Genomic DNA, 56,227 nt, shown 5'->3' with positions numbered 1-56,227 from the left:
GCTGTGGCCGCGCGACAACGGGCCCGGGATGCACGCGTCGATCACCGGCCAGCTCTGGCCCGACCGGCCGCCCCGGATCGTCCGCGAGGAGCCGGACGACGAGCAGTTGCTGCTCGCGGTGGCGGCGGGCCACGGCATCGCGCCGATCCCGGAGGGCCGGGCCCGGGTGTTCCGGATCCCCGGCGTCAGTCTGCGCCGCCTGGCCCGCCCGGTGCCGACGGTCTCGCTGGGCCTGGCCCACAACCCTCGGACGGCCGCTCCGGCGGTTCAGCTGCTGCTCGCCATGGCCCCACGGCTCGGCGCCGCGGACGCCGTCTCGGACCCCGCCTCGGGCCGTCCCGCAGGGGGGAGTTGACGGCGCCGCGCCCACCCCCGCACGAACGCGCACGCGCACGACCGGCGGAGGCGGGCCCGGCGAGCGCCGCCGGTCAGCCGATGGTCGAGCCGGTGACGGGCTCGGACAGCTCGACGGTCCTGCCGTTCAATCCGGCCTTGACGAACTGCCAGGTGAGGCCGTTGATCACGCCCTTGTCGAGCGGGGCCAGCTTGGCGAAGGCGGGCTGGCTGAGGTCGATGTGGGTGGAGTCGCAGGACGGACACTGGTCCTTCACCGGGACGGTGATGGTCTTGCCCTGGTACGTGACCTTCACCGAAATGCCCTTGCACACCGGGTCGTTGTTGGGGTTGGCGGTGGTCCACCAGGTGTGCGAGACGGCGACCAGCATCTGGCTGGAGGCGTTGATCTGGGTGCCGCAGGCGCCGTAGCCCGCGTCGGTGTAGTAGGTGGCCTTGCCGGTCATCGGCTTGTTGATCGGTATCGCGGCGCTGGCGGAGCCGGCCGTCAGGGCGATGAGGGCGGCGGCGGCGAGCGGGGCGCCCGCGAGGATCCTGAGGTTCTTGCCGATGGCGCGCATGGTTCGTTCCCTCCGGTTCGACGGTTCCGGGAGTGGTCATGGGCATGACAGCCATAAGTCACCGAGGCCACAGTGCAGTTCGGCCACCGATCCGACGATTCGATGCCCACCCGGTGAAGGGAACGTATGCGCTCCTCCTCGGCATGGTCCAGACCTCCCCGGTGTTGCCATGAACACAAGGCAAGGATCTTTACCAATGCGGCCGAAGGGGCGAAGATGCGTGACCGCCCCGCCACCCACGGTGTTGACAGGCCGTCACGCCCGCCCGTTCCGGAGGCCCGCCCCCATGCGCACCGCCCTCGCCGCCCTGCTCCTCGGCGCCGCCCTGACCCCGGCCCTCACCGCACCGGCCCTCGCCGCACCGGCCCTCGCTGCCCCCTCGCCCGCCGCGCCGGCCCTCGCGCCCGCCGCGCCCGCGACCCGCGAGGTGAACCAGGGCTACAGCATCCCGGTCGGCGGCGTGACCGACCTCGGCGCGCTCCCGGTCCTCGGCAGCCTCGGCCTGGACTTCGCGCACCTGCTCGGACAGTGACGGGCAGTAACCACCCTCCCGTACCCGGACAGGACTCGTCCCCGGCCGCAGGAACGCCCTGCGCCGGCCCGAATTGCTTCCGCTCCGCACGTCAGTGACCCGGCGCGCCCACGACGGCGACAAACCGTCCTTCCGCCACCTCCCCCACCACGCCGTGCACGGCCCGCTCCAGGCCGAGCCCGATGACCTGCCCGGCGCCCGGGCCCCGGACGACCCGGAGACGGTCGCCCGGGCCCCGCGCGAGCAGCCCCATTTGTCGAAGATCACGGACCGGGCCCGTCCGCCCGCGTTAGGCTCGCTCCGCGCGGCCCGCCGCCCGCGCTCGCCGACCCAGGGGGGAACGCATGATCGGGGACCTGCTGCCGGACGTCGTGGTGACCGAGGTGGCCTACGACGACCCGCCCGAGGCCCGGCTGGAGCCCGCCGAGGAGGCCGCCGTCGCCCGCGCCGTGGACAAGCGCCGCCGCGAGTTCACCACCGTCCGCCACTGCGCCCGCACCGCGCTGGCCCGCCTCGGCGTCCCGTACCGCCCGCTCGTCCCGGGCCTGCGCGGGGCGCCGAGCTGGCCGGACGGCGTGATCGGCAGCCTCACCCACTGCGACGGCTTCCGCGCGGCCGCCGTCACCAGGGCCGGCGCCCTGGCCTCGGTCGGCATCGACGCCGAGCCCGCGCTGCCGCTCCCCGAGGGCGTGCTGGACTCCGTCGCCCTGCCGGTCGAGCAGGAACGGTTGGCGAAGCTGGCCGCCGAACACCCGGACACGCCGTGGGACCGCATCCTGTTCAGCGCCAAGGAGTCGGTCTACAAGGCCTGGTTCCCGCTCACCCGGCTGTGGTTGGACTTCCACGAGGCCGAACTCGACCTCTCCCCCGACGGCACCTTCACGGCCCGGCTGCTGGTCCCCGGCCCGGTGGTCGGCGGCCGCCGCCTGGACGGCTTCGAGGGCCGCTGGGCGGTGCGCGACGGGCTGCTCGCCACCGCGATCGCCGTCGAACCGTAACCGGCCGTCACCCGGCGGTTCGCCGTCCGGGCATATCCTCGTCCCCGTGACGGTGACCTATGTGCTCGACGGCGGGAAGATCGGCAGCCTGGAGGACTTCTGGGCGGAGGTCGGTCGGAAGATCGGCACCGACGGCTACTTCGGCCGCAACCTGGACGCCTTCGCCGACTGCCTGAGCGGCGGCTTCGGCACGCCGGACGACGACTACGTCATCGAGTGGCGCGACCACGAGGCCTCCCGCCGCGCCCTCGGCTACCCGGAGACGGTCCGCCAGCTGGAGCGGCGGCTCCCCCGGGTCCACCCCACCAACCGCGCGCAGGTCGCGGCCGAGCTGGCCGCCGCCCGGGCGGGAAAGGGCCCGACGGTCTTCGACTGGCTGGTCGACATCATCGAGGAGCGGCACCCGGGCGGCCTCCGCCTGGCGTAGCCCCGCCCCCCGGGGGGGGCTCACAGCACGTCGGACAGCCGGACGAACCGCCGCCCCGCCGCCAGCAGCCCCGGCAGCGCCGCCGCCACCCCGCGGGCGGTGCCGTGGCCGGGCTGGTTCATGTGCCCGATGACGATCGCCCCCGGCGGCGCCGACGCCACCTCCTGCCGCACCTCGGCGGCCGGGAGGGTCGCCCCGCCGTCCGCGTTCACGGTGAACCCGGCGATCCGTTCGCCCAGGTCGGCGACCACCCGGGCGGCGACGTCGTCGTAGTACGCGGTGCCGGAGCGGAAGAACCGCGGCGGGTGCCCGAGCAGCCCGGTCAGCTTGTGGGCGTTGCCCGCCACCTCGTCGTACACCTCGCCGACCCCGCCCGTACCGGCGATCCCCTCGGCCGACCGGCCGGTCACCGAGAGCGGACGGTGCACGGTGCCGTGGTTGCCGATCTCGAACAGCGGGTCGGCGGCGAGCTGCTCGAAGACCTGCGGATTGGCGTCGATCCAGCGGGCGTTCAGGAACAGCGTGGCCGGGACGTCGTGGGCGCGCAGGAAGTCGATCAGCTCGGCGTCGTAGCGGCTCCCGCCGGGCCCCCCGCAGGCGTCGAAGGTGAGCGCCGTGGCCCGCTGACCCTCCGGCAGCCCGGTGACCACCCCGGGGAGGTCCACTCCCCATGCGGTCGGCGCCACGGCCGCGTAGCGCTGGACCAGCTCGGCCCGGCCCGGCTCCCGGGGGGCCGCCGAGGCCGCGGCGGACGGTGCGACCGACGCCGCGGCCGTGGGACTCCCCGAAGGGGCCGCCGAGGGAGCCGCCGAAGGGGCCCCCGAGGGAGCCGTCGGCGAACCCGCGGCCGTGGTCGCCGGTGCGACGGCCGCCCCGCCCCCCGCCGCACCCCGCCCCGACCCGCACCCCGCCAGCGCACCTCCGGCCACCACCGCCGCCAGCAGCGTCCGCCGACTCAGTGCCACGCCTGCCTCCCGACCGCCCCGTCGTCACCTGCCGTACGAACCACCACATGACTATGAACCGGTCATCCGTCACTCCCCGCAACTCGCCCCGCCCTGGCCGGCCCCCTCTTTCACCGGCCCGCCCCACCCCGGTGGGCCCCGCCTCACCCCGGGTTCACCCCCCGGGGTAGGCGAACCGGCGGACCAGCCCACCCCAGCCCGGAGGCCCCGATGCCCGCCGACCCGACACCTCCCGCCGACCCGACGCCCCCCGCCCGACCCGCCGGGCCACCGCACCCGGCCCGCCGCGACCTGCTCCGCACCGGCCTCGCCACCGGCGCCGCCACCGCCCTCGGCCTGGCCGCCACGGTCGGTGCCACGGGCACCGCCTCGGCCGCCCCGACCCCGGGCGAGGCGGGCACCGACCGCACCGTCACCCTCACCGGCCACCTCCCCACCGGCTCCCCCGACTTCGTCCACCTCCCGCTCGAAGTCCCGGAGGGCGTCCGCGAGATCGCCGTCTCCTACAGCTACGACAAGCCGCCGGTCCCGGCCGGCACCCCCGGCAACTCCTGCGACATCGGCATCTTCGACGAGCGCGGCACCGACCTCGGCGGCGACGGCTTCCGCGGCTGGTCCGGCGGCTTCCGCACCGAGTTCGCCCTCGCCCGCGACACCGCCACCCCCGGCTACCTCCCCGGCCCGATCAACCCGGGCACCTGGCACATCGTCCTGGGCCCCTACCAGATCGCCCCGCAGGGCCTGGCGTACCACGTCGAGGCGACCCTGCGGTTCGGCGAGCCGGGGCCGGAGTTCACCCCGCACTACCCGCCGGAGCGGGCCCGCGGCCGCGGCCGGGCCTGGTACCGGGGCGACTGCCACCTGCACACCGTGCACTCCGACGGCCGCCGCCTGCCCGAGGAGGTGGCCGCCGGTGCCCGCGCCGCGGGCCTGGACTTCATCGTCTCCACCGACCACAACACCAGCTCCTCGCACGCCGTCTGGGGCCCGCTGGCCGGCCCGGACCTGCTGATCGTCCCCGGCGAGGAGGTCACCACCCGCAACGGCCACTGGCTGGCGCTCGGCCTGGAGGCCGGCCAGTTCGTCGACTGGCGCTACCGCTCCCGCGACGAGGACTTCCCGCGCTTCGTCCGCCAGGTCCACCGCTCCGGCGGCCTGGTGGTGCCCGCGCACCCGTACTGCCCGTACGTCGCCTGCCAGTGGAAGTTCGGCTACGAGCACGCCGACGCCGTCGAGGTGTGGAACGGGCCGTGGACCTACGACGACGAGTCGGCCGTCGACACCTGGGACTCCGAGCTCGCGGTGGCCCTCCGGGGCGGCCGCTCCTGGCGGCCCGCGATGGGCAACAGCGACGCCCACAGCGCGCCCCAGGTGATCGGCCTGCCGCACAACGTCGTCCTCGCCGAGGACCTCACCCGCGACGCCGTCCTCGACGGGCTGCGCGCCGGGCGCAGCTGGCTGGCCGAGTCCGCCGCCGTCCGGCTCGACCTCTCCGCCACCGGCCACGGCCGCCGGGCGGGCATCGGTGAGGAGCTGACCGTCCCGGCCGACGCCCCGGTGGACGTCCGGCTCACCGTCTCCGGCGTGCCCGGCGGCACCGTCCGGCTGATCACCGACGAGGGGCAGCTGCACCAGGAGTCGCTGCCCGCCGACGGCTCCGGCACGGTCGTCTGGCGCACCACGGCCTCGCTCGCCGCCTACGTCCGCGCCGAGGTGCGCCACCCCAGGGCGGACGGGACGCCCGGCAAGGGCAACGCGATGGGTCCGGACCTGCCGTGGGGGCCGATGGCGGCCCTCACCAACCCGATCGTGCTGCGCGCCGAGGAGCAGTGAACGGCGCCGGCGAACCGCCCACGGACCGGGAGGGGGACGACTCGGGGCACCCGTTTGGACTAGGTTGATCCCCGAAACGCATCAGTCGTAGGGACGAGGCGGTCGGCTGTCCGCATCCGGGGCGACCGGCTCCTCCGCACTCCCACCGTCTCGCCCCGGCTGCCCGTCCGTACCCGTCCCGTCCCCGGCCCGCGAAGGGATCAGCAGCTGTGAACCGTACGACCGTAGGTGGGCCGGAGCTCGGGGGCGGCCGGGGCGCCGGAGGCGTCCTCGTCCTCGTCGACCCCACCGGGGCCGCCGGAGCCGCCGGGGCCGTCGGGGCCGTCGGCGGAGGAGAGGGCGGCAGCCAGGTCGCGGAGCTGCTGGTCCAGGAGCTGCACCCGAGCGTCCACCTGCGGGCGGACGACTTCCTCCGGGTCATCCGCAACGGCCAGGTGCCGCCGCGGCTGCCCGGGGCCGACCGGCAGCACGCCACCGCGCTCGCGGCCACCGCCCAGGCCGCGTTCGCCTACGCCACCGGCGGCTACCAGGTCGTCGTCGAGTGCGCCGACGCCCCGGTGACCCTGGACACCTTCCGCCGCGAGAGCCGCACCACCGGCGCGGCCCTGCACTACGTCGTCCTCACCGGCACGGCCCCCGCCACCCCGCACGAGCTCGACACCACCGGCCTCACCCCGGAGACCACCGCCAAGTCGGTGCTGACGGCCCTCACCGCCCGCACCCACCTGCTCGGCTGGTAGCCCACCCGCTCCGACCGGCCGCCCGGCCGCTACGCCCGCTACGCCCCGACGGTGCCGTCGATGGCCTCCCGCAGGAAGTCCGCGTGCCCGTTGTGCCGGGCGTACTCGTGGATCAGGTGCAGCATCACCAGCCGCAGCGACACCTCGGCCCCCCAGCGCGCCTGGTAGCCGGTGACGTCCAGCGAGGGGGCCGCCAGCTCGATCCGGCGGGAGTGCTCGACCTCGGCCCGCCAGGCGGCGAAGGCCTCGGCGCGGGTGGCGCCGGTCGGGTCGTAGGCCACCTGGTAGTCCCCGTCCGGGGACCAGACCAGCGGGACGTCCTCGCCGTCGATCACCCGGCGGAACCAGGTGCGCTCCACGTCGGCCATGTGCCGCACCAGCCCGAGCAGGCTCAGCGCGGACGGCGGGCTGGAGCGCTGCCGCAGCTGTTCGTCGGTCAGGCCCTCGCACTTCATGGCGAGGGTCGCCCGGTGGTAGTCCAGGAACCCGCGCAGCATCTCGCGCTCGCCACCGGTCAGCGAGGGTACGGGCCGGTCGTCGGTGCTCATGCGGGTCGTGCTCCTCGTGCTCTGGCCCTGGGGCCGGGTCGGTCGGCTACCGGCGGACTGTAGCGAACCCGGACCCCCGCCGGACACCGGGTTTCCACGCCCCGTCAACCCCGAACCCGCCCCGTCACGTACCGTGTTCGGACCACCACAGGTTTGGGTACGTACCTCGGCGCGCCCGACCGCCGGGCGCCCACGAGCAGGAGACCCGACGGCCCATGGACCACAACCACATCCCCCCGACCGTCCGCCGGACGTACGGTGCCGACGACCTCAGCACCGCACCGTCCTTCGCGGGCGGATTCATCAACTTCGGTGACTGGCACGGCATCGACCTGACCGCACCGTCCGCCGAGGACCGGGTGCACAGCCAGGAGCAGCTCTACCGCCGGGTGTTGAACGCCTTCCCGGAGCCACGCGGACACCTGCGCCTGGCCGAGGTCGGCTGCGGCCGCGGACTCGGTACGGCGCTCGCGCTACGGGAGTTCCGCTTCGCCTCCGTCACCGGCGTCGACATCCACCCCGACCAGGTCGAACGCGCCCGCGCCGTCAACGCCCGGGCCCTGGCCACCTACCCCGACCGGCTCGCCTACACCCTCGGCTCCGCCGCACAACTGCCCTTCGCCGACGCCACCCTGGACGGCGTCTACTCCGTCGAGGCCGCCCAGCACTTCCGCGAACTCACCACCTTCGCCCGCGAAGCCGCCCGCGTCCTACGCCCGGGCGGCCGCCTGGTCGTCACCACCTTCTTCGCCTCCCCCGGCCCCGAGATCGCCGAACGCCTCAAGATCCTCCTCGCCAGCTTCGCCGACGGCCTCGACGTCGCCCACACCCTCGACGGCTTCACCACCGACCTCACCAACGCCGGCTTCACCCCCGCCACCACCGAGTCCATCGGCCCCGACGTCTGGCCCGGCCTCGACCGCTACCTCGCCGACGCCGTCCCCAACGACCACTGGACCCGCAACTTCCTCCCCGCCTGGCGCCACGGCCTCCTCGACTACCACCTCCTCACCGCCACCCGCACCTGACACCGAGCCCCCGGACACCCGCCACCCCCGGACCTGCCCGCACCCCCGCGGACAGGCCCGGGGCAGGAGGCACCACCACTCGACTCCAGCCCCCTCGACCCCCAGATGCCCCACACGAGATCGACCAGGCGGGGGTGTTGAAGCCGCTACAAGGTCGGCGTTCGGCTGACGCGGCGAGCCCTCGTCTCGGTGGAGTCTCCGCCGTTCGCCTGGGCCGCGCCTGCGAGGAGCGCGCTCACCCGAGGTCGCAGACCATCGCCTTTCCGTCGACTGCGGTGAGCACGACGTCGGCCAACTCTGTGCCCTCGCCGTGGATGTGGACGGCGTCCGCGCGGCGGCCCGTTGCCCGGATGCCGCCGCGGGCCCTCACGGCGCCCAGCTCACCGTCGACCGCCACCGTGGTGAGGTCATCGCCGGAGGTGGCGATGCGTCCGCCGACCGTGACGCGTCCGATCCGTCCGTCTCGCTTGATGCTGAGGGCGATGGCCTGGAGTTGGACCTGTTCGCCGCGTACGAGGCTGGTGCCGGTACCGCCCGAGGTGGTCAGGTCGCCGTGGACGTCCAGTTGTGGCAGGTCGCGGCTGACCTGGATGCCGATGGCTCCGTCACCGGTGGTGGCGATGCTGTCGAAGGAGGCATGCCGCAGGGTGCCGTCGTAGAAGTTGAAGCCACGTGCGCCGGTACCGTGGGTGGTGATGGGGGCCCGGATGTCGAGGCGGTCCAGGTCGCCGAAGTTGACGTAGCCGATGCCACTCGGTCCGTACGTGGTGATCGCGGCGGTGGCTGTCCAGGACCGGGCCCGACCCCAGTTGTCGAGCGCCATGTCGTTGGCGCCGTAGGTGGTGATGGTGCCGACGTTGAGCACCTCGTCGGCCACGGCTCCGAAGGAGAGGAAGACACCGCCGCTGATCAGGTCGGGCGTGCCGGTGGGGATGCCGCCGTCGGTGTGGATCTCGCCGGTGCGCAGCGTCGTGATCCGGGTGGCGCCTCCGGGCCGGTGACCGTCCGCGTCTCCGTGTCCGTACCCTCCGACGAAGACGCCGCTGCCGTGGACCGGGCGGTCGGCGCTGCCGGCGCTGATGTCGAGCAGCTCGGCAGTGATCTCGGCACGGGGGTCGGACTGCTGGTTCCAGAGGGTGAAGGCTCCTTGGAGGGTGTCGACTCCGAAGCCGTGCGGGCGGTCGCTTCGGCCGCGCAGGTCGGCGGCCTCGACGGTCAGGCCGTCGACGTGGACGTGACCCGAGCGGACGGCGTCGCGGGCGAGCAACAGCACCTGTCCGCTGGTGCGCACGCCGCGCAACGTGAGGGTGCCGAGGTCGGTGACCGTGGTGTCGTTGAGGACGGCCGTCTCGTGCTCGGGGGTGCGGATCGTCACGTGCTCCAGGGTGTTGTCCCGGGTCAGACGTATGCCCGTGGCGCCGAACTCGATGACGCCGCCGCGCAGCTGGGTGCCGGGAGGCAGCGTGAGCATCGGCATGCCACGGATCACGGTGTCGACGTGGATGGCCGGTGCGCATTCGTCGATCGCTGCGGCAAGTTGGGCGGCCGTGGCCACGTGCTTCCACTCGGTCACGGTGGTCTCCTGTCAGGCGGGGCTCTGTGCTGTCGGCAGTGGTCGGGAGGTCGTCTTCTGGGCTTGGTGATGAGGTGCTCGGGCCCGCCCGGGTCAGAGCGCGCAGCTGTCGGCCGTGCAGGCGCCGGTGACGGGAGTGGGAGGTGTGCTCCGGGCTGCGACGTCTTCGAGGACCTTGCGGAAGGTGGCGGTGGACTGCGCACCACGAACGGCGAGCCGGCCGTCGAACACGAAGGTCGGCACGGCCCGGATGCCGATCTGGTCCGCGTAGCGCATCTCGGCCTTGACCTCTTCGGTGCCGGTGTCGCCGGCGAGGTCGGCCCTCACCTGGTCGGGGTCCATGCCCGCCTGCTGGGCGAGCGTGACGAGGGTGTCCAGGTCGGCCACGTTGCCGCCCTCGGCGAGGGAGGCGCGCATGAGCGCGTGCTTGACCGCGTGCTGGACGCTCACGTCGTCCTCGCGTTCGGCGATCCACACAAGGCGGTGTGCGGACAGGGTGTTGACCGCGAGTGCCCGCTCCAGGTCGAGGTGGAGCCCTTCCTCGGTGGCCACGTCGGCGGTCCGTGCGTGGTCGTCGCGGAAGGCGGCGCCGCCGCGGGCCGAGTAGTAGTCGAGGAGCGGCTGCGGCTCGTACGGCATGGCCGGGTTGAGCTGGTAGGGGCGGTAGGACACTTCGACATCGGCCTTGCCCGGGAACTCGGCCAGTGCGCGTTCGAACCGGACCTGCCCGATGTAGCACCACGGGCAGGAGATGTCGCTGAATATCTCGACCTTCATGTGGGTGTCCTCCTCGGCTTTCGGTGGGTCGGGGGGTCGGGGGGTCGGGGGGAGAGGCCGTGGCGTCGGACGAGGCCGTCCAACGCCCGTGGGACGGTCCCCGATCAGCCCGTACCCGGTGGCGAGTTCGTCGAGGACGGAATGGCCGACGGCGCCGGCGGCTCGCCGCTCGGGGTCTGCAGACGGCCCCAGCGCCGCCTGGGTGTCCGCCGTCCGGTCGGGCCCGCAGGCTCGGCGGTCAGGGCTGCGCGGGGGCTTCGGTGGTGCTGGTGACCGCGCCCGCGGTGAGGGTGCGGTGTACCGGGCAGTGCTCGGCGATCTCCATCAGCCGTCTGCGCTGGTCGGCGTCGAGGTCGCCGTCGAGCCGGATCTCCCGGCTGATCCGGGAGACCAACGCGTTGCCGTCGCCTTTCTGGCACGCGGTGCAGTCGGCGGCGTGGACGCGCTCGTGGCGCAGGGAGACCGTGACCGACTCCAGCGGCCAGCCCTTGCGGTCGGCGTACATGCGCACCGTCATGGAGGTGCAGCTTCCGAGGGCGGCAAGCAGAAGGTCGTAGGGGCCGGGGCCGGTGTCCTGGCCGTCGGGCGCGGGCTCGTCGGCGGCCAGGACGTGCCGGCCGGCTCTCACCTGCTGGCCGTAGGGCCTGATTCCGTTCTCAGTCACGATGACGAGGCCGGGCTCCGGCTCTCCGGGGACGGCCGACAGGGTGGTGACCTGCGGCATGGTGGTGGGTCCGGGCATGTCCGTCTCTCCGGAAGGTTCGTGTGGTCGGGGTCTCGTGTGGTCGGGGTTCTCGTCCGGCCGGTGTCACGCCGTGGCGGACGTGGTCATGCGGGTGCGGGCGTAGCGGCCGGCCCAGGCGGCGAGGACGGCGGCGGCGTACTCGGCATCCGCGCGCTCGTTGAGCAGGTGGTCGGCGCCGGGCAGGGTGACGTAGGACTTGGGGTGGCGGGCGGTTTGGAAGATCTGTCGGGCGTTGTCGACATCGACGGCCTTGTCCGTCGGGGAGTGCATGACGAGCAGGGCCGCGTTCAGGGTGCGGATGCGCATCGCCTGGGGCTGGGCGAGGAGGTCGTCGATGAACTGCCGGCGGATCCGGAAGATCCGGCCCGCGAGATCGACGTCCGCCTCGCCGTGCCGGGTGATCTCCGCGCGGTGGGGCGCGAACTGGTCTGCGACGTGGCCGGGTTCGGCCGGAGCGCCGATCGTGGCGACCGCCCGCACCTCCGGGATGCAGTGGGTGGCGGCGATCACGGCGGCGCCGCCGAGCGAGTGCCCGATGAGCAGGGACGGGGCCGTGTGGTGGTCGCGCAGGTGGTCGGCCGCACGGACGACATCGGCGACGTCGGAGCTGAACGTGGTGCCGGCGAAGTCGCCGACGGAGTGGCCGAGGCCGGTGAAGTCGAAGCGCAGGACGGCGATGCCGTGTGCGGTGAGGGCTTTCGAGATGCGGGAGGCGGCGTGGCTGTCCTTGCTGCAGGTGAAGCAGTGCGCGAACACCGCGTATGACGCGGGTGTCCGCTCAGGCAGTTCGAGGGTCGCCGCCAGCGGCGTGCCCTGGGAGCCCGGGAACGTGAGGCTGCTGGACCTGGTCACCGCTGTCCTCCTTCGTCGTGGGTTTCGGCCCTGGGTGCCGGGTCGTCCCGTGCAACGGGGCGGGCCGACAACGCGGGGTGGGCTCAGGCGGCGTGGGCCGGGGAGGTGGCCTCGGCCAGGACGACGAGTTCGGCCAGCAGGGCGCGTAGCAGGCTCTCGGTGAGGTCGTCGCCGGTGAAGGTGCCGTCGGCGTCGAAGCGGTGGTGGGACTGGAAGAGGGTGACCTCCGGGTGGGCGACCACCGGGGTCTGGGTGCGGTGGAGGATCTGGCGCAGGACGAGCTGGCCGCGGGCGGTGCCGAACTGGGAGGGGGAGGCCCCGAGGATGGCGGTGGGCTTGCCGCGCAGGGCGTGTCGGCCGGCGGGGCGCGAGAGCCAGTCGAGGGCGTTCATCAGGACGCCGGGGATGGCGGAGTTGTACTCGGGGGTGGCGATGATGACGCCGTCGGCCTCCCGTACCCGGCGGCGCAGTTCGGTGACACCGGCCGGCTCGGGCCCGTCCTCGAGGTCCTGGTCGAAGAACGGCAGGTTGCCGAGCCCGTCGTAGAGGTCGATGGTGACGCCGACGGGAGCGAGGGCCTGGACGGCGCGCAGCAGGCCGGTGTTGTGGGAGGTGCGGCGCAGGCTGCCGGAGATGGCGAGGAAGGTCAGGTCGGACATCGCTGGAGCGCTCTCTCGGGAGGGGCGGAGGGTGGGGCCGGAGCCGGACCCGCACCGGGAGCGGTGCGGGTCCGGCCCGCGGCCTGCGACGGCGCGGCCCCGGGGGGCGAGCGGCGCGTGCTGTGGGCGGCTGCGTCAGATCGGGTAGACGGGCTGGTGCGCGCGCACGGTGATCCAGCGGGTCTCGGTGAAGGCCTCGATGTTGGCTTCGCCGCCGAATCGGGCGCCGGTGCCGGACCAGCCGACGCCGCCGAAGGGGATGAGGGCGTCGTCGTTGATGGTCTGGTCGTTGATGTGCACCAGGCCGCTCGGGATGCGCTCGGCCAGGTCCAGGCCGGCCATGACGTCGCGGGTGAGGATGGCGAGGGAGAGGCCGTACCGGTCGTCGGCGGCGAGCTGCGCGGCCTCGTCCACGGTGGTGAAGGTGCGTACGGGCACGACGGGGCCGAAGACCTCCTCGGCGTAGGCCGGGGCGTCGTCGGGGACGTCGACCAGGACGGTGGGGCGGTAGAAGAGGTTGTCGTAGCTGCCGCCGGCCAGCACGCGGGCGCCCGCTTCGATGCTGGCGGTGACCTGGGAGTGGATGAGGTCGCGCTGGTGGGCGTTGATGAGGGGGCCGAGGTCGACGTCGGAGACGGCGGGGTCGCCGACGGTGAGCTGCTCGGCCTTCGCCGCGAGGCGCGCGGTGAACTCCTCGGCGATGTCGGCGTGGACCAGGATGCGTCCGGTGGCCATGCAGACCTGGCCCTGGTTGAAGAAGGAACCCCAGGCGACCGTGGCCACGGCGCGCTCCAGGTCCGCGTCCGGGAGCACGATCATCGCGTTGTTGCCGCCGAGTTCGAGGTGGGCGCGCTTGACGCCGCGGGCGGCGGCTTCGCCGACCTTGCGGCCGGCGCCGGTGGAGCCGGTGAAGGAGATGACGCGCACGTGCGGGTCGTCGACCAGCGCGGCGCCGGCTTCGGCGGCGCCGGGGACCATGGTCAGGGCGCCCTGCGGGAGGCCGGCCTCCTCGAAGATCCGCATGATGGTGACGCCGCCGGACACGGCGGTGCGCGGGTCGGGCTTGAGGACGACGGTGTTGCCGAGCGCGAGCGCGGGGGCGACGGAGCGGATCGCCAGGATGAGGGGCACGTTGAACGGGGAGATGACACCGACGACGCCGGCGGGCATCCGGCGGGTCATGCTCAGACGCGGCTCGGTGGAGGGCATCACCTGCCCGATGGGATGCGAGCACAGCACGGCCGCCTCGTAGCACTCCTGCTCGGCCTGGTCGGTCTCGAAGACGGCCCTGGCGCGGGTGCTGCCGCTCTCGCGGATCAGCCAGTCCTGGATCTCAGGTGCGGTGGCGGCGAACAGCTGGGCCGCGCGGCGCAGGATGGCGGCGCGCTCGGTGTGCGGGGTGTCGGCCCAGGCCGGCTGGACCTCGGCGGCACGGGCGGCGGCACGGGTGATGTCGCTCGCGTCGCCGGAGCCGATGTGTTCCAGAGTCTCGCCGGTCGACGGGTTGATGACGGCGCTCTTGCCGCCGGCGGCGTCGTGCCAGCCGTCGATGTTGATCTTTCCGGACCACAGGACGGGGTCGAACAGGTTCACGGCTTCCTCAAAAGTCTCTTGGCCCGCCGAAGGACGGAGCAGGTGGTGCCTCACGTGGCTGGGGTGGCCCGCCCGGCAGCCGGGGCCGGGCGGGCCGATTCCACGCGGCAGGCCCGAACACGGGGGATGTGGTCCTACCGCGCGGAGTCATCGGGTCAGCGGGTGGCGCGGTACGCCTGCTTGATCACGTCGGTGACCGCGGCGGGGTGGCCGACCATGACGGCGTGGGAGCTGCGGACCTCGGTGATGTGGGCGTTCGCGCGCTTGGCCATGAAGCGCTCCAGGCTCGGCGCGATGGCGTGGTCGTTGGTGGCGACGATGGCCCAGGACGGGATGGTCTTCCATGCGGCGTGCTCGGCCGGCTGGCCGAAGGCCTCGGCGGCGACGGGCCGCTGGGAGGCGGCCATCCAGGAGGCGGTCCTCGCGGGTACGTCGGCGGCGAAGGCCTCGGCGAACCTGGCCGGGTCGAGCAGGACCTCGGTGCCGGTGGTCCCGTCGGGCCGGGTGAACTGGAAGGCCTGCTGCGGCAGCGGCGGCACGCTCGCGTCGGGGTGCTGCTCCAGCAGCCCGCCGAGCGTCTCGCCCCGGTCGGGGGCGAAGGCGGCGACGTAGACGAGCGCCTTGACGTCGGGGATGTCAGCGGCCGCGTTGGTGATGACGGCGCCGCCGTAGGAGTGGCCGACGAGGATCTTCGGGCCCTTGACGCCCTTGAGCAGCCCCTGGAGGTAGGCGGTGTCGTAGTCCAGGCCGCGCAGCGGGTTGGCGATCGCCTGGACCGGGAAGCCCTGGTGGCGCAGCTGGGTGGCGGTGTCGTTCCAGCCCGAGGCGTCGGCGAAGGCGCCGTGGACCAGCACCACGGTGGGCTTGGGCGCGGTGGCGGCCTGGTCCTCGGCCGAAGCGGGCGAGGGCGCCAGGGAGGCCAGGGAGGCGGCGACCGCCGCTGCGGCCGTACCGACGATCGTGGCGGCGCGACCGGTGTGCTTCTCGGAGCTCATGGGATTCCTTGCGTGTTTCGTGCGGCGTGTGCCGCGAGTGGATCGCCGGGCGCACGGGTTCGGCTCCCGGCGGGGTGGTGGTCAACGGCCTCGGACCGCCACCCGAGTGGTGCGCCGTCCGGCGGGGACAACCATGCACCACAAGTTTCGTTACAGTCAATTGCTGAAACTAAATCGCTTCCGGGTCGGCCCGGAGCTGGCTAGGGTGGACGCAGACAAGGAGGGAGACGCTGTGAGCAGCAAGGACCAGGCATCCGCCGACCGCACGCGCCGACCCCGGCCCCGGGCCGGAAAGGGTGCGACCGCGCCGGAGCAGGAGCGCGCACCGCACCCCGGCGGCAGGCCGCGGGACCCGGCGATCGAGGAGGCGATCCTCCAGGCCACCCGCGCCCGCCTCGCCGTCGACGGCTACACGCGGATGACGATCGGCGACGTCGTCGCCGACGCCGGCGTCACGCGCCCCACCCTGTACCGGCGCTGGCCGAACAAGTACGAACTGGTCGTGGACGCCCTCCACTACGGCCTGCAGAAGCAGCGCGAGGCGTACCCGCCCATGGACCTGGACGGGATGACGCCGCTCGAAGCGTTCACCGAGTCCGTCCGGCGCCTCGACCCCCGGTACCACAACGAGCGGGCGATGGCCCTGCACGGCAACTTCATGGGCGAGGCCGAGCACGAACCGGCCCTGTTCGAGCAGATGCGCGAGCACGGCAACAAGCCGCGGTGCGCGGAACTGCTGCGGACCCTGCGCCACCTGCAGGACGTCGGCGCGGTACGGGAGGACGCCGACCTCGACACGGTGGTCACCCTCTGCTTCGGCAGCTATTTCGGCGACTACCTGCAGACCGGCCGGGGTGCGCCCGCCGACCATGCCGACCGCGTCGTCGGCGTCCTGTGGCCGACGCTCCGGACCGCTGGGCACGAGTAGCGTCGGCCGGTCGAATCCCACCCGGGAAACGGGGGTGTCGAGCCGGGGCCACCCCCGACGGCAGCCGGTCGGAGCGCCCTGAGGTGCCGGATGCGGAGGCCGCACGACGGGTCCGCGGTGAAGGCGCACCGCGGGATCCGCCGTCAGCCGTCCTCGGCGGCGGCGATGATCAGCCCGGCGACCTCCGCCGGGGCGCCGAGCATCACGGCGTGACCCACCGGGATCTCCACGACGGCGGCGCCGGTTCGCGTCGCCATCTCCCGCTGCCCCTCGACCGGGATCATCTTGTCGTCGGTGGCGATGGCGAAGTAGCACGGGAGGACCTTCCAGGCCGGTGGGCCGGCCGTCTCGGTGAGGGCGGCCAACGCCACGGGCCGCTGGGCGGCGGCCAGTGCGCGGGCGGTCGGCAGGTCGACGTCGGGGGCGACCGTGAAGCCGAACTGGGCCGGGTCGATGAACAGTTCGATGTTGGGCGGCCCGTCGAGAGCGGGCAGACGGCCCGGCGGAGTCGGCAGCGGCAGCGGCTGGCTGATCTTCGCGGCCGGTCCGCCGTACCTGGCGTCCAGGACCGCGCAGCTCTCGCCCTCGTCGGGGGCGAAGGCGGCGACGAACACCAGGGCGATGACGTTCCGGACTCCGGTTGCCGCCTCGGAGATCACCGCGCCACCGTAGGAGTGGCCGACCAGGACCACCGGGCCCGGCACGCTGGTCAGCAGACAGCGCAGATAGCCGGCGTCGTGGCGAAGTCCGCGCAGTGGATTGGCGATGGCCACGACCGGATAGCCGCGGCGCTGCAGGATCCGGGTGACCGCCTCCCAACTGGAGGCGTCGACGAACGCGCCGTGGACCAGCACGACCGCGGGCTTGCTCATGGCCTTGCCTTTCTGGGGGGATGGTCGACAGGTGGGGACCGTGCCGGGCGCGCAGCCGCCCGCCGAGGGCGCCGACCACCGGGACGTCGATGAGCCGTGGTTCACGGAGATGGTCATCGGCGAGTTCCCCGGGCACCGCGGGAGGCCACGTGACCGTCGGTCACCGACCGTCCGAGGCGCCGCACGGAACTCACCCGACCACGCATCACGAACGCCGTGCCGCAGCCGTGATCACACTGTCCCCGTGCCACTGAACGGCGACTGAAAGCCCGCCGAACGAGGGGCCGGCGGGGCAGGAGCGGCACTCTTTCGCCAGGTCAACGGCGCATCCACTACGCTTGCCCGGTTTCGTTACACATCTGTCAAATTTCGGAGGGTCGGTGGGTCAGATCGAGGCACAGGGGTGCTCGCCCGGCATGGTTCGGTTGAGTCTTCTCAGCGGTGTGGAAGCGCACCGGGGTGAGCAGCACCTTCACCTGGGCCCACCCCAGCGAAAGGCGGTGCTCTGCGCGCTGGTCTTCCGGCGCCGCCAGTGGGTCTCGGCCCAGAGCCTCCTCGACGCCCTGTACGAGCAGTCCGCTCCCGCCAGCGGCGTCGGCGTGATCCAGACTCATGTGGCGGGGCTGCGCCGAGCGCTGGAGCCGGAGCGGAAGCCCCGAACACCACCTGCCGTCCTGCTCTCCGGCCACGGCGGCTACCAGCTCCGAATAGCGGACGAACAGACCGACCTCGGCGAGTTCGACCGCCTGGTCACCGACGCGGAGCAGGCATGGAGCAGGTCCGACGGGCCGCAGGCCGAACTGCTGTACGCCCGCGCCCTGCGGCTGTACAGCGGCGAGCCCCTGGCCGGCGTGCCGGGGCCCTACGCCGAGATGTGGCGAACCGCTCTGGCCGAACGCCACCTGGCCGTGCTGGAGGACAGCCTGGACGTCACGGTCACCCTGGGCCGGTCCGATTCCGTCATCGACCAGCTGCGGGTCCTGACCACCCAGCATCCGCTGCGCGAACGCCTGCACGCACTGCTGATGCGCGCCATGCACCTGCGAGGCCACCAGTCCGAGGCACTGGACGTGTACGCCCGGGCGCGACGGGCACTGGTCGACGAACTCGGGGTGGAGCCCGGCCACGAGCTGCGCACCGTGCACAGCCGGATCCTCTCCGGCCGGCCCCCGACGTCGGAGCGGGCGACCATGCCCGCCACCATGCCCGTTCGGCCGACCGACGTGCGGAGCGGGCCCGTTCGGGCCTCCCGCGAGGAGTCCCTGGTGGTCGACCGGGAGAACGAGCTGGGCACGCTGGTCGCGATGGCCGACCGGGCCGCCGCCGGCGAAGGCGGTCTGGTGACCCTCTCCGGGATCTCCGGGTTCGGCAAGTCCCGGTTCCTCGACGAGACCGCACGTCGGATACCGGGCGCGTACCGGGTGAACCTGCTCCCCCAGGCCTCCGGTGGAGCGCCGCTCGGCCTGGTCGGCGGAATCCTCGACGGCCTCGGGCGACGACTCGATGAGGCCGTGGCGGCCTCGTCGACGGAGTTCGGGACGGACCGCGCGAGCCGGACGGACCACGAGCTGGCGGAGACGGCGTACCGCGCCCTGGCCGACCGGGCCGCGGGCCGGACGCTGGTGCTGCTCATCGACAACATCGCCTTCGTCGACGAGCGCTCGTTGCGGGTCATGGCGATCCTGGCCCAGCGTCTGCGCACGTCACCAGTCCTGATGGTGCTCGCCCTGGACGAGCGCTCCTGGGATCCGGTGGCAGCCCAGTGGCATGCCGCCCTGGAGAGGTCCGCCTCCGTGACGCTGCGCCTCGGCAAGTTCAGTGAGGCCGCGGTCGCCGAGCTCGTCGCGGGGCAGACGGGCCGCACCTGTTCCGACGACCTCGCACGGGAGATCCACGAGGCCACCGGAGGCGTTCCGGCGCTCGTGGCCGCTCTGGTCACCGATCTGTCGGCCCTGAGCGGCCCGTTGGCGGTCCCGACGTACCTTCCGGACGGCAGTTACTCGCGGGGGCTGTCGCAGCTGCTGGGCCTCTTCCCGGAGGAGGTGACGAGGACACTCCTCGCCATCGCCGCGTTGCAGGACTTCCGGCCGACGGCGGAGGCGCTCGCCGCCGCGTCCAAGGCGCCGGTGCCGGCCGTCCGGGACATGTGCGAACTCCTGACGACGGCCGGCATGCTGGCCACGGCCGCTCCGCCGCGGTTCCGCCACAGGCTGATGGCCAACACCCTGCGGTGGTTCTCCACCCCCGACGAGGCCTCGGCCTTCCGGGTCGCCGCCGCACGGCAGACACGGGTTTCCGGGTCCGGCGCCCGGCAGACGGCGCGGTACCTCCAGGACCTCACCGGAGCGCAGTGGTCCGAGTGGACCGTGGTCCTGATGGACGCGGCGAACGACTGCCTGCGGCAGAACCTGGTGCAGGAGGCCCTGCACCACCTGCGGGCCGCACTGCGGATCGCGGCTCCCGACGAGCGCGACGGCGTCCTCGTCCAACTGGGACAGTTGGAGCTGTGGGTGAACCCGGCCGCGTCACTGGTCCACCTCGACGAGGCACTCAAGGCCCAACGGATGGCGAAGACCGCGCCCTCCGCGCTGATCCCGCTGGCCTGGACCATGGCCTCGCACCACCAGGCCAAGGCCGCCCTCGCCCTCATGGACGATGTCATCGCCGAGACCGAGCGCCACGATCCGGCCGCGGCGAGGGCCGTCCGGGCGTCCTCCTGGATGGTCGGAGCGCTCACCCATGAGGCCTGGGCGGTGTTCGTGGACCGGCTGCGCGCCGACCGGGCGTCCGGGCACCGAGCCGACGACCTGATCTCGGCCGCAGCCCTCACCTGGGACGACGCCTTCAACGTCCGGTGCAGCGCACAAGAGGCAATGGCGCGCTTCCCGTCGGAACACAACGACGACCAGAGTTGGGAGAAGCTGCCCCGGGAGGTGGTCGGTGTCCTGACCCATCTCGCGATCTGGGCCGGAGACCTCCATCTCGCCGCGCAGCTGTCCGACCAGAGCGAGGACCGGTACTTCGGCACCCTGGACATCTACCGCCGCATCGTGCGCTCGGAGGTACTCATGCGCCGGGGCGACTACCGGCAGGCGCTGGCCGAATGCGCCCCTGTCGCCGACCTACCGCTCGACCAGGTGCCGCGACGACCCGCCGCACTGGTCGCGCAGTACGCCCGCGCGCTTCTCGGCCTGGGCCGACTGGACGAGGCCGAACAGTGGTTGGACAGCCTGACGGATCACGCCAATCCCCAGACCTGGGAGTGGACGGTGGTGAAGTACGTACGCGCCATGGTCTGCGCAGCCCGTGGAGAAGCGCGCCAGGCCGCGGCCCACTATCTCGACTGCGGCCGTCGCAACGCCGCCTGGGGTCTCAACAATCCCGCCTACATGGCCTGGCGCAGTTCCGCCGCGATGGAACTGCTCAAGATCGGCGAGCACGAGCGCGCCAGGGAACTGGCCACGGCCGAACTCGCCATCGCGCAGCGCTGGAACACGCCGATGACGATCGGACGGGCCTGGCGGGCGGTCGCCCTGACGTCCGGCGAGGGCATCGAGCTGCCCCTGCTGGAGCAGGCCGTGAGCCACCTGCGCCGCAGCGAGATGCTGGTCGAACTGATCATGGGCCTGAGAGACCTCGGCGGGGCCTGTGCCAGGGCGGGCGATCACCGGCGTGCCCGCGAGCTCCTGCTGGAAGCCCGGGAGCTGGCCGCTACCCGGGGTCTGGCCCTGTTCACGACGCGGATCGACGCCCAACTGGGCCTGCTCCCGGACCCCGACGGGACCACGACCGGCTGCTGAGACGGCGTTGGGCCGTCGTTGAGAGCGGGTTCAGTCCGCGGACACAGGCTGAGATCGTGAATCCCGTAGCAGAGTCAGCACCGTGCCCGCTCGTTCCAGGAGCACCGGCGACCAACCCTCCGCAGCGTCCGTCCGCCCGCACCACGTCCGGGCGGACGGACGCCGGACCCGGCGAGCCGCGCGACCTGGCCGCGATCCCCGACCCGCGAACGGTCACCCACCGCGATGCCCGCGAACTCTCCCGCTCTCTGCTGCTCCGACTGGCGGCACTGCGCCAGGGCACGCCGGCCCACTCCCAGGTGCGCGAGACGCTGATCGAGCTCAACCTCCCACTCGTCAGGTACGCCGCCCGCCGGTTCGGCGCCCGCGTCGACATGCAGGACGACATCGTGCAGGTCGGAACGATCGGCCTGATCAATGCCATCGACCGCTACGACGTCGAACGCGGCGTCGAGTTCGCCGGCTTCGCGATGCCCACCATCATCGGAGAGATCAAACACTTCTTCCGCGACGCGACCTGGGCCGTTCATGTTCCCCGCCGGCTCCAGGACCTTCGCCCCGCCCTGGCCGACGCCCGTGCCCGCCTGGAGCAGCGACTCGACCGCGCGCCCACGGTGGCCGAACTCGCCGAACACCTCGCACTCAGCCGGGAACAGGTCGTCGAAGCGATCAGCGCCGGCCACGCCTACACCGCGACCTCGTTGGACGCGCCACCGGAAGGCATCGCCGCCCACCGCGCAATCGACCGCTTCCTCGGATTCGAGGACGGCCGCCTGGCCAGGGTGGACGACCTCCGGTCGCTCCAGCCGCTGATCGCCGGCCTCCCCGAGCGGGAGCGGCTGATCCTCCACCTCCGGTTCACGGAGGAACTGGCCCAGACGGCCATCGCCCAACGCCTCGGCATCTCCCAGATGCACGTCTCCCGGCTGCTCTCGCACACCTTGGCCGCCTTGCGTACCGGTCTGACCGGAGAGCGGGCAAGCCACCGCTCCTGACGGCGGGATCACGACGGCTTCGGTCGCCGCGGGCCGGGGGCCGCCGCCGCCCGTCCCCGGTCCAGCCGGGGCGTCTACTCGGTCCCCGGCCCGGCATCGTAGGAGATGCGGCCGGCCGGTAGGTAGAACAGTGCGATCAGCGCGCCGCCGCGCGCCTCGGGGTAGTGCTTGCTGGCGGGTGCCGGGGCGGTCCAGCCCGCCCCCTGCCAGCCGTACGGCCCGAGGAGTTCGGCGTCCGCGTCGATCGGGACGACCATGTTGATCTCGCCGTACGGATGCCGGTGGAACTGGCCCCGGTAGACCGGAACGCTGTTCATGTACACCGTGGTGATGCTGAAGTACTCGGTCCGCTCCGAGGCCGGCTCGATCAGGCTGCGGCGGTAGTTCGGGCCGTCGATCTCGATGTTCGCGGCCCACCCCTCCTCCAACCCCTGCTTGACCAGCCTCGCCAGGTCCGCGTGCAGCTCGGAGTCGGGACCGTAGGTGCTGTTGAGCCAGGTCTCCAGCTCCTTGCCGGAGGTGCGGTTCCTGACCTCCCGCAGGAACGGGATGCTGCGCTCGATGAGTGCCTGCCTGCTGTCCATCGTGGTCAACCTCTCTGTGGCCGGGGAATTGCGCCCGCGGCAAAACCCTCAGGTTAGTTACACCGAACCGGTGTAACTAAACCTCAAGATTCCTCCACCGTCGCAGAGTTGGCCCCCGGCCGGCCGCCGCGGCGTCGGCCGGCGACACAGGGGCTGCACAGGGAGCGCGAGTTGCGTTACAGTCATTACTTGTAACGGTTGGCCGCAGTAGCCCGGGCCTGCCGCTGACGACTTCTGCACTGAGAGGACAGCCATGGCTGGCGACTACGAACACGGCCGAGTGGGACTGCTGCTCGTCGACCTCGTCAACGAGAACTTCTCGAAGGACGGCAAGGCCTATTCGATCTACGCGCCGGAATACGAGCGACTGGGCACGATCGACAACTTGAAGAAGCTCATCGCCGGCGTACGGCGACACCAGGGCATTCCCGTCTTCTACTCGACGACCGCCTTCACGGACGAGGACTACTCGACCTGGAGGCACGTCTCCGGGATCCACCGGCAGATGTTCGACAACCGGCTGTTCGCGGCCGACACCTGGAACACCGAGTTCCACGAGGAGTTGGCTCCTCAGCCGGGCGACGTGGTCCTCGCGCCGCACAAGAGCCTCGATGTCTTCCACCACACCGACCTGGAATTCCAACTGCGACAGCGCGGTGTCGAATACCTGGCGATCGCCGGGGTCTCCGGGATCATGGCCGTCGAATCGACGGCCCGCACCGCCATGGAGCGCGGCTACCACGTCACCGCGTTCACCGACGCGACAGCCGCTCCCGGCGGCCTGGTCACCTATCAGGCGATGATGCGGGGCCTGACCATGGTCTCCCACAACGTGGTCAGCGTGGACGACTTCCTGGCCTCGCTCGACGAGCCGTCGGCGTAACGCATTCACCACCGATCCGGCGGGGAGGACAACTGGGACATGCGGCGAACACGAGTAGGACTGACGGGCACTCACGATCGGTTCCTGGCCTCCGATCCCGGACTGCTCCGGGTGCTGTCCGCCCTCAGCACCGTCTGCGCGGTGCTGCTGACACTCGGCGTCCTCGCGGTGCTGGATGCCTCCGTGCCGATCCTGGTGACGGGTGCCCTCACGGCGATGGTCAGCGCGGCCGCGGTCACCGAACCCCGGCCGCGCGACCAAGCGCTGACCCTGGCGACGGGAGTACCGGTCTCCCTGACGATCATCACGGTCGGCAGCGCGCTGGCCCCGTACCGGACCGTGGCGGACGTGGCGTTCGTGCTGCTGATCTTCGCCGCCCTCCACATCCGGTGGCTGGGCCCGCGCGCGACCACGCTGGGAGTCTTCGCCTTCCAGCTCTTCTTCGTGACCCAGTTCGTCGGGACCCGCCTGGAGCAGGTGCCGCAGCTGTCCCTGGCCGTCCTGGTGGCCTTCGGCAGCTCGGCGCTGGTCCGGTTCGCCGTCCTGCGCTCGCCGCCGGAGCGGACGCTGGCACGGCTGCAGCGCGCCTTCGACCTCCGCCTGGCCCTGGTCCTCGACGCGCTGATCGGCGTGGCCGAGGCCGGATCGCAGGCGCGCGCCCAGCGGACCGCCGACGACCTACGCCGGCGGGCCGCCCGCCTGCACACAGGCGCACTGATGATCCAGAACCTGCTGGGAACCGGCACCATCGACGAGCGCACCGCCACCGCGATCCGGCGCCACGTGGCCGAAGCGGAGACGGCCGTGGAACGGCTGGCCGTCCTCCTCCTGCGGGTCCTCCGGCCCGGCGCCGACGTCGACACCCTGACCCAGCACCTGACGAACGCCCACCCCGCCGCTTCCCCCGTCGACGCCCGCGACACGGCGACGCTGCCCGTACTGGCCTCGGAGCTGCGTGCGCTGCGCGCTGCGATCGGTTCGGGCCCACCGGGGCCGGACGGCCCCGACCCCACCGAGGTCCGCGACCGGCTGCTCGGCTACCGCAAAGACGAGCACCTGCCCGACGCCTCCCCCGCGATGCGGGACGTCTTCCGCTCCGCCGGGGACCTCACGCGCGTTCTGTTCCGCCCTCGCCCGGCCGTCGCCGGGGAAGCCCGGGCGGCCCAGGACACCCCAGCGGCACCACGGACGCCCGAGAAGCGCCCGAAGGACTCCGCCCCCGCGAGGGACGCCGGACCGAAGCAGCGGAGCCCCCGCCTCCGCCCCACCACCAGGACCGCGCTCCAGGTCGCGACCGGTTCGGCGCTGGCCATCGTCGGCGGTGAGCTGCTGTCACCGCAGCGCTGGTACTGGGCGGTCTTCACCTGCTGGGTGGTGTTCATCGGCACCACCTCCACCGGCGAGATCCTGGTCAGGGGATACCGGCGCCTGATCGGCACGGTGACGGGTGTCGGCGCCGGACTCGCCCTCGCCGCCCTGACGGGCGACGCCTCCTGGCCGGCCTTCGCCCTGGCCGTCCTCAGCGTGTTCGGGATGTACTACACGATCACGGTGTCCTACACACTGATGTCCTTCTTCGTCACCACGATGCTCGGCATGCTCTACGCACTGCTCCACACCCTCACCCCGGGCCTGCTGGTGGTACGGATCGAGGAGACCGCGCTGGGGATCGCGTGCGGACTGACCGCTGCCCTGCTCGTACTGCCGGTGCGCACCCGGGAACGCACGGACCAGTTGCTGCGCGACGTGCTGGAGCAGCTGCACGCGGCACTCTCCCAAACGCTGGCCCGGTTGGGCGGCGACCCCTGCGCGGACCCGCTCGGTGCGGCCCGAACGCTGGACTCGGCCCTGGACAGCCTGCGCCTGTCGGTACAACCACTGATCACGCCGTTCAGCCCATTGCGATCCCGGCGGCGCGCCGCCCTCTCCGTGCTCGGGCTGCTGGAAACCGCGGCCTTCCACACCCGCAGCCTGGCCGCCACCGCCGGACCGGTCCCGGCACGCCCCCACATCGGCCCCGATCCGCGCCTCGCGGACGAGGTCCGCAGGATCGACCGAAACCTCGCGGTCCTGATCAACCAGGTGACCTTCCGCGAGGAGGGCGACCCCACGCTCGCACACGCTCCCGGGTTTCCCACCCAGCTCGGAGCGGCCGAGCCCGGGGCCCCTGCCGGGGACGTCAACGCGACGCGACAGGTCCTGCGGCACCTGCGACGCGTCGACGAGAGCATCGAGAACCTGGCCCGAACGCTGCACCTGCCCGCGGAGCCGAACCGCTGTCCCTCCCCGCCGGGGACCTGTCCGCACCACGGCCGAGGCGCGGCCGTCCGGAGCGCGTCGGACGGTTCGTGCAAGCCCTGGTCCGGAAGGCCGGCCGGGCCCGGCCGAAGGCTCTGACCGGCCTCCGGCGGGACGCGGCGTGATCGATCAGGGCATGGGCATCAGCACGGTGTCGACGATGTACACGGTGGCGTTGGCAGTCTGGACGTTGCCGCACAGAACCTTGGCGTTCTCGTTGACGGTGAAGTCCTGGCCCGAACCGGTGACGGTCAGGTCACTGGTTTCCAGGGTCTTGTGGGCACCGGTGAGGGCGGTGGGAGCCAGGCGGCGCGGGACGACGTGGTAGGTCAGGATCTTGGTGAGCTTGTCCTTGTCGGCGAGAACGGCGTCCAGGGTGGCCTTCGGGATCTTGTTGAAGGCATCGTTGGTGGGCGCGAACACGGTGATGTTCTGCGCGGAGTTGAGCGTGTCGACCAGGCCGGCCTGCTTGACCGCGGTCACCAGGGTCGACAGCAGCGGGTTGTTGGAGGCCGCCGTGGCGACCGGGTCCTTGGCCATGCCCGCGAAGGACCCCGCGCCGTCCTTGGGTACAGCCGCACAGGCGGTGCCGAACGGCTGGTCAGTCGTCGACGCGCCGGAGGCGGTGCTGCCGGACGAGCCGGACACGCCCGACGGGCCGGAGGGCGCGGCGGCAGGGGCGGAGGTCTTCGCCGCGGCCGAGGACCCGGAGCCGCTGCTACTGCAGGCGCCCAGGCTGACGGCGAGCGCGGTGGCGGCGAGCAGCGCGGCGACGGTGTTGCGGCGGCGGAGGGTGGTGGACATGAGCTGATCTCCTCGTGAGGTGGTGACGAGCCGCCCGTTCGGCGGGCGACGGTAATGGGACGCCCGTCGGTCGGGCAGCGCCGGACGGTGCCCGGCGGGTTGGATGGAGTTCTCAGGTGACCGTCACGACGGTGCTGTGCCAGCCGGTGGCGCCGGACGGGAAGGGGGCGGCCCGCTCCTCGGTCTGGACGGCGCCGGTGGCGTCGGTCGCGCGGACCTCGATCCGGTGGGTGCCGGGCACGGCTCCGGTCCAGGTGTGGGTCCACTGCCGCCACAGGTCCGGTCCGGCGTCGGAGGCGAGCACGGCCGGCTGCCAGGGGCCGCCGTCGACGCGGACTTCGACGGCGGCGATCCCCCGGTGCGTCGCCCAGGCGGTTCCGGCCACCGTGATCTCGCCGGCGGGGACGCGGGCGAACGGCGCCGGGACCTCGATCCGCGAGGCGGTGCGGACCGCGCCGGTGCGGTCCCAGCCCCGGCGCACCCAGTACGGGTCGAACGTGGCGAAGGTGGTGACGTCCAGGTCCACGAGCCATTTGGTGGCGGAGGTGTAGCCGTAGAAGCCGGGGACGACGCTGCGGCAGGGGAAGCCGTGGGCGACCGGCAGGGCTTCACCGTTCATCGCGACCGCCAGCAGGGCGGTACGGCCGTCGAGGACCGACTCCAGCGGTGTGCCGATGGTCATGCCGTCCTGGGAGCGTCCGACCAGCTGGTCGGCTCCTGGGCGCACGCCGGCCCGGCGGAGCAGGGCCGGGAGGGAGGCGCCGAGCCAGCGGGTGGTGCCGGCGTAGGGGCCGCCCACTTCGTTGGAGACGCAGGTGAGCGTGTGGTCCAGTTCCTCCAGCGGCTCGCGCAGGAGATCGTCGAAGGTGAGCAGGAGCGGGTGGTCGACGAGGCCGCGGATGCGCAGGGCCCACCGTCGGGGATCGATGCGGGGAAGGGTGAGCGCGGTGTCGACCCGGTAGAAGTCCCCGGTCGGGGTGACGAACGGGGACAGGCCCGCCACCCTCGCGGCGACCGCCGCGGGCAGTGGCGGCAGCGGCCGGGCCGCCCGGGGGATGCGGACGGCATCGCGGGCGGCGCCGATGTCGTAGCGGCGGTCCGAGAGGATCCGGCCGCTGACACCGGCGAGCACACCGAAGGCGAGGGCACCGCCGGTAGTGGCCAGGACGGCCCGGCGGCTGGTGCCTCGGGGCTCCGCGGTGTCCTCTTCGACGGCCACATCCGCAGTTGCCGCCTCGGCCGCTGCCCCGGCCGTCGTGGTGGCTGCACGCAGCATGCGGGCGAGCCGGAGAAGGACCGCCGCACCGAAGGCTCCCGCAACCAGGGCGGGCGCGGCATCCGCAGCGCCTGCTCCGGGCCGGGACAGGGCGGCCCAGGCGCCCAGCACACCGAAGGCAGGGAAGACGCCCGCGCCCAGTAGCGGCCGGCGGGCGGCCGCCAGGCCCGCGAGGGCTGCGAGCAGAGCCATCGTCAGGTAGATGCCTCCCAGCAGCACCCCTTTGTCGTCGGTGCCGAACGTGCGAACGGCGTACTCCTTGAGCGGAGTGGGCGTCAAGTCGATCGCCGCCGAGCCGACCGCGATGACCGGCGCGGTGTCCGGTCCGGTGAAGCCGGCGGCCACCTCGCTGCCGCCGACTGCGACCGCCGCGGCGGCCCACCCGGCGGCAGCGGCCGCTCCGGCCCGCAGAATCCGTTCCAGGAGGGGGCCGGAGTACGGCGGCGGCGGGGTTGCGTTGTTGCTCACACCCCGCATTCGGGGCACCCCCGGCTGCGGATGGGTGGGACTTCCGCCAAGGGCCCGGCAGCGGGAGCCGGGCCGGGCAGGGATGCCGGTCGGGCGATCAACTCCCCTGGCTGACTGTTCTTTTCGAGCCGGCCGGAGGCTGGGTTCGTCACGGCCGCGCACGCTGGAACCGGGTCGCGCGATATTCGGGCCCGGCGGTCGATTCAGCACGTGGTCCGGTAGGCCTCCGCCAGGGATGCCGCCATCGCGTCGATGCCGAACCGCTCGCGGACCGTCCCTGCCCCGGCGGCCGCCATCGCGGCCAGCTCGGATCCGGGGGTGAGGACGAGGGAGCGCAGGCCATCGGCGAGCGTCCCTACCGATTCGGTGACCAGCAGCCGTCCGTTGACACCGTCACGCAGGTAGTGGGAGGCACCGCCCCGGCGAGGGGCGGCGACCGGGAGACCGGCTTCCATGGCCTCCAGCACCGCCAGCCCGAACTCCTCCTTGGCGCTGGGACACACGTAGAGCGCGGATCCCGGGTGCCCTTGCGCCAGCGCCCTTTCCAGGAGGCGGACGTCCCGGTTGGGCAGAGCGGGCCACAGGGCTGCCCGCCTTCGTGCGAGCGGGTCCGTGGCCAGGAGTTCGGTGACCCTGGTGCGGACCGCCGCTTCGCTGCCGGTCGGGTCCGTGGGCGACCCACCGACCAGCAGCAGGGTCGTACGGTGGTGCAGGCCGGCAAGCAGCCAGGCCTGCACGAGTTCTTCCTGCTGTTTGACGGGGTGGAGCCGTCCCACACACAGCAGCAATGGGAGCCGATCGTCGGTAGCGTCCAGGCCGTCGGCGTTCCCACCACCGCCGAAGAGACGTGCCAGCATCCTGTGGCCGGTCGCAGCGTCGTCAGGGGCGGGGCGAAACGGTGCGATGCCCTCGGGCTGAAGGTGGACCGACCTTTTCTCCAACTGAGGGAAGTGTTCGAGGAGTTCGTGCGTCCCGTGCCGTCCCGGCATGGCGACCAGCAGGTCCGCGCGGGCGACGAGGCGGTCGGCGACGAAGATCCGGTGCATGTCCAGGCGCAGCGCGCGGCTCTCGTCGCCGGTCTGCTCCGGGGGCAGGCCGGCGTGCCGTTCTTCCATCGTCCGGTGTGGATCGGGGGTGACCGTGAACGCGAGCTTGGCACCGAACCGACGCGTGGCCTGTGCGACCGCGAGTGAAGCGTCGTCGGCGAACCTGACATGCGTGATGTCCGGTCGGGCCCCGGGGAGTTCGAAGATGCGGGCCGTCCACCATGCCATGGCGGGCTGATGTGTGGCTGCGTTCTGCGGGTCGAGTGGTTCTGGTGAGTCCACGGGCAGTCGCACCAGCAGGTGTTCCGCGCTCAATCGTCCTACCAGTTCGGCGCGTTGCGTGTCCGCGGGCCGGGCTGCGGTCAGGGTGAGGACCCGTGCGACGTGTGCGCGGGTCGTCAGGGCTTCGCCCAGTGCGGTCAGGAGCACGCTCATGCCGCCGCTGAGTCCGGCGCCGGGTTCCTCCAGGCGGCCCAGCAGCATCGACTGCGTGACCACCGGATATCCCTCGCACGGCTCGGTCAGCAAGTCGAACGCCGTCCTGAACCGTTGTCCCGCCGACGCCCCGGGGTCGACCCGCTCGTAGCACGCGGAGAGGAGCAGCTGCTCGTAGCCGTCCAGTGCCGTGTCCGGACTCGGCAGCACCAGATCTCCGCCCGGCACTCCCGACAGGTAGCGCCAGAGCGCATGCCTCTGGGGCCGTCCGGCGGGCAGCAGTTCGCCGGCTTCCCCGGCCGAGAGGGGCCGGAGGCTGTTGGCGTCCGCCACGTCCAGGAGGAAAGCGGCTTCGGCAGGGCCGGGGGTCGCGAGCAGCCGTCGGCGGATCTCAGCGGTCGCGCTCAGTCCGCCGTCGGGACCGGAGCTGCGTTCCCATGCCTCGGCGAGAGCGATCCGTTCCCACGGTTCCAGGTCGGAGGATGCGCCTGCGGCGGCCAGCACCCAGGTCGGCATGGCGCGTTCGCGCCGGGCCAGCTGCCGGAGCCGCGCCGCGCGGCGGTCCGGGCGCGGCAGGAGCGAATCCGGATGGGCCCAGGCACCGCCGTACTCGGCCCGGGCCAGGCGTCCGAGCAGATCACCACCGGTGACGGCGCCCACGTCCTGGGTCCAGTGGAATCTCCGCCATGCGGCAAGAGCACCGGCGCCTGCGGCCCGTGGCGGTGCCGCGGCCGGAGTAGGCGTGACGTGGTGTGTCATCGGTCTTCCTCCCATGCCATCGAACGGTCACGGGCACGTTCGGAGACGGGTGACGAAGTGGATTGGATACGACGGGTCCACTGCCGGCACGGCCCCACCCGCACGGCACGGGCGTGGTCGCGGACGCCCGCGGTCGCCTGTGGCTTCCTCGGGACACCTGGCATCATCGAAGGCCTCACGCGAACCGACCGCCCCCGACGGAGAACACCATGGCCAGCGTCGTCGTGATCAGCCCGCCCTTCCAGTCCCACGCCCGGCCGCTCGCCGCCCTCGGAGCCGCTCTGGCCCGGCACGGCGCCCAGGTCGACTTCGCCTGCACCGAGGAGTTCGCCGACCTCGCGACCCGCCACGGCCTCCGCTTCGCCGAACTCGCCGTGACCCGTAACGCCAACCACGGCATCGCCGAAACCACCCGCCAGAACCAGGCCGAGGCTCAGCGCCTGCGCGAATTCCTCGACGCCACCCGTCATGGACCGGCTGCGGCCCTGCTCACCCAAGCCCGCCACCGCGCCGACGACATGCTGGCCGACCCCGAACGCGTCCTGCACGACCTCGTCGTCCTCGACGCGCGACTACGCCCCGACTGGTACCTCGTCGACCAGCTCTCCTACGCCGCGACCCTGGCCCTGCACTGCCTCGACTTGCCCTACGCCACGTTCTGCCCCGGCCACCCCAGCTACCTGCCGGTCTCCCCCGACGCCTACTTCGGCCTGCCCTACGCGTGGCCCGACACCCTTCGCCCGCCCCTCGCCGATCTCGACCGGCTGCGTGCGGCGGTCGCGGCCAATGACACCGCGTTCACCGCCGTCTTCAAGGCGATCACCCGCCGCCACGCTCCCGGGAGACCAGAACCGGACCGGGCTTTCGCCCTGTGCTCACCACACGCACTCGTCTTCAACTATCCCCGTCTGCCCTGGCTTCCGCCCGCCCCGAGCGGCCCGAAGGCCTTGTACGCCGGCCACCTGCTGCCGCACGGTGCCCCCGAGCCACTGGACGACGGCTGGCAGGAGGTGCTCACACGCCTGACGGTCGACGGTCGCCCCGTGGCACTCGTCGCCCTGGGTACGTTCCTGTCCGCCCACCACTCCGTCCTGGCGACTGCCGCGGCCGGAATCCTCCGCCACACCCCGGCCTCCGTGATCGTAGCCGCCGGCAATCGCGTCGCCGACGTCACGGGCCACCCGCTGCTGCGCGACGCCCCGCCCGATCGGCTGCACGTGGCTCCGGCGATCCCGCAGCAGGAACTGCTTCCGCATGCCTCCGTCATGGTCCACCACGGAGGCAACAACTCCTTCACCGAGTGCCTGCACGCCGGCGTGCCCGCACTCGTTCTGCCCTTCTCCAGCGACCAGTTCGCCATCGCCCACGACGCCGAACGCGCCGCCCTCGGTCATTGCCTCGATCCCAACGCGCTCACTCCGGAATCCGTCGGCTCCGCGGTCGCGGGCCTCCTCGCCGGAGGTGCCGTGGGAACCGCCGAACTCAGCCGGCGCATTCGCCCCCGCGGCCCCGACTGGACCGCGGCCGCACTCCTGACGCACATGCCGGCCCGCCTCTGAACACATGGCTCGGGCACGGCGGACGCGCGCGTCGCTGCGCGTGGCGACCGACTGCACCCGGCGGACGCCGAAGTGGTGGCAGCGGGTCCAAGGAACTGCCACCGTGAACGACCACCTCCCCGGCCGACACCCGGCCTTCCTGATGCGGAGCGGCCTGATCCTCGCCGCGGGCACCGGCCCCGGCCACCTCGTCCCCGACGACAACACCTGGCCGTCGGCGGTCGAAAGGGCTCCTCGGTCTGCCATTCGGGTGAAAAGACCCGGGATGGCCGGGCCCGGATGGACAGCCGGTCCGTCGCTGCCAGAATCTCAGTCTCCTTGAACTCTCCCCATACACGCGGTGCCGTCGAGGAGCTGGAGCAGAACGTGCGATTCATCCGACCACGCAGCATTCCGGGGCAGGCGACCGGAACCATGGCCGGGCATTTCCCGTGGACGCTGATGTACCACTCCGTGGCGGTCGCACCCGAGGACCCGTATATGATCACCGTTTCCCCCACGAGATTTCGTCGCCAGCTGCACTGGTTGTCCTCATGGGGCCTGCAAGGGGTGGCGGTGGAGACCCTGCTGCGCTGCCATCGGGAGGGCACCGCCCGGGGGATGGTCGGGCTCAGTTTCGACGACGGGTACCGGGACTTCGCCGAGGAGGTCGTGCCCGCACTGGTGGAGTGCGGCTTCACCGCAACGGTCTACGTGGTGGCCGGCCGATTGGGCGGATACAACGACTGGGACCAGCTGGGCCCCCGCAAACCGCTGATGACGTCGCGGCAGGTCCGTGAAGTCGCCGCCGCCGGGCTGGAGATCGGCTCGCACGGATTGACGCACCAGCGCTTGGCAGGCCTCGGCGCGCGGGATCTGGCGGCCCAGATCACCGGCAGCCGCCAGGCGCTGGAGGACCTCACCGGGCAGGCGGTGGCAGGGTTCTGCTACCCCTACGGTTCGCTCGACGCCGCGGCCGTGGCGGCGGTGGCACGCGCCGGCTACAGCTACGGGTGCGCGGTCAGCCCCGGAGCCCACAGCGGGACGTACGCGATTCCCCGCTGCTACATCGGCGACCGGGACGGGCCGCTGCGCATGGTCGCCAAGTTGGCGCGCGACCGCTGGCAGCGCTGACGGCCGGCAACGCGCTCAGGAATCGGCGGCGCCGGGCTCCAGCCGCAGCCAGGACTCGTGCCAGAGCAGTGCGCACTGGCGATCGCAGCCGTTGGCGAGCGGCTCGCCGCCGCAACGGAGACCTTGGAGGATGAACCACCTGCCTCCGGCGGGCCGTTGCCACCAGGCGAGCGAGCGGTGTCGCAGCTCGAAGGCTCCGTGCCGGGTTCCGACGTGGCGTTCCATGCCGGGCTGGAAGGGCACCCCGTCGAGGCGGCGGTCCTCCCCGAGGGTCGCGCCGATCTCGGCAAGACTGCGGACGGTGGCCCACCGGGCAGCCGACCAGGTGGGGGAGAACGGCGCGGAGGCCGGCTCCAGCCAGTCGTCACGGAACAGCAGGGCGCAGTCCAGTCCACACCCCTGGGTGCCATCGGCGCCGTGGCAGGTAGCGCCGGCCAGGGTGACGGTGTCGGCCAGACGTCGCATCCGGTAGTGGTCGTCGACCATGCGTCGCACGACGCGCTCGACGCGGTGGACCCCGCCGCAGAACGACCATTGGCTACCGGTGAACCAGAGCCCCCGATGACGGTCCTTGGCGTCGAGGGTGGCGCGCACCGCCGCCTCGTCCTTCACCCGGACCCAGTCCCCCACGGAGAAGCGGGAGGGCCGACCGGGCGCGGGAGGACCGCTCCGGCTCTCGCGCCGGTCCTCGAACGCGAGCCGGGCGCGGCGAACGACACCGAGCGGGGGAAGGTCGCACAACGGGAGGTTCTTGTACTGGCATCGCGCCGCCGCCGTTCCCCAGCGCGTCCCCGTCGTGCCGTCGAGCCGTGATCTCTCCGCGGTCATCTGCGCGATCCCATCGGGTCGGAAATGTTGACACAGGGTAGCGCGACGCCTTTCCGAGCCGGCTTGCCGAGCCCGCGGGGAGCCATTTCTAGCAAATTACTACCAGTCATATCGGAGATCTCCCCGGAAACGGCTCCATCGCCCTCAGAGCCCTTGATTCTTGCATACGGAATTCCCACCACGACCGCTGTCACGGCGGGGACCTCGGCGCTGGTGACTTCGGACCGCTCTCCGGGTGTCGAATGCGCACCGGGAGCGAGCGGATCCGCCGTTCCCCTAGGGTCGCGACATGTCGACTCCGACTTTCTCCTCACGCGGCCCGGTGCTGATGTTGTCGGCACTCGGAATGCTCGCGGGAACGGATTTGCTGAGCAGGTCATCGCATTCCGCCGCCCTGGCGATTCTCGCGCCCGCCATGGAGTCATCGGTCTTGCAGGCCGTACCGTGGGCGGCCGCCGTCCTCCGGGTGGCATCGATCGCCGTCCGGGTGGTGACGGAGTCGCGGCGGGACTTCACCGCCGGTTGCGGACGTCTGCTCGCGGGCACGGCCGCCGGCTGCCTGGCGGCCGTCGTGGTGTTCGGGTGCGTCGCCCGGCTGCGCAGGGCACGCCGTCGGGCACTGGGGCCGATGGTGAGTTCGGTGCGGCGCGGGGTGCTCCGGCCGCCCGGCCGGGTGGGGGACCTGACGGTGACGGTGCGGCGGGTGTCGACGGCCGACTGCGGCCAGGACCGGGGCGTGCTGTGCGAGGTGCTGGAGACGCCGTTCGGGGTCCGGATGGTGATGGGCGACGTACGGGGTGGCGGCCAACCGGAGGCGGTTCAGGTGATCGCCAGGGTGGTCGGGGAGATCTGGGAGGCCGCACAGTACGAGCCGTCCCTGGCCGGGGTGGCGGCCAGGGCGGAATCGTGCGTGTCCGGGGCGGTGGCGGCCGGTGTGCTGGTGACGGCCGTGTTCGCGGAGTTCTCCGGGGCGGCGGAGGTGGTGCTCCTGTCCCGCGGGCACGCGCCGTTGCCGCTGGTCGCCCACGACGACGGCGTACGAACCGTGGCGTGCGAGCCGGGCCCACCCGTGGGCCTGGCCGAACTGGCCCTGGGCGAGCCGCTGTTGTGTCCGGAGCCGTTCGTTCCGGGGCAGACCCTGGTGGTCTGCTCCGACGGTGTCGCCGAGGCCCGAGGACGCGGGGGTTCGCGCTACCCGCTGGAGGAGCGCTTGGCGCGACTCGCGGGGACCAGCGGGTGGCGGGCGGGCGGCACGGAGCAGCGCGCGGACCTGCTGTGTTCGGACCTGACGGCCTTCACCGGAAGGGAGTTGGACGGTGCCGCGGTGGTCCTCCTGATGGAGCGGGTGCGGTCCGCCGACGGGTAGCCCGGACGGGGCTCACCGCGGCCGCGGCCGCGGCACCTGCCGTGGACCCGGCGCTCGCGGCGTGTCGACGGACCGCCGGGTCGTCACCGCTGGAGGCGGGCCGCCGTGTCGCGGATGGCGGGGAGTCGGCGGTACAGGGCGTCACCGGGGCATTCGGTGGCGAAACCGTCGCGGTGGCCGGAGATGGCGGCGAAGTCGACGACGGTGCCCTTGGGGTAGAGGCTGCTGTCCGAGCCGGAGGTGAGCTGGGCCGTTCCGTCGGCCTGCCGGCCGGTGAGGCCGAGCTTCCAGGCGGCGATCTTCGCGAGGCCGTCCTGCAGCTCCTGCGGCGGAGCGTCCGAGCTGTACGTCCCGATGGCGGCGATGCCGGAGGAATTGGTGTTGAAGCCGAGCGTGTGGGCGCCCAGCACGGGCTGGTTGACGCCACCGGCCCGGCCCTCGTAGATGGTGCCGCAGCGGTCGACCAGGAAGTTGTAGCCGATGTCCCGCCAGCCGTTGCTCTGCACGTGGTACTGGTAGATCGATCTGATGATCCTGGGCGCGTCGGAGCAGGCGTAGTCGGTGGCGGTCGCGGTGTGGTGGACGAAGGTCACCCGGACCGCGCCGGTGTACACGAAGCCCGCTTCACGGATGGACTCGTCCGCGCCCCAGCCCGCCCGGGTGACGATGCCGGGGCGCGGAGCGGCGAGCGCCTCGGGCCCGGCCTCGTGTTCGAGAAGGGGCTTGGCGTCGGCGGAGGCCGCCCCCTGGCCGGGGTCGACCAGTTCGACCCGCAGTCCGCGCGGGAGACCGGCCGGGCCGGGGTGCACGTCGACCGCGACGCCGTCACTGCGTCCGGCCCACAGCGGGGCGGTGGAACCGTGCGGGAGGGAGTCGGGCCCGTCTGCGGCCTCGGTCTCCAGGGTGTGCCAGTCACCCCAGCGCCCGGTGACGGCATCGCGGGTACGGACTCGTACGGAACCGCCGGCGAGGGCCCTCGGGGAGCCGTCCCAGACCACGCCGAGGAGTTCGAACGAACGGGTGGCCCGGGGCGCGACGGCTCCGCCGGAGGTGAGGGCCACCGAGGTGACCGAGCCGCCTCCGGCGGAGGTGCGCGGTGCCGGGGCGACCGAGTTGTCGGCGGCGGCGACGGGGGGCTGGAAGAGCAGGGCGGTGGTGCAGCCGGCAAGGACCGCTGCCGGGATTGAGATCCTCATGTACAGGATGCTCACGGCAAATCACGGTCCCCGCATGTCACCGGTGGAGCTCGCGCGGTCACGGTGGGCGTTCGGGGTCGGGGCGGCCACGCAGCATCGGCTGGGCGGCGGAGCGGAGCGCGCGGCCGGCGTTCCCCCGTTCTCAGCAATCCATTGGGCCAGGCCGGTTAACTCGCGGCGACGCGCTACGTCCCCGGGTGGTAGAGCAGCGTATTCAGAAGATCCGTTTTGCGGATCATCCAGGAGCACCATGCGAACTCGAATCACCACCCTGGTCCTGTCGGGCCTGACGTCGGCCGCCCTCCTCTGGGGCACCGGCGGTGTGGCCCACGCCTCGCCCGCCATCGACCACAGCGCGACCTCCGACTCGTCGGCGGCCCAGGGCGAATGGGTCGACAGCCTGCTGCGGCTCGCCGAGGAGAGCGGTGTCTCGTCGGACGGCACCTGGACCAGCAGGAGTCACAGCGATCTCCAGTCGATGCAGGTCGTCGGCCCGGCCCACCGCGCCGAGGCCGGCGACGGCGTCGCGCCCGAGGGCGTCGCGCTCGACGGCGTCGCGCTCGACGGCCAGGAACCGGGCTCGGTGCAACCGGACGACTCGGCCCGGCCCGGCGAGCAGGGCCGGCCGATGGAGCAGGCACCGCAATCAGCCCTTCCCGAGGGCGCCTGGGAGAACGGCAGCGAGTCGTGCGATCAGGCGCCCGGCCACGAGTCCCACGGCCACATGCACGGCACCGGCCCGACCGAGTGCATCTGCCTGCCCGAGGTTCCCGGCACTCCCGCTCACGGCGAGCACGGCGAACACGGCGAACACGGCGAACACGGCGAACACGGCGAGCACGGCGAGCACGGCGAGCACGGGGAACACGGGGAACACGGCGAGCACGGCGAGCACGGGGAACACGGCGAGCACGGCGGCTCGGAGCAGGGTCAGGGCCAGAACGGCCAGCAGAACCAGGGTCAGGGGCAGGACCAGAACCAGGGCCAGGGCCAGGACCAAGGCCAGAACCAGGGTCAGGGCCAGGACCAGAACACCCAGCAGAACCAGGGCCAGGACCAGCACGTCGCCGTGACGGTCATCGTGCAGAACACCGTGGCCAACAACCTGAACAACAGCGCCAACAACAGCGCCACCAGCAACTCGAACAACTCCGCGCACAACAGTGCCCAGAACTCCGCGCTCAACAACCAGTCGGCCTCGCAGGCCAACAACCTCTCCAACCAGCAGAGCCAGGTCAACCAGCAGTCCGCGCACAACCTGAACAAGATCAAGTTCGTTACGCAGGAGATGCCGGCGCGCCCGCCGCACAGGCCGTCCCACCACGGCGGCGGCGAGGAGCACCACTCCGGACACCACCACGGCGAACTGGCCCAGACGGGCGCCCCGAAGACACCGGTCCTCCTCGGCCTCGCCGCCGCGTTCCTCGCCGCCGGCGCGGGGGCCGTACGGCTCAGCCGACGACGGGCCTGATCAGGCCCGTTCCCGGGAGGCGTTACCCTCCGAATCGTTCATGAACAGGCCTCCGCCGGGTAGTTGACCCGGCGGAGGCCTCCTTGCGGTCCGGCCGGGCCGTCTCGTCGTGGCGGCAGGCCGCGTCACCCGCACGGCCGGGGCCCCACCCGTGCGGTGGCGCCCCCACCCCGCCCGAGGTCACCCCGATGCGACTCAAAGCCCTTCGGTCCGACAGTCGTTGCACCCTGTGCATCGGCCCGTGACATGGGCGGCGGCCTTGATCCGGACCAACCCGGACTCGCCGGCGCTGCTCGGCGGCCTGCCGCCCGCAACGGCCAGGCATGCCCGCCTTCCGGGGAGCGCGACCCGGCCTGCCCCGACCGTGGGACTCCACCACGCGAACTCCGGGACCGCGGCCGGGTTCCGCCACGGAGAACGGAAGAAGGGCCTCCTGGCTGCCCGATCGGATTCCGACATCCGACCGGCCACCAGGAGGCCCTCCACCACACCCCGGCCGCTCCGCACCCACCCGGTCGGGACCGGGGCTGTGGTGCGCCTCACGAGCGGCACGGCGGCTTCCCGCACCGGGGCGGCACGCCCGTCAGGCGTCCGCGGTCTGGACCTCACGCGGCGCGGCGGCGGTCTCGGCGGACTTCTGCGGCCGGTCCGCGAGCTTGAGCCAGACCACGCCGGCGATGATCACGGCCAGCCACACGGCCTTGGCCGGGGTGAGGCTCTCGTCGAAGACGACGGGCCCCAGCAGGGCCGCGCCGACCGACCCGATGCCGGCCCAGACGGCGTAGCCGATGCTGACGTCGATGGTGCGCAGTGCGGCGCTCAGGGCCCAGAGCGTCAGGAGGAAGAAGACGACGGCGACCAGCGACCAGGTCAGTCGGGTGAAGCCGTGGCTTCCACCGACGGCCAGCGCGTAGCCGACTTCGAAGCCGCCGGCGAGCAGGAGCATGATCCACGGGTTGGCTGAGTTGCGGCCGGTGTCGGACATGTGCACGGGTCCTTTCGGGAGGTTGAGCCGGGTGGGGGCGGGAGGATCAGGCGGCGCCGCTGAGCTGGAGGCCGACGACGCCGGCGATGATGACGGCGATGCCGACGGCCTTGCGCCAGTTCAGGCGCTGGCCGAAGAGCAGGGCGCCGAGGAGGGTGATGCCGACGCCGGCGACGGAGGTCCAGATCGCGTAGCCGACGCCGACGTCGAAGGTCAGCAGTGCCTTGCTGAGGAAGAAGGTGCCGAGGGCGCCGGTGATCAGGGTCACGGCGGTCCACGTACGGTTCTTGAAGCCTTCGGCCTTGCCGGCCGCGATGGCGACGGCGATCTCGAAGATGTCCGCGATCGCGAGGTAGAACCACTGCATGGCTGGTCCTTTCGTTCTTGGGAGGTCGGCGCTTCTGGGGAGGGGAGGTGGGGCGGAGAGAACGGGAGAGAGCGGGAGAGGAGCGAGGAGGGACGCGGGAAGGGGTACGCGGGAAGCGGGGCGGTCGGTCACGAACCCCGCGCCAGCCACGGACCCGGCGTCAGGGCCGGTTCAGCAGCCGTCGATCCCGCAGGCGGGGGCGGCGTCGCCGATGGCGTCCTGCTCGGCCTGGGCGTCGAGCACGGCCTTGCGGATCTGGGCGACGGAGGGCACGCCCTCGATGCGGTGGCGACCGTCGACGATGATGGTGGGCGCGACGGAGACCCGGTTGGCCTCCGCGTGCCGCAGCGCCGCCCGGTGCGCCTCGGTGTACCGGCCGGCCGTCAGCGCCTCGGCGAAGTCGGCGCCGTCCAGGCCGAGTTCGGCGGCGATGTCGGCGAGGACGGCCACCTCGCCGATGTCCCGGTTCTCCTGGAAGAAGGCCCGCAGCACCCGCGGGGTGTACTCCGCGCCCCGGCCGTGCTCGGCCGCGTACTGGTAGCCCTCGAAGGCCAGCCGGGTGTAGGGCTGCGGCGAGACCGTCGGCAGGGTGATGTCCACGCCGAGCCGGCGGGCCATCGGGTAGACGGCGCGGGCCCAGATGGCCGGCAGGTAGTCGTCCTCCGGGCGCAGTGTCGGGGTGGGGTGGGGCCGCAGCTCGAACGGCATCCACTCGATGTCGACGTCGAGGTCGCGGGTGGCCTCGTGCAGCGGGCCCTCGGCCAGCATGCAGAACGGACAGACGTAGTCCGACCAGACCTTGATGCCGATCCTGCCGGTTGCCGTTCCGCTCATGGCCGCCCCCGCTCCATGGTGAGGAAGTCCTCGAACGGCGCCGTGGCCTCCGGGATCTGGATCGAGGTGACCTTGATCGGCCAGGTCTCCGGGTCCTCGGCGAAGATCGAGTACGAGCTGGTGTAGTCGAAGCCGTACCGCGCGGCCGTCTTGCGGTCGACCACGTTGACGATGTGGCTGACGCTGAAATACAGCGACGCCATGTAGCACAGGGCGCAGGGCTCGCCGGAGGCGATCAGGGTGGATCCGGCGGTGGCGTGCAGTCCGTACTTGGCGGCGGCCGCCCGCAGCGCGGTGACCTCGGCGTGCGCGGTGGGGTCGTTGTCCTCACGCACCCGGTTGACACCGGTGCCGAGGATCCGGCCGCTGTTGATGACCACACCGGAGAACGGGATGCCGCCCTTGGCGACGTGCTCGCGGCTGATCCGTACGGCCTCGCGGGCGTACTCGGTCAGCTCGCTCTCGGAGAGTTCGGAATAACGCAACGCTGCTCCCCCGCTCAGGCCGCGGTCGCGGTGTCGACGGTGGGTGCCGTGGGATCAGGCATGGAGTCCCCAGGTAGTTGCTTGTATGTACATGTTGTTTTTGCCCGTGAGAACCTCAGGCGGACAGGTAGAGCTTGCATGAACATACATCTTGCTGTCAATCGCCGGCGGTGAAGAACTTCGCCTGACCCACGCTCATCAGCTCGTGCCGGCAGGACAATTGGGGCATCGTCGGCCCGCCGTCGGGCCGCGCCGGGCGCATCGGGCGGGCCGGGAGGGGTCGGCGGCGCGCCCGAAGCGACGGCTCAGACTGCTACGGGATATCCCAGGGAGGCTTCCCGGACCCACCGGGAGCAGGGCACGAGCGGCGGCCTCGCCAGACCGTCACTTCCGGTGCCCGGGCCGGGGCGGAAGGCCCGCATGCCGAGGTCGGCCGCCAGGCGGCTGTAGGTGAAGGCGGCCGACACCAGGGCCATGTGGTGGTGCCACCCCGGGAACGAGCGGCCCTCGAAGTCCCGCAGCCCGAAGCGCCGTTCGAGCAGCTCGACGGTCTCCCCGGTCGCGGCGTGCCGCTCCGCGTACTCCAGGAGTTCGTCGACCGGCCGGTGCACCATGTTGGTGAGCCAGAGCCGCCCCGCCCCCGTCGCGTCCTCGTCGGGTTGGGTGAAGAGCCGGAACGGCTGCGGTCTCTGGTCCGCCGCGACGGCGCCGGGAACCTGCACCAGACCGTCGCGCAAGGACGCCCAGCCCGCTCTGCAGGCCCCGGAGCGCACCTCTGGGCACCGCTCGCTCACCGCGCGGGCCGCCGCGGCCACCGGCCGGCGGGAGCCGGAGGCCTGGTGCTCCAGCGGGGCCAGCGGGAAGCTGTCCGGGATCGCGACCGCGTAGTCCAGCCCGCGCCGGCTCAGGCCGTCGACGAGCCGGCGGGTGTCCAGGTAGCCGTCCAGGTCGACCACCACCGGGACCGGGTCGTACTGCGAGCTCCGCGCCATCTGGTCGATCAGGTTGAGGAGTTGGCCCTCGCACGAGGCGGTGGCCGTGTGCGGGATCCGGGCCTGCTCGCGGAGCGGACCCTGAGCGGCCCACGACTCCGGCAGGAACAGGCACCAGCCCACGGGGAACTCCCCCGCCTCCGTCGACATGAAGACGGCGGTGCCCACCTGGCAGTTGACGGTCCGTCCGGTGTGCGGGATGAAGCGCCGGTGCACCCCGCAGGACTTCTCACCGCGCTTGGGCAGCACGACGGGGGCGATCGTCCAGGCCCTGGGTCGGGCCCGGTCCTCGACCCACCGCCGGAGCTGGTCGCAGACCGGATCCCACTCCCAGGGGCTCTCGTTGACGAACTGGTGCAGGGCCTGCGAAGCGGTCGGGGAGTCGCTCGACACGGCCGCCAGTCGGCGGATGGACTTCTTCCCGGGCGTGCTGAGGAGGCCGTTGACGTAGGTGTGGGCCCACTTGCGCTGGTCAGCTCGGCGCAAGTGGCCGAACAGCTGGTCCGTGAACTGGGTGACGGAGTCCCATCCCCTCATAGCTACCCCTCCCGTGTTGCGGCTGCGGCTTTCACACAGATCCACCCACACTAAAGAATGAGCACTATTTTTTTCTCGGGTAAAGGACTTCCGGTCGCCACTTCGCCAACTCGATACAAAGCCCTGGCGCGAATCACCGACGTCCGGTCCGGGGAACGGGCGGCCGGGGCCCGCGGCCCGCGGGGAAAAGGAATCGCCCCTACCGATCAGGGACCAGCACACCCTGCGGGACATCGGTCCCGCAGGTCAGGGGCATGCCGCCGGGTGTCGCCGCGGTAGCCGTACGTCTACCATCAGGTCACCCGTCGTTGCGGGCGGCGTCGCCCCGGGACGGGCCGCGCAACCGCGGCGGGGCGGGCGTCCGGTCGTGCTCGCAGGGGTCGGGGCCGTCCTCCGGCCGGGTACCGAAGCCCGCCCCGGCCCGCCGCCACAGCCGGCCGAGCTCGTGCTCCACGACGCTGACCGGGCGGCCGGAGCGCAGCTGCGCCTCGGCGCCGGCCAGCAGGTAGGCGACCAGCAGTTCGATGTCGGCGAGCTCCGCGTCGGTGGTGCCGCCGGCCCGGGCCAGTTCCAGCGCGTGCAGCAGGGCGGGCCGCCAGGCCTGTTCCCAGGCCCCCTGCGAACCGGGGCACTCGTGCGCGAGCCGCATCGCCGCATGGGCCCGGACGTCCTCCTGGAGGAAGGCCGCCAGCAGCTGGGTGAGCCGGCTGACCCCGGCCAGCCCGGGCGTCGTGAGCTGCTGGACCTCGTCCAGGGCCGAGGAGGTCGCGGCCGCCCCCACCCTGAGCACCTCCTGGGCGAGGTCCTCCTTGGTCAGGAAGTGGAAGGTCAGCGCGCCCGAGGTGACCCCGGCGGACTGGCTGATCCGCGCCAGGGTGGCACCGGCGTAGCCGTGCCGGGCGAACTGTCCGGCGGCGGCGTCGATCAGGGCGGAGCGGGTCTGTTCCGCGCGGGCCTGCCTCAGCACTGCGGCGCGCGCCGGTACCGCGCGACGAGTGCGGCCGCGGACCGCTGGACGCCCCAGGGACTTCGTGTGAGCTGCATGGCCCCTCCGGCTCGTTCGTGCACCAGCCCCCGTGACGACGCGGCAAGCATACCCCGGTCCCGGTGGCGTCCTGACGCATCGTCGAACTCGTGTTCACCTGGCTCGACCTGCGGCGATCCCCTCCGCGCCGGCTGGATCCGGGGCGTGGCGGAAGCGTGGCCGGAGCGTGGCGGAGACGTGGTGGAAGCGTGGCCGGAACCAGGGCCGGACCCGGGACGCGTCGGTCCTCGGAGGGTGCGGGTAGGGCCGAATACGGCACCGCACCCCGGGGCAGGGAGGCCCGGGGTGCGGTGGATCCGGAGCGCCCGGGAAAACCGCCGGGTGCGCGGCGGCCCGACGGGCGGCAGGAGGATCCATTCCGATCGGCGGAAAAATGGGCATGGACGGAATAGCGAATTGCGATAAGCGGATCGAGCACCGGCGCGGCTGCCAGGAAAAGCGGAGGGCCGGTTCCCGTTGTCTCACCGGGACTTCACAAATGACCGCACCCTCCGCGGGTCACCGAATGGCGGGAACGTACGAGTCGTCCACCCGGCCGTCCGCCGTCGCCGGGTCGAAGGTCGTCGCGGGTGCCTCGTCGCCCCGCGCGCCGTTCCGGCGGTCGTACCGCAGGAAGTCCGACAGCTGGTCCGTGCGCCGCAGGTGCCCCTTGACCAGGACCACGCCGAACAGGTGGTCGCCGTCCTCCCGCCAGCAGACCAGCGGGATGCGGTAGGTGTCGCCCTCCGGCGTCCCGAAGACGGCCTCGTAGGCCTGTGCGTCCAACAGGCTCACGAGTGGCCGTCCTTCGGGGTCGTGGCGAACAGCTGTCCGTAGTCGGTGATCTCCTGAGCGGTTCCGGCGGCGCCGGCCAGGTGGAGGGCGTGCCAGAGGATCACCTGGTTCGCGGTGACGACGTTGAACCCGAGCTCCTCCTCCAGCGGCTTGATGGTGCCCACCGCCCGGATGCCGTTGCCGGCCACCAGGACGGCCTCCGGCCGGTGCTCCGCCACCGTGCTGCGGATCCAGGCCGACAGGTTCTCCGGCGTGATGGCCTTCTGGTTCGACGGCAGTCCGCAGGGGCCGTGGTGAACCACGTCGTAGCCGAACTCGCGGAAGTAGTCGGCCCCTTGACCGGAGAGCGAGTCGGTGAACCACGGCGGGTTCACCAGCGCGATCCGGCGGGCGTCCAGGGCGTCGAAGGCGGCCCGGGCGGCCTTGGTCGTGCCGGTGATCGGCAGCCCCCGGGTGACGGGCAGCAGCCGCTCGTACAACTCCCGTTCGCCCTGGGCCTTCAACGCGTAGCTGGAGGAGGTGAACCCGAGGGTCAGGGCGTGCAGCGGGGAGGCCGCGAGCAGTTCCACGGCCTGGTCCAGGTACGGGGCCTGGACGAAGGACAGGATCGGGTCGTACGGGATCTTCTCGTCCATCTCACCGCCCGCGCGCATGGCGGCGAAGTGCACGCGCGATCCGTGGACGGAGACGGAGGCGGGGGCCACGGCCTGCAGTTCGGCCTCCGGGCCGACGTCGGCGTGCGGCACGACGACGCCGATCCGGGTCGAGGCGTCCCATCCGTCGACGGGCGGCGGGGTGCTGGTCATGGGGGTTCTCCTACCGGGTGAGGGTGGACTCTTCGGCGAGCCGGCCGCCGCGGACGGTGCCGGAGCCCGTGGTGTCGAGGAACTTGGGGTGCTTGCGGCGCATGGACTCGATGACGAACTCGTAGGGGAGGTCGTCGAAGCTGCCGTGGTCGGTCAGGAACTCCATGGCGCCGCCGCCGTCGTGGGGGTGGTGGAGGCTGTCGTTGACGCCGTCGAACTCCAGGGCGCGCATGCCGTAGAGCTTGCAGAGCAGCTTGTTGAACACCGGGGTGACCTTGATCCACTTGCCGTCCAGGTGCACCTGGGCGAGCGAGTGGAAGAACACGTCGCCGCCGATGTGGGACAGCAGGCGGGGCGAGGCCAGGTGGTTGCGCACGTCGCCGTAGACCAGCCGGGAGGGGATGCCCAGGGCGCGCACGGTGGCCGCGTACAGCGCGGCCTTGTGCAGGCAGAACCCGGACTTGGTGGTGGCGGTGTTGGAGGCCCGCAGGCCCTCCCGGGCGAGCGGGGCGCCGTAGACCTCGTAGTCGACGCCGTCGCGCACCGCGTAGTACAGCTCGATCGCGTTGGTGCGCCGGTCCGCCGAACGGTCCCGGACGGCGTGGTCGACGAAGGCCTGCACCGCGTCGCTCTCGTGGTCGAGGAACTCGGTGGAGCGGGTGAGGTGCTCCAGTGTGTCGGTCATGTCGGGATTCCCGTCGGTCAGAGTCCGAGCAGCATGGCGATGCGGTTCCGCTGGATCTCGGAGGTACCGGAGTAGATCGTTCCGGCGATCGAGTTGCGCAGGTCGCGCTCGACGCCGTACTCGGTGAGCACCCCGCGGCCGCCGTGGATCTGGACCGCGTCGAGCGCGGTCTGCACGTTGGCCTCGGAGACCACCGTCTTGGTGGCCGCGAGGTCGAGCGCGGCGTCCTCGTTCCGCTCGACCTTGGCGCCGGTGTCGACGAGCCACTTGCGGGCCGTCTCCACCCGGATCTTCATCTCCGCGATCTTGTGGGAGATGCCCTGGTAGGAGCTGATCGGCCGGCCGAACTGGCGGCGCTCCTTGGCGAAGGCGATGGTCTCCTCCAGCCGCCGGGTCATCTCGCCCAGGGTGATGGAGAAGCCGAAGAGCACCTCCCGCTTCATCACGTAGTCCAGGACCCGGAACCCGGCGCCCTCCTGCCCGACCCGCTGGGAGACCGGGACGCGCAGCTCGTCGAAGGAGAGCGTGCCGATCGGGCTGGTGCGCAGGCCGATCTTGTCCATCGCGGGGCCCACGGTCAGACCGGGGGTGCCGGCCTCGACCAGCAGGGTGGTGAGGCCGAAGGGGCCGGGCTTCCCGGTGCGGACGTAGAGCAGGAACAGGTCGGCGACCGGGGCGTTGGTGATGAACATCTTGTCGCCGCTGACCACGTAGTGGTCCCCTTCGCGGCGGGCGACGCTGGCCAGGTTCATCGCGTCCGAGCCGCCGGAGCTCTCGGTGATCGCGTGTGCCGTGATCAGCTCACCGGACATGATCCGCGGCAGGTACTTCTCCTTCAACTCCTGGCTCGCGAACCGCTGCAGGGGCACGCCGACGGACACGATCTGGGTCGAGGCGGAGAAGGACAGGCCCGCGTCCCGGGAGGAGTGGCCCAGTCCCTCCAGGGCCCGCATCGTCCGGGTGAGGCTGTGCCCGGCGCCGCCGAACTCGGGCGCGAAGTGCACCCGCAGGAGTCCGGTCTCCCGCAGGGCCTTCCACTTGTCGTGAGGGAAGTCGCCTGCCGCGTCCAACTCGCTGGTGTCGGCGTTGAGTTGATCCGCCCACGGGGCGGTGAGGTCGAAGAGGTCATCGTCCATCGGGAGGTCCTGGGGTCCATTCCGGGGTCGGTCGTGCTGCGGAGGATCGGGGTCGTGCCGTGGCGGGGTGTCACGGCCCGGCCCGGCCACGGGCTCGGGGCGGCACGTGGCCGGGCCGGGTCCGGTCCCGGCCCGGAGCCGTGCGGGGCTCCGGGCCGGAACCGGTTCGACCGGCCGGCGGTGGGGCGTCGGCTGATCGGCGACTCAGTACTGGGAGTAGCCGTCCTCGGAGAGGGTGTGCTTCTCGTCGCCGTTGATCGGCGGGTTGAAGATCGACACCAGGTGGAGGTCCTCGTCCTCCGAGGCCACCAGGTGGTGCGGGTCGTGCTGGTTGAGGACGTAGATGGTGCCCGGGACGATCTTGTGGCGGGTGCCGTCGTGCTCCACGACCTCACCGGAGCCGCTGATGCAGTAGCAGGCCTCCAGGTGGTTGCGGTACTGCAGGGCACTGGAAGTGCCCTTGCGCACCAGGGTGTCCGCGACGGCGAAGCCCATCCCGTCGCTCTTGGTCAGCAGGCGGGTGCTCAGGCCGTTGCCCCACTCGACGGGGGCGACATCATCGAGGCTGCGGGTGAACATCTCTGTGGTTCTCCTTCGGAATAGGTTGGGAACTACGGGTGTTGCGCAGGTACGGGCCTTGCGGGTGTGCGGCTCTTGCGGCGGTGCGGGTGGGGCGGTACGGGAGGTCAGGCGGCCACGGCCGGGCTGTGCTCCGCGATCACGGCGGCGATGGCGTCCAGGGTGCGGAAGTCGTCCGGGCCGAAGTCGATGTCGTCGACGGGGATCCGGTAGGCCGTGGTGAAGTGCGCGAGCATGCGCACCAGGCCCAGGCTGTCGATGACTCCGGACTCGATCAGGTCGTAGTCGCCGGTGAGGTCCGATACGTCCTCGCCGGCCAGGAACTGGTCCACCACGTAGGCGCGGACCTCGGCGGCTATTGCGGTGCTGCTCATGCGGTGGTCTCCTTCAGGCGGGTCTGCTTGATCAGGTTCCGGTCGGGCTTTCCGGTCGACGTACGGGGCAGCGGAAGGGCGGTGAGGTGCACCGAGGCCGGGATGGCGTGGCGCGGCAACTCCCGCCCCAGGTGGGCGCGCAGGCCCAGGCTGGTGAGGGCGCTGCCCGGGCGCTGGGCGACGTGGGCGTGCAGGCGGACACCGGCCTCGGGGTCGGGCAGCGGTACCACCACGGCCTCGGTGACGTCGGGGTGGGCCGCGATCACGTTCTCCACCTCCTGGAGGTTGGTGCGCACGCCCCGGACCTTCACGTGCCAGTCCGCGCGCCCCTCCAGGAAGTAGAGGCCCTCGGTGTTGCGGGTGACGATGTCGCCGGTGCGGTAGAAGACCCGGCCGTCCAGCTGGGTGAACACCGCGTCGTTGAGCTCCCGGCGCAGGTAGCCGGTGGTCTGGAAGGGCGTGGACACCAGGAGTTCGCCGGTGCCGACCGAGGCGAGGCGCCGGCCGTCGGAGTCGACGACCACGGCCTCGGTGCCCCGGATGGGGCGGCCGACGGGCATCGGCCCGGTGGCCGCGGGGTCGACCCGGTGGATGAACGAGTCGTTGGTCTCCGTGCAGCCGAACACGTTGTGGAAGGCGGCCCCGGGGAACGCGGGGGCGACCCTGGCGAGCAGGTCCGCCGGCATCCGGTCACCGGTGAAGATCGCGTGGCGTACGGCGGGGAAGGTGCCGCCGTGGTCGAGCAGCAGCCGGTACACCATCGGCACGCCCTGGACGAAGGTGACCCGGTGCCGGGCGGCCAGCCCCGCCAGGTGGGCGGCGTCGGTGGCCCGTTGCTGCTCCACCAGGACGACGGTGGCGCCGAGTCGCAGGAAGGTCCAGATGTCGAGCAGGGCGAGGTCGAAGTTGAGCGGGGCGTAGGACAGCGCGATGTCCTCGGCGGACAGGGCGAACTCCCTGACGGCCCAGTCGGCGAAGGCGTCGAACCCGGCGGTCTCGATCGGCACGATCTTGGGGGTGCCGGTCGAGCCCGAGGTGGTCAGCAGCAGCCGGGTCCGGGCCGGGTCCGGCACCGCGAACCCCGTCGCCTCGGCCTCGTCCGCCGACACCGGCGCCGCGGCGAGCGCGCCGTCGGCGGTCGCGGTGAGCCGGAAGGAGACCCTGGCCTGCTGCGCCAGGCGTTCCAGTGCGGCGCTGCCCAGGTCCGGGGAGGGGGCGAGGGCGACCAGGCCCTCCTGGGCGACGGCCAGCAGCAGGGCGACGGTCTGCGGGTTCTTGTGCGCCGGCACGCACACCGTGCCGCCGGACGGGAGGTCCAGCGCCGACAGGTGCTTGCGCAGACTGCGGGTCAGGTCGTTCAGCCGGCCGTAGCTGACGGCCTGGTCGTTGAAGTGGAGCGCGATGCGGTGGGGCCGTTCGTCGCCGTGGGCGGCGACGGTCTCGGCCAAGCGGGACGATGGCACGGCGGGATTCCTCGCGGTCGGCTCAGCCGCCGGTAACGGGTACCGATCGGCTGTTCGAATTCGTGCGGTGTCGAGGAAGACCGTACCGGGCGAAGTCCATGCTTGGTCAAGCATGCACTTGCCGAAGTGGGTGTGACGCAGACCACGAGACTTGCATGACCAAGCAAAAGACCCCGAACGCGGAATGCGTTCGGGGCCGGGCTGGAGGGGCGGGGGGCGCCACGCCGGCGCGCCACAGCCGTCCGGGACCGGGGGAGCCCGGGACCGGACCACGGTGCCGCGCCGGGGGGCGACGGGTCAGGCCTGGGTCGCGCGCAGGGCCTGGACCGTGGGGCCCAGTTCGGGATCGGCGGTGAAGGAGTTCAACGCGGAGGACAGGACCTCCGCGTAGGTCGCCCGCGCCGCCTGGTAGCGCTGGCGCCCCTCGTCCGTGATGACCGCGTAGACCCCGCGCTTGTCCGAAGGACACAGGTCCTTGAAGGCGAAGCCGGCCGTTTCGAGCCGACCCACCAGCCGGGTCACCGACGACTGCCCCAGGCCGACCCGGTCGGCCAGGTCCTGCATCCGCAGCTCGCTGGTCGAGGAGTGGTGCAGGTGCTCCAGGGAGCGGTACTCCGACAGTCCGATCCCGTGCTGCCGCTGGAGCGCCAGGGCCAGCTCCCGCTCGACGAACGAATGGAGCGTCAGCACCCGGCCCCAGGCGGCCTGGTCGGAGCTGCGCAGCGGCGTGTGCGATGAAGTTGCCATAGATGCCTCCCTTGCAGAGGTGTTGCTTGACAGAAGAGTACATGCGCATGCAAGATCCTGGCGCCCCCGATTTTTATTCCCGGGATCCCTTGAGCGCAGTTCATTGCACGTACAAGCAAACGTTCTGCCCCTGTTCAGCGCCACCGCAGGAGCCCCGGCCGCCTCGGCCCCGACGCACCGGCTCCTGCCCCCCGTACCCGTCGGCGACACCCCGTTTCGAGGGCGTCCCGAGCCCCAGCACCTGCGCGGGGCGATCCTCGACGCGCAGGCCCACCAGGACGTCGCCCACGGCGCCGCCTGCAGCACCGAAGGAACCTGCTGACATGAGCATCCGTGCCCACTTCGCCTCCGCGGCGCAGCCGCCGTCCCCGGAGCCGGGGCGCCACGTCCTCGCCACCGTGACCTACGGCGGCACCACCGGCCTCGCCCGGGTCGAGCACGGCCACCCCGACCTGACCATCCCGATGGCGGTCACCAACGGCGACGCCTTCCGCGAGGTGTGGACCGTCGCCGAACGGCCGCGCTGGGTCCTGCGCGAGGACAGCGCCTACGCCCACGACGGCCGGCACCTCTTCGTCGCCGGCCTCCTCCCCGAGCAGTCGGTCTACACCCCGCCGGTGCGGGAGATGTACGAGAAGGCCTTCGCGCTGGTCAACCACCTCGACTACGGCCACGTCTTCCGGATGTGGAACTTCGTCGGCGACATCCTCGGCGCCAACGCCGAGGGCATGGAGGTCTACCGGGACTTCGTCCGGGGCCGCGCCCAGGCGTTCCAGACCTACATGGGCGACACCACCGCCCAACTCCCCGCCGCCACCGGGATCGGCACCCAGGGCCGCGGCATAGCCTTCGTCCTGCTGGCGACCAGAAGAGGCGTGCCCCGGCACCTGGAGAACAGCCGGCAGACCTCCGCCTACCACTACCCCGACCAGTACGGTCCCAAGTCGCCGAGCTTCGCCCGCGCCACGCTCCTGGACGACACCCTCTACGTCTCCGGCACCGCGTCCATCCTCGGCCACGAGACCGTCCACCGGGGCGACGTGCGGCGCCAGACCCGGGAGACCCTGGACAACATCGCCCACCTGATCTCCCGCGAGAACCTCGCGGCCCAGGGCATCGACGCGGGACACGACCTCAAGGACCTACGGATGATCAAGGCCTACGTGCGACATGAAGACGATGTTCCGGCGGTACGCGCTGTCTGTGAAGAGGCACTTGGTGTGGGTACTGAGGTGAAGTACCTCAACGTCGCCGTCTGCCGGGACGACCTCCTGGTCGAGATCGAGGGACTCGTGCCCGCCGTGGGGTGGGACCAGTGACCGCCCTCAAGGTCGGCATCGTCCTGCCCGGCCGCGAGGCCGTCGTCGACGAGGGCCCCTACCCGGGCAACCTCGCCTCGATCGCCGCCCTGGCCGAGGAGTCCGGCTTCGACTCGATCTGGGCCGGCGAATCCCCGCTCGCCCGCTCCCGGATGAACCCGCTGCTCGCCCTCGCCGCCGCCTCCACGGCCACCGAGCGGGCGCAGTTGGGCACCGCCGTGCTGATGCCGCTGCGCGCCCCCGTCCACCTGGCGCACGAACTGGCCTGCCTGGACCGGATCTCCGGCGGCCGGCTGATCGCCGGCATCGGCTCCGGCTTCGCCTCCCCCGCGACCGAACGCGAATTCGCCAACTACGGGCTGGACTTCGCCACCCGCTTCGGGCGGATGCGGGAGACCGTCGAGATCTGCCAGGCGCTCTGGGCCGCCCGCGGCGAGCCGGTCTCCTACCAGGGCGAGCACTACCGGCTCCAGGACGCCGCCCTGCTGCCCCTGCCGCACCAGCCGCAGGGCCCGCCGCTGTGGATCGCCCACTCCGGCCCGCAGATGCTGCGCCGGGCCGGCCGCGCCTTCGACGGCTGGATGCCGACCTCCACCACCCCCGAGAACTACGGCGCGGGCTGGGACCAGGTCACCGCCGCGCGCGAGGAGGCGGGCCGCCCCGCCGAGGCGGTCACCGGCTCCGTCTACCTCTCCGTCGCGGTCGACCGCACCCGGGAGCAGGCCGAGGAGACCCTCTGGTCGTACTTCCGCGCCTACTACGGCCTCCCGCTCACCACCATGCGCACCACCCAGGGGATCTTCGGCGGCACCCCGCAGGAGGTCGCCGACTGGCTCCACCAGTACGTCAAGAACGGCGCCCGCCACCTGATCCTGCGCCTGCCCACCGCCGAACTGACGGAGGCCGCCTACCGCTCCGCGGTCCGACGGACGGCGCAGGAGCTCCTCCCGATCCTGCGCGAGCTGTGAACGGCCGGCCCCCGGCGCCGGGGTGGGCGGTGTGGGCGGCGGCCTGGCCGATCACCGCCGTGTTCATGCTGTCCAACATCCCCACCCCGCTGCTCGCCCTGTGGAAGGACCGCATCGGCTTCTCCACCGGCACCACGACGGTCATCTTCGCCGCGTACATCGGCGGACTGCTGCTCGCCCTGCCGTTCACCGGCGCCCTGGCGGACCGGTACGGCACCCGCCGGGTGCTGGCCCCCGCCCTGGTCGCCGGACTGGTCTCCTGCGCGCTGTTCATGACGGCCACTCACGTCCTGACCCTGATCGTCGCGCGCCTGCTCACCGGTGTGGCGGTCGGCGCGGTGCTCTCGGCCGGCACCGCGGCGGTCTCCCACGTCGGGGGCCCCGCGCGGCGACCGCAGGCGGTCCTCGCCGGATCGGTGGCCATCGGCACCGGCCTGGCCGCCGGCCCCCTGCTCGGCGGCAGCGTCTCCCAGTACTGGACGGCCCCCACCGTCACCGTCTTCGTCCTGGAGGGGATCCTGCTCCTGACCGCCCTGGCGGTCGTCCACACCGTCCACCTGCCGCCCGTGCCGGTCGCCCGGGAGGAGCCCGGCACGGGGTGGCTGCGCCTGCCGTCCGTCCCCCGGGTCAACCGCCGCGGCCTGGCCACCAGCCTGATGGTCTACATCCCCGGCATGACGGGGACGTCCCTGCTGCTCGCCCTGGGGCCGATCCTGCTCGCCTCCCTGCTGCACACCGGCAACCGGCTGGTGACCGGCGGGATCGGCTTCATGATGTTCGGCGCCTCCACCGGCGTCCAGTTCGCGATCCGGAACCTGCCGCTGGGGCGGATCCTCACCATCGCGGGCGTCGTCACCGGCATCGCCATGCTCGGCACCGCCACCGCCGTCCGCGCCCACTCCCTCACCCTGCTCACCCTCGCCGCGGTGACCGCGGGCGTCGGCCAGGGGATGGGCCAGTACGGCGGCTTCTCCCGGCTGGGGACGGAGGTCGTCCCGACCCGCCTCGCCGAGGCCAACGCGGCGCTCAGCGCGGGCGGTTACCTCTTCGCGGGCATCCTGCCCATCCTGACCGGCTACCTGAGCGACGCCGCCGGGATCGCCACCTCCTCCACCGTGTTCGCCTCCCTCACCGGCGCCGCGGCCCTCGTCGGCGCCCTCCTGGTCGGCACCGTCCGGGCGCGCACACCCGTCGAGGAGGTGCGGGAGCCCTCGAAGGTCTCGGCCTCCTGAACGGCCCGCCCGCTGCGGCCGGATCGCGGCGGGCGGGCTGCTCCCACCCGCCGCGGGGCGTCAGCCGACCGGCGCGGGGCGTCAGCCGACCGGCGCGGGCACCCGCTCCGGCACCGCCAGCGCCGCGAGGCGGCGCAGGCTGGCCCGGCGCTGGAGCGCGGCGAGCCCGGTGGACGCCACGCCGAGCGCCAGCCAGCCCGCCGGGCCGGCGGCCATCACCACACCGGTCAGCAGCATCGGCCCCACCGACTTCTGGACCGACTGGGACATCCCCGCCACCCCCAGGTAGGAGGCCCGGGCCCGCGGCGGCGCCAGGCTGACCGCCAGCTCCCAGGAGCTCACCGAGCGCATCAGCTCCGCGAGCGTGACCAGCGCGGCCGCGGCCAGCAGGGCGAGCGAGGCGGTCAGCGGGCCACCGCCGGTGGAGAGCGCGATCAGCAGGCAGCTCGCGAGCAGCGTCACCCCGTACCAGCCGACCGCCCTGGTCGCGCCGCCCGGCCGCTCCGCCCAGCCGGAGACCCGCAGTTGGAGCACCACCACCAGCACGGTGTTGAGGGTGAGGAAGGCCGGCACCACGGCGTGCGGCGCGTCGGTGTGGTGGATCAGCCAGAGCGGCAGGCCGACGTTGAGCACGGAGTCGTCCAGGCACATCGGCAGGTCCAGCAGCACGAACAGCAGGTAGCCGCGGTCGCGCCAGGGGCTCGGCACCGCGCCGCCCCCGGCGGCCGCTGCCTCCGCCGCCTCCGCCTTGGCCTCCGCCTTGGCCTCCGCTTCCGCCGCCGCGCCCAGACCGCGCCCGGCCGGCTCCGCGGTGCGCCGGATCAGGGCGGCGGCCAGCAGGTACGAGAGCGCGTTGGCCACGATCAGCGCCCGGTACGCGGTGGTGGTGCCGACCGCCAGGCCGATCGCCGCGAAGCCCGTCCCGACCGCGTAGCCGCCGTTGGCCACGCTGCGGAACAGCGCCTGGTAGGTGGCCCGCCGCTCGCCCGCGACCCGGGTGGCGAAGAGCATCTCCAGGGTCTTGGCGCCTCGTTCGGCCAGGCAGGTCAGGGCGACCGAGACCAGCAGCGCGGTGAAGTCCTGGACCACCAGCAGCAGCGCCATGGTGGCCACCCGCAGCAGGTGGCAGCCGATCAGCAGGCCGCGCACCGAGAACCGTTCGGCGGCCCGTCCGGACAGCGGCGAACCGATGATCCCGGCCACCGCGCCCACTCCGAGCAGCAGTCCGAGCCGCCCGGCGTCCATGCCGCAGACGTAGGTGAAGTACAGCACGGACGCGGCCGCCCACACCCCGGTGCCGGTCCGGTCCACGCCCTGGGCCAGCAGCATGATGCGGGCGTCCCGCCCGCCCGGCGGCCGCCGCAGCTGCGACCACAGTCCGTTCCCCCGCATGACAGGTCCTCGTTTCACGTCCACCGTCAATCTCGACATCAAGATACTTCATGTCGAGATAGCTTCGGAACCCCGGCCCCGCACAGCGGACGCCCACCCCGGCACCCCCTCGACGCCCGACGGGCCGTGCGCCACACTCTCCCCAGCAGCACCCGCGCTCCCGACGCACCGGCACCGACGCACCGAACGACCGCACCCTGGAGAGCCACACGGTGACCACACGCCAACTGCTGGAGATCGCGTTCTCGTCCGGCCGGTCCGGAACCGGACCGGCCACCTGGGGCCAACGGGCCATCTGGGACGCCGTACGCCGACTCCCCCCGGCCGACGTGCCGCGCTACACCATCGCCACCGCGGCCCCGCTGGACCCGGGCCTGCCGCTGCCCGGACTGCTCGACGCCCTCGCCCGGCTGCTGCACCTGCACGACTCGCTGCACACCCGGCTGCTGTCCGCGCCGGACGGCACCCTGCGCCAAGTCGTCGACCCGGAAGGCACCTTGACCGTCGAGGTGCAGCCGCTGGCGGACGGCGAGGACCCGGCCGAGGCCGGCGACCGACTGCACCGGGACCTGGCCGGACGCCCCTTCGACACCGCCACCCAGTGGCCCCTGCGGGTCGGTGTGGTGACGGCCGACGGCCTGGCCCGGCACATCAGCCTGGCGCTCTCCCACACCGCCGTCGACGGCGCGGGGATGAACCGCCTGGTCGCCGACCTGACCGCGCTCAGCCTCGGGCACTCCCCCACCGCGCTCGCCGGGCTCCGCGCACCGGCCCAACAGCCGCTGGAGGAGGCCGAGTTCCAGGAGTCCGAGCGGGGCCGCAAGCGCGACGCGGGCGCCCGCAAGCAGTTCGTCCGCAAGCTCCGGCTCGCCCCGCCCCGGCTATTCCCGGAACCGCCCGCGACCGAGCACCCCGCCGACTTCCCCAACGCCGTCCTGCGCTCCCCCGCCCTGCCCGGCGCGGTCGAACTGGTCGCCGCAGCCCACCGGGTGAGCACCTCCTCCGTCCTGCTGGCGGCGACCGCCACGATGACCGCCCGCCTGGCCGGCACCACCGAGGCCGTGCTCAACGTCGTGGTCAACAACCGCTTCCTGCCCGAGCTGACCAACGCGGTGAGCGTGGTCGCGGGCGACGGGCTCTTCCACCTCCCCGACGCCACCGCCGAGTTCGGCGAGGTCGTCCGCCGCACCCACGCCGCCGCGATCGGCACCTACCGGCACGCCTACTACGACAAGCTCGCCCTGGCCGCCGAGGTCGAGCAGCTCACCGCCGAGGGCGTACCGCTCGCCGACCGCTCCTGCGTCTTCAACGACACCCGCGACCTGCTCCCGGCCGCCCCCGCCCCGGGCGACGAGGGCACCACCCTCAGCTGGCCGGTCGACTTCGAGCCCCGCCCGGGCCTGACCTACGCCCTGGACGCCCTGCAGTCCCCCGAGGCCCTGAGCCTCGCCATGACCGCCGACCCGGCCGTCCTCCCGCGCCCCGCGATGGAGCGGTTCCTCTACGGCATCGAGGAGTTGATCCTCACCGAAGCCGCGAAGGCCCCCTCCGCCTGAGCCCGGCCCGGGGGGGGGGGGGGGGGGGGGGGGGGGGGGGGGGGGGGGGGGGGGGGGCGGGGGGGGGGGGGGGGGGGGGGGGGGATGGCCG

Annotated in this window: 52 protein-coding genes (1 of these 52 running past the window's edge); 20 read left to right on the top strand and 32 right to left on the bottom strand. The window is 72.4% G+C overall.

Annotated features, from left to right (window positions below):
• Nucleotides 1-355: the 3' portion of a LysR family transcriptional regulator gene (locus ACZ58X_RS08960; protein ID WP_470332972.1), read on the top strand. Its footprint begins 578 nt before the window's first position; 355 of the gene's 933 nt are visible here — the last part of the coding sequence; the start codon falls outside the window, past its left edge; the stop codon is at nucleotides 353-355.
• A gap of 73 nt (nucleotides 356-428) precedes the next feature.
• On the opposite strand, the gene ACZ58X_RS08955 is transcribed toward ACZ58X_RS08960, so the two are convergent.
• A complete protein-coding gene (locus ACZ58X_RS08955; protein ID WP_470332971.1) occupies nucleotides 429-914 on the bottom strand; it encodes a cysteine/serine endopeptidase inhibitor in 486 nt (161 codons plus the stop codon).
• Between the two features lie 286 nt (nucleotides 915-1,200).
• On the opposite strand from ACZ58X_RS08955, the gene ACZ58X_RS08950 reads away from it, so the two are divergent.
• The 3 genes from ACZ58X_RS08950 to ACZ58X_RS08940 all read left to right on the top strand — a co-directional run bounded on the left by ACZ58X_RS08950 (nucleotide 1,201) and on the right by ACZ58X_RS08940 (nucleotide 2,871).
• Nucleotides 1,201-1,446 carry a hypothetical protein gene (locus ACZ58X_RS08950; protein WP_470332970.1) on the top strand — a complete coding sequence of 82 codons (246 nt, stop codon included), beginning with the start codon at nucleotides 1,201-1,203 and terminating at the stop codon, nucleotides 1,444-1,446.
• 344 nt (nucleotides 1,447-1,790) lie between these two features.
• Complete coding sequence (locus tag ACZ58X_RS08945) at nucleotides 1,791-2,444, top strand: 4'-phosphopantetheinyl transferase family protein (protein WP_470332969.1); 654 nt, start codon at nucleotides 1,791-1,793, stop codon at nucleotides 2,442-2,444.
• A gap of 46 nt (nucleotides 2,445-2,490) precedes the next feature.
• Nucleotides 2,491-2,871 carry a barstar family protein gene (locus ACZ58X_RS08940; RefSeq protein WP_470332968.1) on the top strand — a complete coding sequence of 127 codons (381 nt, stop codon included), beginning with the start codon at nucleotides 2,491-2,493 and terminating at the stop codon, nucleotides 2,869-2,871.
• A gap of 20 nt (nucleotides 2,872-2,891) precedes the next feature.
• On the opposite strand, the gene ACZ58X_RS08935 is transcribed toward ACZ58X_RS08940, so the two are convergent.
• Entirely contained in the window at nucleotides 2,892-3,536 is a 645-nt protein-coding gene (locus ACZ58X_RS08935; protein ID WP_470332967.1) for a polysaccharide deacetylase family protein, read from the bottom strand.
• A 510-nt stretch (nucleotides 3,537-4,046) separates the two neighbouring features.
• On the opposite strand from ACZ58X_RS08935, the gene ACZ58X_RS08930 reads away from it, so the two are divergent.
• Both ACZ58X_RS08930 and ACZ58X_RS08925 read left to right on the top strand, forming a co-directional pair.
• Entirely contained in the window at nucleotides 4,047-5,669 is a 1,623-nt protein-coding gene (locus ACZ58X_RS08930) for a CehA/McbA family metallohydrolase (RefSeq protein ID WP_470332966.1), read from the top strand.
• 209 nt (nucleotides 5,670-5,878) lie between these two features.
• Nucleotides 5,879-6,409, top strand: a complete 531-nt coding sequence (locus tag ACZ58X_RS08925) for a hypothetical protein (RefSeq protein ID WP_470332965.1) — start codon at nucleotides 5,879-5,881, stop codon at nucleotides 6,407-6,409.
• 38 nt (nucleotides 6,410-6,447) lie between these two features.
• On the opposite strand, the gene ACZ58X_RS08920 is transcribed toward ACZ58X_RS08925, so the two are convergent.
• Entirely contained in the window at nucleotides 6,448-6,957 is a 510-nt protein-coding gene (locus tag ACZ58X_RS08920) for a DinB family protein (protein ID WP_470332964.1), read from the bottom strand.
• A gap of 215 nt (nucleotides 6,958-7,172) precedes the next feature.
• Here ACZ58X_RS08920 and ACZ58X_RS08915 point away from each other — a divergent pair, with 215 nt between their 5' ends.
• Nucleotides 7,173-7,985, top strand: a complete 813-nt coding sequence (locus ACZ58X_RS08915) for a class I SAM-dependent methyltransferase (RefSeq protein ID WP_470332963.1) — start codon at nucleotides 7,173-7,175, stop codon at nucleotides 7,983-7,985.
• 235 nt (nucleotides 7,986-8,220) lie between these two features.
• On the opposite strand, the gene ACZ58X_RS08910 is transcribed toward ACZ58X_RS08915, so the two are convergent.
• The 7 genes from ACZ58X_RS08910 to ACZ58X_RS08880 form a co-directional block, all read right to left on the bottom strand.
• Nucleotides 8,221-9,558 carry a hypothetical protein gene (locus ACZ58X_RS08910; protein ID WP_470332962.1) on the bottom strand — a complete coding sequence of 446 codons (1,338 nt, stop codon included), beginning with the start codon at nucleotides 9,556-9,558 and terminating at the stop codon, nucleotides 8,221-8,223.
• A gap of 93 nt (nucleotides 9,559-9,651) precedes the next feature.
• Nucleotides 9,652-10,335, bottom strand: a complete 684-nt coding sequence (locus tag ACZ58X_RS08905) for a DsbA family oxidoreductase (protein WP_470332961.1) — start codon at nucleotides 10,333-10,335, stop codon at nucleotides 9,652-9,654.
• A 238-nt stretch (nucleotides 10,336-10,573) separates the two neighbouring features.
• Entirely contained in the window at nucleotides 10,574-11,077 is a 504-nt protein-coding gene (locus ACZ58X_RS08900; RefSeq protein WP_470332960.1) for an OsmC family protein, read from the bottom strand.
• A 66-nt stretch (nucleotides 11,078-11,143) separates the two neighbouring features.
• A complete protein-coding gene (locus ACZ58X_RS08895; protein WP_470332959.1) occupies nucleotides 11,144-11,932 on the bottom strand; it encodes an alpha/beta hydrolase family protein in 789 nt (262 codons plus the stop codon).
• Between the two features lie 83 nt (nucleotides 11,933-12,015).
• Nucleotides 12,016-12,591, bottom strand: coding sequence for an NADPH-dependent FMN reductase (locus ACZ58X_RS08890; RefSeq protein WP_470332958.1), 576 nt, complete (start codon nucleotides 12,589-12,591; stop codon nucleotides 12,016-12,018).
• Nucleotides 12,592-12,726: 135 nt separating this feature from the next.
• Nucleotides 12,727-14,184: a benzaldehyde dehydrogenase gene (locus ACZ58X_RS08885; protein WP_470332957.1), complete on the bottom strand. Its 1,458-nt coding sequence runs from the start codon at nucleotides 14,182-14,184 to the stop codon at nucleotides 12,727-12,729.
• A 155-nt stretch (nucleotides 14,185-14,339) separates the two neighbouring features.
• Nucleotides 14,340-15,179, bottom strand: a complete 840-nt coding sequence (locus ACZ58X_RS08880; RefSeq protein WP_470332956.1) for an alpha/beta fold hydrolase — start codon at nucleotides 15,177-15,179, stop codon at nucleotides 14,340-14,342.
• Between the two features lie 232 nt (nucleotides 15,180-15,411).
• Here ACZ58X_RS08880 and ACZ58X_RS08875 point away from each other — a divergent pair, with 232 nt between their 5' ends.
• Entirely contained in the window at nucleotides 15,412-16,107 is a 696-nt protein-coding gene (locus tag ACZ58X_RS08875; RefSeq protein ID WP_470332955.1) for a TetR/AcrR family transcriptional regulator, read from the top strand.
• Nucleotides 16,108-16,250: 143 nt separating this feature from the next.
• On the opposite strand, the gene ACZ58X_RS08870 is transcribed toward ACZ58X_RS08875, so the two are convergent.
• Nucleotides 16,251-16,979 (bottom strand): alpha/beta fold hydrolase, encoded by a 729-nt coding sequence (locus ACZ58X_RS08870; RefSeq protein ID WP_470332954.1) that lies wholly within the window; start codon nucleotides 16,977-16,979, stop codon nucleotides 16,251-16,253.
• 443 nt (nucleotides 16,980-17,422) lie between these two features.
• On the opposite strand from ACZ58X_RS08870, the gene ACZ58X_RS08865 reads away from it, so the two are divergent.
• Both ACZ58X_RS08865 and ACZ58X_RS08860 read left to right on the top strand, forming a co-directional pair.
• A complete protein-coding gene (locus ACZ58X_RS08865) occupies nucleotides 17,423-20,779 on the top strand; it encodes a BTAD domain-containing putative transcriptional regulator (RefSeq protein WP_470332953.1) in 3,357 nt (1,118 codons plus the stop codon).
• A gap of 56 nt (nucleotides 20,780-20,835) precedes the next feature.
• Complete coding sequence (locus ACZ58X_RS08860; protein WP_470332952.1) at nucleotides 20,836-21,774, top strand: SigB/SigF/SigG family RNA polymerase sigma factor; 939 nt, start codon at nucleotides 20,836-20,838, stop codon at nucleotides 21,772-21,774.
• 74 nt (nucleotides 21,775-21,848) lie between these two features.
• Here the strand turns inward: ACZ58X_RS08860 and ACZ58X_RS08855 are convergent, their stop codons facing one another.
• Nucleotides 21,849-22,358: a 4-hydroxylaminobenzoate lyase gene (locus ACZ58X_RS08855; RefSeq protein WP_470332951.1), complete on the bottom strand. Its 510-nt coding sequence runs from the start codon at nucleotides 22,356-22,358 to the stop codon at nucleotides 21,849-21,851.
• Nucleotides 22,359-22,611: 253 nt separating this feature from the next.
• Between ACZ58X_RS08855 and ACZ58X_RS08850 the strand changes: the two genes are divergently transcribed.
• Complete coding sequence (locus ACZ58X_RS08850) at nucleotides 22,612-23,241, top strand: cysteine hydrolase family protein (protein ID WP_470332950.1); 630 nt, start codon at nucleotides 22,612-22,614, stop codon at nucleotides 23,239-23,241.
• Between the two features lie 39 nt (nucleotides 23,242-23,280).
• Nucleotides 23,281-25,638 carry an FUSC family protein gene (locus ACZ58X_RS08845; RefSeq protein WP_470332949.1) on the top strand — a complete coding sequence of 786 codons (2,358 nt, stop codon included), beginning with the start codon at nucleotides 23,281-23,283 and terminating at the stop codon, nucleotides 25,636-25,638.
• A gap of 30 nt (nucleotides 25,639-25,668) precedes the next feature.
• On the opposite strand, the gene ACZ58X_RS08840 is transcribed toward ACZ58X_RS08845, so the two are convergent.
• The 3 genes from ACZ58X_RS08840 to ACZ58X_RS08830 all read right to left on the bottom strand — a co-directional run bounded on the left by ACZ58X_RS08840 (nucleotide 25,669) and on the right by ACZ58X_RS08830 (nucleotide 30,228).
• Nucleotides 25,669-26,343, bottom strand: coding sequence for a fasciclin domain-containing protein (locus tag ACZ58X_RS08840; protein ID WP_470332948.1), 675 nt, complete (start codon nucleotides 26,341-26,343; stop codon nucleotides 25,669-25,671).
• Between the two features lie 112 nt (nucleotides 26,344-26,455).
• A complete protein-coding gene (locus ACZ58X_RS08835; protein WP_470332947.1) occupies nucleotides 26,456-28,096 on the bottom strand; it encodes a molybdopterin-dependent oxidoreductase in 1,641 nt (546 codons plus the stop codon).
• Between the two features lie 194 nt (nucleotides 28,097-28,290).
• Nucleotides 28,291-30,228 carry a glycosyltransferase family 4 protein gene (locus ACZ58X_RS08830; protein WP_470332946.1) on the bottom strand — a complete coding sequence of 646 codons (1,938 nt, stop codon included), beginning with the start codon at nucleotides 30,226-30,228 and terminating at the stop codon, nucleotides 28,291-28,293.
• A 308-nt stretch (nucleotides 30,229-30,536) separates the two neighbouring features.
• On the opposite strand from ACZ58X_RS08830, the gene ACZ58X_RS08825 reads away from it, so the two are divergent.
• On the top strand, nucleotides 30,537-31,886 hold the full coding sequence (locus ACZ58X_RS08825; protein ID WP_470332945.1) for a glycosyltransferase: 1,350 nt from the start codon (nucleotides 30,537-30,539) through the stop codon (nucleotides 31,884-31,886).
• A gap of 318 nt (nucleotides 31,887-32,204) precedes the next feature.
• Nucleotides 32,205-32,999 (top strand): polysaccharide deacetylase family protein, encoded by a 795-nt coding sequence (locus ACZ58X_RS08820; protein WP_470332944.1) that lies wholly within the window; start codon nucleotides 32,205-32,207, stop codon nucleotides 32,997-32,999.
• Between the two features lie 15 nt (nucleotides 33,000-33,014).
• Here the strand turns inward: ACZ58X_RS08820 and ACZ58X_RS08815 are convergent, their stop codons facing one another.
• Nucleotides 33,015-33,629: a hypothetical protein gene (locus tag ACZ58X_RS08815; protein ID WP_470332943.1), complete on the bottom strand. Its 615-nt coding sequence runs from the start codon at nucleotides 33,627-33,629 to the stop codon at nucleotides 33,015-33,017.
• A 628-nt stretch (nucleotides 33,630-34,257) separates the two neighbouring features.
• Between ACZ58X_RS08815 and ACZ58X_RS08810 the strand changes: the two genes are divergently transcribed.
• The gene (locus ACZ58X_RS08810) at nucleotides 34,258-35,193 is read left to right on the top strand and encodes a PP2C family protein-serine/threonine phosphatase (RefSeq protein ID WP_470332942.1); all 936 of its coding nucleotides are present in this window, start codon (nucleotides 34,258-34,260) and stop codon (nucleotides 35,191-35,193) included.
• Between the two features lie 83 nt (nucleotides 35,194-35,276).
• Here ACZ58X_RS08810 and ACZ58X_RS08805 read toward each other — a convergent pair whose 3' ends face one another.
• Complete coding sequence (locus tag ACZ58X_RS08805; RefSeq protein ID WP_470332941.1) at nucleotides 35,277-36,389, bottom strand: peptidoglycan recognition protein family protein; 1,113 nt, start codon at nucleotides 36,387-36,389, stop codon at nucleotides 35,277-35,279.
• A gap of 250 nt (nucleotides 36,390-36,639) precedes the next feature.
• Between ACZ58X_RS08805 and ACZ58X_RS08800 the strand changes: the two genes are divergently transcribed.
• A complete protein-coding gene (locus ACZ58X_RS08800; RefSeq protein WP_470332940.1) occupies nucleotides 36,640-37,860 on the top strand; it encodes a hypothetical protein in 1,221 nt (406 codons plus the stop codon).
• 583 nt (nucleotides 37,861-38,443) lie between these two features.
• Here ACZ58X_RS08800 and ACZ58X_RS08795 read toward each other — a convergent pair.
• The 14 genes from ACZ58X_RS08795 to ACZ58X_RS08730 form a co-directional block, all read right to left on the bottom strand.
• On the bottom strand, nucleotides 38,444-38,845 hold the full coding sequence (locus ACZ58X_RS08795; RefSeq protein WP_470332939.1) for a DMT family transporter: 402 nt from the start codon (nucleotides 38,843-38,845) through the stop codon (nucleotides 38,444-38,446).
• 46 nt (nucleotides 38,846-38,891) lie between these two features.
• Complete coding sequence (locus tag ACZ58X_RS08790) at nucleotides 38,892-39,212, bottom strand: DMT family transporter (RefSeq protein ID WP_360235350.1); 321 nt, start codon at nucleotides 39,210-39,212, stop codon at nucleotides 38,892-38,894.
• A gap of 171 nt (nucleotides 39,213-39,383) precedes the next feature.
• Nucleotides 39,384-40,046, bottom strand: a complete 663-nt coding sequence (locus ACZ58X_RS08785) for a DsbA family oxidoreductase (protein WP_470332938.1) — start codon at nucleotides 40,044-40,046, stop codon at nucleotides 39,384-39,386.
• Nucleotides 40,043-40,531 carry a nucleoside deaminase gene (locus ACZ58X_RS08780; RefSeq protein WP_402477770.1) on the bottom strand — a complete coding sequence of 163 codons (489 nt, stop codon included), beginning with the start codon at nucleotides 40,529-40,531 and terminating at the stop codon, nucleotides 40,043-40,045. Before ACZ58X_RS08780 ends, ACZ58X_RS08785 begins: the two co-directional genes overlap by 4 nt.
• Nucleotides 40,532-40,836: 305 nt before the next feature.
• Nucleotides 40,837-42,060: an IS701 family transposase gene (locus ACZ58X_RS08775; protein WP_470332937.1), complete on the bottom strand. Its 1,224-nt coding sequence runs from the start codon at nucleotides 42,058-42,060 to the stop codon at nucleotides 40,837-40,839.
• A gap of 298 nt (nucleotides 42,061-42,358) precedes the next feature.
• Nucleotides 42,359-43,027, bottom strand: a complete 669-nt coding sequence (locus ACZ58X_RS08770) for a TetR family transcriptional regulator (RefSeq protein ID WP_470332936.1) — start codon at nucleotides 43,025-43,027, stop codon at nucleotides 42,359-42,361.
• Between the two features lie 576 nt (nucleotides 43,028-43,603).
• Nucleotides 43,604-43,879, bottom strand: coding sequence for a DUF6253 family protein (locus ACZ58X_RS08765; protein WP_470332935.1), 276 nt, complete (start codon nucleotides 43,877-43,879; stop codon nucleotides 43,604-43,606).
• Entirely contained in the window at nucleotides 43,876-44,685 is an 810-nt protein-coding gene (locus ACZ58X_RS08760) for a maleate cis-trans isomerase family protein (protein ID WP_470332934.1), read from the bottom strand. The genes ACZ58X_RS08765 and ACZ58X_RS08760 overlap by 4 nt, the downstream gene beginning before the upstream one ends.
• A 10-nt stretch (nucleotides 44,686-44,695) precedes the next feature.
• Nucleotides 44,696-45,370: a transglutaminase-like domain-containing protein gene (locus ACZ58X_RS08755; RefSeq protein WP_470332933.1), complete on the bottom strand. Its 675-nt coding sequence runs from the start codon at nucleotides 45,368-45,370 to the stop codon at nucleotides 44,696-44,698.
• 17 nt (nucleotides 45,371-45,387) lie between these two features.
• Entirely contained in the window at nucleotides 45,388-46,506 is a 1,119-nt protein-coding gene (locus ACZ58X_RS08750) for an acyl-CoA dehydrogenase family protein (protein ID WP_470332932.1), read from the bottom strand.
• Nucleotides 46,507-46,710: 204 nt separating this feature from the next.
• Entirely contained in the window at nucleotides 46,711-47,085 is a 375-nt protein-coding gene (locus tag ACZ58X_RS08745; RefSeq protein WP_470332931.1) for an ectoine synthase, read from the bottom strand.
• Between the two features lie 107 nt (nucleotides 47,086-47,192).
• Nucleotides 47,193-47,459 (bottom strand): acyl carrier protein, encoded by a 267-nt coding sequence (locus ACZ58X_RS08740; protein WP_360235320.1) that lies wholly within the window; start codon nucleotides 47,457-47,459, stop codon nucleotides 47,193-47,195.
• On the bottom strand, nucleotides 47,456-48,922 hold the full coding sequence (locus ACZ58X_RS08735; RefSeq protein ID WP_470332930.1) for an AMP-binding protein: 1,467 nt from the start codon (nucleotides 48,920-48,922) through the stop codon (nucleotides 47,456-47,458). Before ACZ58X_RS08735 ends, ACZ58X_RS08740 begins: the two co-directional genes overlap by 4 nt.
• Before the next feature lie 297 nt (nucleotides 48,923-49,219).
• Entirely contained in the window at nucleotides 49,220-49,669 is a 450-nt protein-coding gene (locus ACZ58X_RS08730) for a MarR family winged helix-turn-helix transcriptional regulator (RefSeq protein WP_470332929.1), read from the bottom strand.
• Nucleotides 49,670-49,992: 323 nt separating this feature from the next.
• On the opposite strand from ACZ58X_RS08730, the gene ACZ58X_RS08725 reads away from it, so the two are divergent.
• The 3 genes from ACZ58X_RS08725 to ACZ58X_RS08715 are packed head-to-tail and all read left to right on the top strand — an operon-like array spanning nucleotide 49,993 to nucleotide 53,188.
• Nucleotides 49,993-50,988, top strand: a complete 996-nt coding sequence (locus ACZ58X_RS08725; protein ID WP_470332928.1) for an FkbO/Hyg5 family chorismatase — start codon at nucleotides 49,993-49,995, stop codon at nucleotides 50,986-50,988.
• Nucleotides 50,985-51,956 (top strand): LLM class flavin-dependent oxidoreductase, encoded by a 972-nt coding sequence (locus ACZ58X_RS08720; protein WP_470332927.1) that lies wholly within the window; start codon nucleotides 50,985-50,987, stop codon nucleotides 51,954-51,956. Before ACZ58X_RS08725 ends, ACZ58X_RS08720 begins: the two co-directional genes overlap by 4 nt.
• A complete protein-coding gene (locus ACZ58X_RS08715; protein WP_470332926.1) occupies nucleotides 51,953-53,188 on the top strand; it encodes an MFS transporter in 1,236 nt (411 codons plus the stop codon). Before ACZ58X_RS08720 ends, ACZ58X_RS08715 begins: the two co-directional genes overlap by 4 nt.
• A gap of 81 nt (nucleotides 53,189-53,269) precedes the next feature.
• Here ACZ58X_RS08715 and ACZ58X_RS08710 read toward each other — a convergent pair whose 3' ends face one another.
• Nucleotides 53,270-54,580: an MFS transporter gene (locus ACZ58X_RS08710; RefSeq protein WP_470332925.1), complete on the bottom strand. Its 1,311-nt coding sequence runs from the start codon at nucleotides 54,578-54,580 to the stop codon at nucleotides 53,270-53,272.
• A gap of 212 nt (nucleotides 54,581-54,792) precedes the next feature.
• Here ACZ58X_RS08710 and ACZ58X_RS08705 point away from each other — a divergent pair, with 212 nt between their 5' ends.
• On the top strand, nucleotides 54,793-56,136 hold the full coding sequence (locus ACZ58X_RS08705) for a condensation domain-containing protein (protein ID WP_470332924.1): 1,344 nt from the start codon (nucleotides 54,793-54,795) through the stop codon (nucleotides 56,134-56,136).
• Nucleotides 56,137-56,227 lie beyond the last annotated feature (91 nt).

It is taken from the genome of Kitasatospora sp. NPDC040550 (assembly GCF_055594965.1).
Note: the sequence above shows the minus strand (reverse complement) of the source record. Positions and strands in the feature narration are given on the sequence as shown.

Bases quoted from the DNA above. Each gene is read 5' to 3' on its own strand.
- ACZ58X_RS08955 (WP_470332971.1), bottom strand. From the start codon at position 914: ATGCGCGCCATCGGCAAGAACCTCAGGATCCTCGCGGGCGCCCCGCTC.
- ACZ58X_RS08950 (WP_470332970.1), top strand. From the start codon at position 1,201: ATGCGCACCGCCCTCGCCGCCCTGCTCCTCGGCGCCGCCCTGACCCCG.
- ACZ58X_RS08945 (WP_470332969.1), top strand. From the start codon at position 1,791: ATGATCGGGGACCTGCTGCCGGACGTCGTGGTGACCGAGGTGGCCTAC.
- ACZ58X_RS08930 (WP_470332966.1), top strand. From the start codon at position 4,047: ATGCCCGCCGACCCGACACCTCCCGCCGACCCGACGCCCCCCGCCCGA.
- ACZ58X_RS08920 (WP_470332964.1), bottom strand. From the start codon at position 6,957: ATGAGCACCGACGACCGGCCCGTACCCTCGCTGACCGGTGGCGAGCGC.
- ACZ58X_RS08915 (WP_470332963.1), top strand. From the start codon at position 7,173: ATGGACCACAACCACATCCCCCCGACCGTCCGCCGGACGTACGGTGCC.
- ACZ58X_RS08905 (WP_470332961.1), bottom strand. From the start codon at position 10,335: ATGAAGGTCGAGATATTCAGCGACATCTCCTGCCCGTGGTGCTACATC.
- ACZ58X_RS08900 (WP_470332960.1), bottom strand. From the start codon at position 11,077: ATGCCCGGACCCACCACCATGCCGCAGGTCACCACCCTGTCGGCCGTC.
- ACZ58X_RS08890 (WP_470332958.1), bottom strand. From the start codon at position 12,591: ATGTCCGACCTGACCTTCCTCGCCATCTCCGGCAGCCTGCGCCGCACC.
- ACZ58X_RS08880 (WP_470332956.1), bottom strand. From the start codon at position 15,179: ATGAGCTCCGAGAAGCACACCGGTCGCGCCGCCACGATCGTCGGTACG.
- ACZ58X_RS08870 (WP_470332954.1), bottom strand. From the start codon at position 16,979: ATGAGCAAGCCCGCGGTCGTGCTGGTCCACGGCGCGTTCGTCGACGCC.
- ACZ58X_RS08855 (WP_470332951.1), bottom strand. From the start codon at position 22,358: ATGGACAGCAGGCAGGCACTCATCGAGCGCAGCATCCCGTTCCTGCGG.
- ACZ58X_RS08850 (WP_470332950.1), top strand. From the start codon at position 22,612: ATGGCTGGCGACTACGAACACGGCCGAGTGGGACTGCTGCTCGTCGAC.
- ACZ58X_RS08845 (WP_470332949.1), top strand. From the start codon at position 23,281: ATGCGGCGAACACGAGTAGGACTGACGGGCACTCACGATCGGTTCCTG.
- ACZ58X_RS08840 (WP_470332948.1), bottom strand. From the start codon at position 26,343: ATGTCCACCACCCTCCGCCGCCGCAACACCGTCGCCGCGCTGCTCGCC.
- ACZ58X_RS08835 (WP_470332947.1), bottom strand. From the start codon at position 28,096: ATGCGGGGTGTGAGCAACAACGCAACCCCGCCGCCGCCGTACTCCGGC.
- ACZ58X_RS08825 (WP_470332945.1), top strand. From the start codon at position 30,537: ATGGCCAGCGTCGTCGTGATCAGCCCGCCCTTCCAGTCCCACGCCCGG.
- ACZ58X_RS08805 (WP_470332941.1), bottom strand. From the start codon at position 36,389: ATGAGGATCTCAATCCCGGCAGCGGTCCTTGCCGGCTGCACCACCGCC.
- ACZ58X_RS08800 (WP_470332940.1), top strand. From the start codon at position 36,640: ATGCGAACTCGAATCACCACCCTGGTCCTGTCGGGCCTGACGTCGGCC.
- ACZ58X_RS08795 (WP_470332939.1), bottom strand. From the start codon at position 38,845: ATGTCCGACACCGGCCGCAACTCAGCCAACCCGTGGATCATGCTCCTG.
- ACZ58X_RS08790 (WP_360235350.1), bottom strand. From the start codon at position 39,212: ATGCAGTGGTTCTACCTCGCGATCGCGGACATCTTCGAGATCGCCGTC.
- ACZ58X_RS08785 (WP_470332938.1), bottom strand. From the start codon at position 40,046: ATGAGCGGAACGGCAACCGGCAGGATCGGCATCAAGGTCTGGTCGGAC.
- ACZ58X_RS08775 (WP_470332937.1), bottom strand. From the start codon at position 42,060: ATGAGGGGATGGGACTCCGTCACCCAGTTCACGGACCAGCTGTTCGGC.
- ACZ58X_RS08760 (WP_470332934.1), bottom strand. From the start codon at position 44,685: ATGACCAGCACCCCGCCGCCCGTCGACGGATGGGACGCCTCGACCCGG.
- ACZ58X_RS08755 (WP_470332933.1), bottom strand. From the start codon at position 45,370: ATGACCGACACACTGGAGCACCTCACCCGCTCCACCGAGTTCCTCGAC.
- ACZ58X_RS08750 (WP_470332932.1), bottom strand. From the start codon at position 46,506: ATGGACGATGACCTCTTCGACCTCACCGCCCCGTGGGCGGATCAACTC.
- ACZ58X_RS08745 (WP_470332931.1), bottom strand. From the start codon at position 47,085: ATGTTCACCCGCAGCCTCGATGATGTCGCCCCCGTCGAGTGGGGCAAC.
- ACZ58X_RS08740 (WP_360235320.1), bottom strand. From the start codon at position 47,459: ATGAGCAGCACCGCAATAGCCGCCGAGGTCCGCGCCTACGTGGTGGAC.
- ACZ58X_RS08730 (WP_470332929.1), bottom strand. From the start codon at position 49,669: ATGGCAACTTCATCGCACACGCCGCTGCGCAGCTCCGACCAGGCCGCC.
- ACZ58X_RS08725 (WP_470332928.1), top strand. From the start codon at position 49,993: ATGAGCATCCGTGCCCACTTCGCCTCCGCGGCGCAGCCGCCGTCCCCG.
- ACZ58X_RS08710 (WP_470332925.1), bottom strand. From the start codon at position 54,580: ATGCGGGGGAACGGACTGTGGTCGCAGCTGCGGCGGCCGCCGGGCGGG.